Origin of the sequence: Roseateles terrae (assembly GCF_014192155.1) — a bacterium.
GTDB classification, from domain to species: Bacteria; Pseudomonadota; Gammaproteobacteria; order Burkholderiales; family Burkholderiaceae_C; genus Roseateles; species Roseateles terrae.
In genome coordinates this window covers 1-55,540 of the sequence record NZ_JACHXO010000002.1, presented here as the reverse complement: position 1 = coordinate 55,540, position 55,540 = coordinate 1, and the positions used below count along the sequence as shown (strand labels likewise).

Sequence of the window (55,540 nt, the reverse complement as noted above, 5' to 3'; positions counted from 1 at the left end):
CCGCCGGCTACACCTTCACCCTGGCTGCCGGTGAGACCAAGGCGGTGATCCTCTCCACCATCGCGCACTACTGCAAGGGCGTGGTGACGATCACCGGCGCAACGGGCGTCAGCGCGCAGCTGCTCGATCTCTGATGCTCCCCGAGGCCGGATTCGTCCGGGCCACGCTGGGCGATGGGACGGAATACACCTTCCGCCCATCGTTCTACCGCATCGCATCCTTGGGGAGTCCTCATGAGATCGTGGCCATTTTTGCCGGGCTCCACGGGCCGCATGCCGAAAAGGATGCGGCCTATGTCTTGGCTTGTCTGTGCGATCAGGAAGACCCGTCTCCGCTGATCGGATACCTTGGTGAGACTGGATGGGTTCCTGGCGCCATGCCGGGCGCCGAGATGGTGATCATCGCTCAGCACCTGATGCGCCATGGCATCGTCGGCAAAGCTCGGCCTGGTGGCGAAGAAGGGGATGGGAAGTTCTCCGATCGGTTTGACGCGGTCGAGTACATCAGCGCTGCACGCGTTCACCTGGGCCTGTCGAGCCACGACGCCGAAGCTCTCAGCATGACCGAGTTCCAGAGCATGTTTGAGATGAAGTTCCCGAGGTCCGGCGACTCCAAGGGGCGCGATGTCCCAACCCGCGAAGAGTACGAGGCGCGCATGCGCCAGCACGAGGAGATGATGCGTGGCCGCGAAAGTCGGTGAGATCTATTACGACGTGTCTTTGGACACGCGCAAGCTTGTTGAAGGGCAGCGCGCGGTCCAGAAGACCGTCAGTGACTCGGCCGCAAGCTTGGATTCCCTCGGCGCTGGACTGACGAAGATCACCCGTGCAATCCAGCTCTACGCGGTCGCCGCCGCCGCGGTGAAGTCTGTCAACCTCGCCGACGAGTTCCGGATGCTCGCCGTGCGGGTGCAGGTGGCCGCCGGCAGCATTGATCAGGGCACCGAAGCGTTCAAGGCCCTGCAGGTCATCAGCACGAAGACGCAGACGGCGATGGCCGCCAACGTGGACGTCTTCGCGCGGCTGAACCAGTCCATCCTCCAGATGGGCGGGTCCCAGCAGGACACGCTGTCCATGACGCTGACGTTGGCCCAGGCGATCAAGGTATCCGGCGCCTCGGCGGAGGAAGCCAAGAATGCCATGCTGCAGTTCGGCCAGGCGCTGGGCTCCGGCAAGCTCCAGGGTGATGAGCTGCGATCCCTGATGGAGTCCGCACCATACCTGATGCGTCAGATGGCTGATGCAATCGGCGTGCCGGTGGGCGCCCTGAAAAACCTCGGCGCCGAGGGAAAGCTGACCGCCGATGTGGTGGCGAATGCGCTCTCGAAGGCTGCCACCAAGATCGACGCCGATTTCAAGCAGTTCCCGCAGACGTTCAGCGGCGCCATGACCGTACTGGAGGACGCAGCAGCCCGCGCGAACGAGAAGCTGGACAACCTCACCGGCACCAGCGCTGCGGCCACCGGTATCGCTCAAGGCTTCGGGCAGGTGTTGGACAAACTTGCTGTTCAACTCGGCGCCATGGACGATGAGGCTGGCAAGCTCAATCGAAACGACGCGGTCAAGTCGTGGGCTCAGACTTCCAAGGTCGCGCTGTCCTACCTGGTTGATGCCGCTGACGTTACTTGGCAGGCACTGAGCGTGCTGGGCCGCAATGTGAAGTTCGTCTTCGAATCCATGGGTACCGAGATCGGAGGAATCGGAGCCCAAGTCATGTCCGTGTTGCGAGGCGACTTTTCCGGTGCGCGCGCCATCGGCGAGGCCATGACAGCCGACGCGGAAGAGCGCCGGCGCAAGCTGGACGAGGCGGACCAGAAGACCTTGGCAGACCGCAAGCTCTTCGGCCAACAGATGCGGGACGCATGGGAACAGGGTGCCGGCGGCGGCCGAGGGTTCATCAACCCGGAAATGCCCAAGGGGCCGTCGAAGCTGAAGGCGCCTGCAGACGACGATGCGGCGCGAAAGCTGAAGGCGCGGGCCGAGGCGGCGCAGGCCTACTACGAAGGCCTGGTCGCCGAGAACGCTTTCGCGCTGGACAAGATCGACGCCCAGGAGCGCAAGGCTCTTGCCGAAAACGCGCGCCGAATGGCCGAGGACAAGAACAACGCCAGCGTCTACCAGAGCGCTCGTGCAGAGATCCACAAGAAGTTCGCCCGGGAGCGAGAGCTCGTTGAAGAGCAAACGGCGCAACAGGCTGCAGAGCTGAATATTCAGCTGACGACGGACGCGGAGGCGAAGATTGAGGCCATCCGGTCGGAGGCGTTCCGGCGTGCGGAGGCTGACGAACGCTTGGGTGTCAAGACCCATGCGGAGGCGGAGAACGCGAAGGTGCTGGCGTCAGCCGAGGCGGCCAAGGCGCGGGCGGAGCTGCAGGAGCGTCTGACCCAGACCGTGGCAGAGACTAGCATCGCGGCGACGACTGACGAGATCACCCGGATTGACTTGATTCGCCAGGAGTCTTTCCGGCGGGCCGATGCGGCGGCGCGGGCGGGAGCGATCACCTACGCCCAAGCCGAGGCGGAAAAGGCGAGGGCGGCCGTGGATGCCCAGAACGCCATCCGCCAGCAGGTGCTGAGCATCAATCCGCTGGCCCAGCTGGAGCAGGAATACCAGCAGAAGCTGGCGATCGTCCAGTACTACGAAGAGCAGATGGCCAAGGCCGGCGTGGACGGCACGCAGTTTGTCGAGCAGAAGCGGACCGAGCTGGCCACGCAGTACCAGCAGCAGCGCCTGGCACTGGCCGAAGCCGAATTCACCGCTCAAGGCGACGGCAACAAGTTCGTCATGGACACGCTCAACAGCCTGTCCAGCACAGCGTCGTCCACCATCACCGGCCTGATCTCCGGCACTATGAGCGCGGCCGATGCGATGCGCGCGCTTGGCGGTGTGATCCTGAATGAGGCTGTGAAGGCACTGGTCCAGATCGGCGTGCAGTACGTGAAGAACGCATTGATCGGCCAGGCGGCAGAGAAAGCCCAGATGGCGGCAAAGGCAGCAAACGCTGCTCTCTATACCGCGTCGGTGACGGCGCAGGTATCGGGGACGACGGCCCTGGCCGCACAGAATGCCTTCATGGCCACCGCCGCGATTCCGATCATTGGCCCTGGTCTGGCTCCGGCTGCGGCTGCCGCTGCAGGTGCTGCTGCAGCTGCAATCGGCGCCCCGGCCATTGCGACCGCGCCTGTCGCTGGTGCAAGGCAGTACGGCGGCGGCGTGAACGCCGGCGACCTCTACCGGGTGAACGAAACCGGGCGCCCGGAGATGTACACCGCGAGCAACGGCAAGCAGTACATGCTTCCCACCAAGGATGGCAACGTCACGCCGGCTGACCAGGTGGGAGGCGGGGCCGGTGGTTGGAACATCATCATCAACAACGCTCCGGTGGGCACGGTCGCCAACGTGGACGCGCAGTCAAGGACCATCGAGATCGCGGTAGCCCAAGCAAAGGCCGAGATCGCGGCCGAGTTCTCCAGCAACTCCGGCACCACATGGTCAGCGCTCCGCGGCGCCAGCAATGTGCAGGGGCGCCTGTAGCCTACCTAGCATCGCAATCCATGGCGAACGAGGTCTATCCATTCACGATCAGGTCCATCCTGCGGGCCGGCAAGAGCCGGAGTCAGCCTGCGGCCTTCTCGATGGCGGACCCTCGGCGCGGCCCGGGCTACACGCAGGCCACCGGTACCGATGTTCCCGTGATGTGGGATGTGGACTTCATCTTCACCGAAGCGGAGTCTGTGGCTTTCCAGCTCTGGGGCGTTATCAAACTCGGCAGTTGGCAGAAGCCCTTCGACATGCCGATCAGGACGGAGTTCGGATCTCTGGTCCACACCTGCCAGTTCATTCCGGACAGCTTGCTGCCGGCCACCGAGGCTGGTCCCCTGTGGAAGTACTCCGCGAAGATCATGGCCCGAAAGCAGATCATTCCGCAGGTCTTCAATGACTCAGCCGATCTCATCGTCGGCCTGCCCGACTGGTACAGCTGGTCGAGTCTGCTGGATCATGCGATGAACCAAGAGATGCCGCTCTCCTGATGGACAAGCGCACCTATTGGGCCACTAAAAGCCCCTTGCCGGAGTTCCACTCGATCATCATCGAGCATCCGGCCTTTGACGCCCCGTTCAGGCTGGTGGCGAATCAATTCGAAGAGGTGACACTAGGCGGTGAGGTCCATCTCCCAGCAGGCATGTCAATCAAGCAGCCGGATAGACAGAGCGATGGGCAACCCAAGCTCACTCTCTCATTCTCGCGGGAGCAGGTCGGACGGGACTTCAAGCAGCAGCTGCAGAAGATCAACAGCGCTACCCCGGCGCCGCTGAGAGTGAGGTATTCCGTCTACCTGGGGGACCAGGTAACTCCGCAAATTACCTGGGACCTCTTTGCTTCTGACTCTGCCGGCATTGCCTTCAGCAATACCGCGGTGAGCATCAATGCCACCGTGGACAACCCGATGAGACGAGACGTAGGGCCGATTTACGACCCATCGGTCTTCACAGGCCTCACGCTGCTCTGATCTCACTCCCTAGCATGCGCTGGGGTGAAGACACTGATGACACCTCAAGAGTTCGCCGCGAGGGCCGTAGGGCTGCCGTGGGCGAAATGGCGCTCCGACTGGCAGGCGATGGACTGCTATGGCCTGGTGATTCTCTGGTTCCGTGAGGTGCTCGGAATCGAGATGGGCGAAGTGCCCCACACCGACATTGCAACCGGACTGGCAAATTCGCCGGAGTGGGAGGAGTGCGACTCGAGCGTTGGGCCGGTGATGTGGATGGCGTGGGTCGGCGGTCGACCGGCGCACTGCGGGGTTTTCCTTGATCAACGCAGGGCCATCCATGCGGAGGGTTCTGAGGTCCAGCCTGGGAGCGTCCGAATCACACGGGTCCAGGCGCTGCAGCGCACCTACGGACACATCAGGCTCTACCGCTACACCCCATGCTGACCATCTTCTACGACCCGGCCGGAGCGTCTGGGCACCGATCTTTCGCCTGGGACATGGCAAAGACGATTCAGGGCAACATCGAGGCCCGTATGCCCGGCGGTGGCTATGGCTGCACCGTGTATCTCAATGGCCAGAAGGTCGAAGATCCGGCGTCCTGTGATGCGCTTGATCGTCAGCCATCGCTCATTGATGAGGTGCGCATCTGCATGCGTCCGGAGGGCGGAATCATCGGAGCGGTCTTCAGTGCGATCAGCTCAATCCTTTCCTTCGTCCTGCGACCACTGCTCCCCAAGGTGCCAAAGTCTGGAGCTGCCGGGAAGGACAGCCCCAACAACTACCTGACGGGCCAGTCCAACATCGCCCGGGCATACCAAGCCATCCCCGACGTCTACGGTTTTCGCCGGGTCTGGCCTGATCTGATCCAGCCCAGCACAGTTCAGTACATCGATCACATCAAGTACGTGACGGAATGGATGTGCATCAGTCGCGGCATTGGGACGATTAGTCAGGTCCAGTACGCTGAGACCCCGATCACCAGCATCAGCGGCGCAAGTTACGAGATCTTCTCTCCCGCACCCGGCGCAGGGTATCCGGAGAACCGCACTACGACGCTTCAGGATGTGCTTGAGACCTTCGAAAGCGACGAGGTCAACGGGCAGGAGTTGGCCTATCCAGTGAAATCGCCAACCGTCACCGCCCGCGGTTCGTTCAACGCGGCCACTGCCGGAAGTGGAACCTTTACGATCACAGTTGCCGACGCATCGGAACTCACGCCGATCAAAGCCTTGGTGCCCGCGGGAACTGCCCGCGTGTCTTTTATCTACGGCAGCGGGCCAAGTGCCTACAACCAAGTCGTGACGGTGGCCAGCGCAGCCGTGAGCGCGGGCAATGTGACCTTCACCTTCACCGGCGGGCCGGCGTGGGCAGCCGCGGCGTCCGGCTCGCTAATCGACTTCACAATCGTCCCTCAGGTCGTCGTCTCCTACGTCACTCAAGGCCCATACACCCTCCCAATTGATTGCGATCGGATTCGGTGGAATACCGTTTTTCTCCGGGGACTCAAAGGGACCGTGTCCATCGACACATCCTGGTGGCAGATCGGCAGTGACGGTCTGGAGATTCCTGGCACCCGCCAGACGCAGACATTCTCCTTCACGGCGGATACCTACGACTCCAGGTACTGGACGACGGACGTGGTGCCGACAGCCGGCTATGGGCGTTACCGGTGTGAGTTCACCCGGAAGACGCTGCAGATCGGAGAAAACGGATCGGATGTCGCCAAGCTGGAGGAGCTCTATGCCGTCCGCTATTACGCACAGAAGGTGGTACCGGGTGTGACAGTCATTCGGGTGACCACAAAGGCGACAACCGAGGCCACAGGCTTCAGTGACCGAAAGTTCAATCTACGCTGGGCTCGCCATGTCCGCCAACTGGCAAGTGATGCCATCAGCCCCTCACGCAACTTCGCACGAGTTCTGGCTCATGTCTGGACGCTGGCCGGGAACTCGATGTCCGAGCTGGATACGGACGCGCTTCAGGAGATCAACGACCGTTTAGGCGAGGACTCCCCGCTTCTGCGCTTCGACGGCAGCCTAGACGATGCAGACATGAGCCTGGGCGAGCGCATGCTACTCATCGCAAACCACGCTCGGTGCCTTATGTGGCGCGACGGAACGCGGTGGACCGTGAGCCGGGATGAGGCGAAGGAGGACGTGGAGCTTCAGTTCGACTATCGCAACCTCGCCGGGGCCGGTGATTCGAAAGCCGCCTACTCCGCGTTCATTCCAAACGCTAGTGACGGTGTCGAGGTTGAGTACGTGGACGAGGCCAGCCAGAGCAAGAAGGCCTATGTCCGGCTGCGCGTTGATAGCGGGTCCGTGGTGGTCGGCGCGAGCAGCAACCCCAAGAAGTTTCAATTTCCCGGCTGCACCAATCAGCAGCAAGCCATGAACAGGGCTCAACTGGAGGCCCGCCGCATCCTCTACCAGCGCACGTCGATCTCCGACACCGCGCTGGCAGACGCTGGGGCCATAGGGCCTGGGGCACTGGTGCGCTACATCGACCCCAACGACTACGCAGCCGACGACAACCTCCAGGCTGGCGAGGTCCTGGCAATCAGTGGGTCCCTCATTGCCACGAGTGAACTGATCGACTGGAAGGGGTTGCCTTCCGGGCGAATTCAGTTCACGGGTGTGGACGGGGCTCTGCTGGGGCCTCCCATCGTCTGCTACCCCGAAGGCGAAGCGGTGCGTCTATCTGGGGCAATCCCGTCAGGGATCTTTGTCGCAGATGGGGTAACGAGCCAATGCGGAAGCCGCTACGCACTGACCGTCGGACTCACCACAGCGGAGATGGAATCGGCCGGTCTTTACACCCTCACGAGCGCGAAGCCGGAAGGCGACGGGAAAACCGTCTCCATAGCATTGGTCAACTATGACGCGCGCCTCTACGAGCAAGACTGATGACCACGCCCAGTAGCACCCCCATACCGAGCAAGCTTCCACAGGATCTGCTCTACAACGCTGAGCGGTTCGATGAGGTGCTCAATTCCCAGGTTGTCAGCTATGCGGATCGCTTTGGTCTGCCGAGGATGACCCTGGCTGGTGCTGTTGCGTCAATTGCCGCAGTCACTCCCCGTGGAAGCTGGGCTTCAGGTGTTTCGTACAACCTGAAGGATGTCGTTCTCGCTGGCGGCATCGCTTACATCTGCATCGCAGCCCACATTTCTGGGTCCACCTTCGCGGGTGACCTAGCTGCCAAGTGGCGGATCTACCAAGGTGTACTTGGCGCGGACCTCAGTGACTTCACTGATGCGTCGAAGGGCCCGGCTCTTATGGGGTACGGCGGCGGCAAGAACTACGTCTCGCGATCCATCGGCGCCAGGCTGGACGACGTTGGAGCAAGCCCGCGAGCATTCGGGGCGGTGGGGGATGGCGTTGCAGATGACACGCCATTCTTCAACATGTGCTTCATCTACAGCCGCACGCTGGACATCCGGAATCGCGCCTGGAAGATCACGTCCACCGTTGCGCTTCCAGATCGGGCGGTCATCAACATGATGGGCGCGGACCTGAACCTTGCATGTGGCAGCACGCCCGCGTTTTCGTTCACGGGTGCCAAGGAAAGTCTCTACATCGTCCACGGCGGAGGCGCGGTTCAAGGCACGGCTTCGTGCTTCTTGTTTTGCCAAGGAACGACGAACCAGCCGACGTCGGTCAACCAGTACGCCCGACAGATTCGCATCGAGGGGCTGTACATCACGAGCCCGACCATCACGGCCGCGCTGAAGTTTGATCTTGCTGTTCGGCAAGTATTCATCTCGAAGTGCATGTGGTACACGCCCTGCGGGATCGATGCCACGACTGGAAAAACGGTTGAAATCCACATTACCTCGTCTCTGTTCTTTGGCGCTACCGGCGCCGCTGGAACCTACTTCGCGAAGCTGCGCTCGACTGGCGGGACCACTTACTACTCCGAGGGGTGGCACATCGATACCTGCACGATCGACAACTATGAGATCGTCTTCGATGTCACCGACCTCTATGTGATGACTGTCTCCAACAGCTACCTGGGCGTAGCTGCACCGTTCATCAGTACGACTGGCTACATCTTCCAGTTCCAGGCTCCCTCTACGGCACTCTGTGAGTCGATCAAGGTCGGGAACGTGGTTCTGAACGGGCGCACGCAGTTCGTGGCGTCCGCCGGCGGCGTCGCCTACAGCTTTGAGATCAATGGCTTCGTTGTCACGGGAGTCACGGGCACAGCATTTGCGTTGCACAACAACGCCTCCAACATCAACATCTTCAACGGGCTGTTCAAGGCCGGATCGAACTCCGCGATCGGCGTGGTCGGGGACAACAACAACAACAAGGTCGTTTGCGCGAATCTGTCGTTCGACGGAACCTACGCCAATGGCGTTGTGCTCAATGGGAGCGCTGGTGTGGACTGCTCGGTGGGTCCGCTGTTCGGCTCTACGGTCGGAGACATCGTCGGGGCCGGTCGCAACAACATCCGATACGTCGGAATACCGGTGCATTCCGCAGGTGTAGCGGCACTGATGCGTTCGGTCAGTGCGAATTTGGGAAGCGGTTCCTCCTATGCGGTGGGCGTGGCTATTGCGACTATTCCTTGGAACTTCGCCAAGGGGGAAAAAGGTGACGTCGTTGTGCACCTGCCGTACTCAGGGGCGACTGCAGCGACGCAGAACGTCCAGATTGGGTTACCTGCCGGCATGTCCCTTGAATCTGGAAGTGGCTGGTCAGCCGCAAACAACTACCTCGGTGCAACAAATGGCCTCCTGACGGTGCGCGCGCGTTATCGCTGCTCCGCGGACGGCGGTGGCAACGTGACGGTCACCAATCAAGCCGGCAGCACCCTCACTGTCAACAACCAGGCGTATTGCGCTGTCTTCAGGGATATGTGACATGAAGCTCACCATTTTTGTACGTGCTGATCTGGCGGCGATCGCCAAGAGCTACCCCAACCGCCCTGATGCCTGGGTCGCGGCTGCCTTCGCTGAAGGATCTCCGATGGGCGGCTGGAACCTGACCACCAGTCAGGCAGCGGATGAGGATCTGATTCGCAAGTGCGCATCGGACAGCTATCCGCTCTACCCCGAAGTGGAGCTCATCTACCCGGACGAAAAGCCCAGCGTGGAGGCGGCATGAAGCAGGAAGTCAAGGACATCGCCACGGAGCTGGCCACTCGCACCGCTCCGGCCGGTGGGTTGACCATCGTGTCGGCTCCGTGGTGGAGTTCGGTCAACTGGTCCGCGGTTCTGTCCGGCGTGCTGGTAGTGCTGCAGGTGGCATACCTCCTGCGCAAGTGGTGGCGGGAGGAAACCGACTGGGGTGTCAAGCTCAAGCGCCGGTTGGGCCGCAAGCCGGTCGCCGAAACCGGTTCCATGGAGCTTGACGAATGAGCAAGCTCCGAATCGCTGCCGCGGCCCTGACGCTTAGCGCAGCAGGTTTCGCGGCGATCGTCGGTCATGAGGGCTTTGAGCCGGTTGCCAAGCCACCGGTGCAGGGCGACCGACCGACCTATGGCTTCGGCTCCACCTTTCACGCTGACGGAACGCCGGTGCAAGCCGGTGAGGTCATCACGCCACCGGCGGCGATACGGCTTTCCGTCGCCCACATCACCAAGGGTGAGCCGCAGCTGCGTGCGTGCGTGACGGCGCCGGTCAGTCAAGAGGAGTGGGACATCCTGGTGGACTTCGCCTACTGGCGCGGGTTCTCCGGCGCGTGCCGCAGTGAGGTGGTGCAGAACATCAACGCCGGCCGGTACGCGGATGCGTGCGCGGCCTACCTCAACCTGGACAGCCGCAAGGCCGCAGGCCGTGACTGCGCTGCCGCGGGCAGCGGCTGCCGCGGTGTGTGGCTGCGGGCCCAGGAGCGCAACCGCAAGTGCATGGAGGCTCAATGAACGAGAAGCCCACCAACCCGAAGGACGCCATTGGCGCCAACAAGCTCCCGCTGCACCTATGGCCGCCGGCGGCCACCGCCTACGGCTGCGTCGGCCTGGCCGAAGGGGCGCTTAAGTACGGGCGGGGGAACTGGCGCGATGCCGGTGTGCGGGCTTCCATCTACGTGGACGCGTGCAAGCGGCATCTGGACGCCTGGTTCGAAGGTGAGGAGGTGGCGCCGGATTCCGGCTCTCCGCATCTCGCGAACGCACTGGCGTGCCTTGCCATCCTGGTGGACGCCAAGACGGCCGGGAAGCTGGTGGATGACCGCAACTTCAACGGCGCAGGATACCGGGCGCTGGTGGAGGAGTTGACGCCTCATATCGCGCACCTCCGCGACCTGTTCAAGGACAAAAGCCCGCGCCACTTCACCATCGCCGACAACCCGGAGGCCTCATGAGTATCCTCATCGCCTGCGGGCTGGGCAGCTTCGTGTTCGTGGCCCTTTTCACGTGGCGGGCCTACACCCGTGCACCCGGGCCCGGCCAGTCGCCGCGCAGCGCCATCACCGAGGCGTGGGTGAACATCGCTGTGGGCTTCGCGATCAACTTCATCGCCAACTTCCTGATCCTGCCGCTGATCGGTGCGCACCCGAGCGCCGCTCAGAACTTCTGGATGGGCTGGATCTACACGGCGGTCTCCATCGTCCGCCAGTACGCGATCCGCCGATGGTTTAACGCGCACCTGGTCGCGCTGTCGCGGCGGCTGGCCGGGGAGGGCGGTTCATGAGCCCCTATGCCGCATTTGGCGTGGCCCTGACCTTCGTCGCCGCGTACGGGGTAGGGCGCCTGGATGGCGCACGCCTGGAGCGCGCCGAGCAGGACCGCGCCGCCCTCGCCGTGGAAACGGCCTCACGGGAAGGGCGAGAGACGACGGCTAAGGCCATCTCATCCATCCGAGTGCAAAACACAACCATCCAGCAGCGCCTGGAGAGGGAGGTCCGACGTGAACCGGTCTATAGCGATCCTGGCTGCCGCCTCACTCCTGGTGGGCTGCGCGACCTCAACGAAGCCCTCACCGGCACCGGAGCGGTCGCAGGTGGTGGCGGCCTGCCCGCCTCTGACGCCACTAGATGACGACACGATGGGAGGTCTCGTGCTGAAGCTGCAGCAGGTGGCCGGCCAATATCGCGAATGCCGCGCCGCGGCCCTGAGGGAGAAGTGATGGACAAGACCTGCAGCGACTGCAAGCACTATCGGCCGGCGCCGACCGACTGCGCCACGGTGGCCGAGTACGGCGACTGCCGGGCCCACCCGCCCACGGTCATCGTGATCGAAGATGAGCCGGTGTCGGAGTTCCCGGCCGTCAATGCGGACGAAGGTTGCGGCGAATGGGAGCCCAAGCAATGACGCCGGCCGAGTTCGACCAGTTGGCCGAGTTTGCGACGGCACGGGAGCGCGATGTCCTGGAAGCGGTCGCGCTGCACGGCAGCCAGCGCCGAGCCGCTGAGGCTCTGGGCGTCAGCAAGAGCGCCGTCAGCAACGCCTTCGACCAAGTACGCAAGCGGGCGGCCCGCAGAGGCCACGCCCCGGGCCACTTCGTCAGCGGCGTGGCGCCGGGCTACCTCATGGGGAAGGTGACTGTCCAGCGCGCCAAGGACGGGGCCGTGGAGCGGACCTGGGAGCGCCAGTCGCCGGAGCAGGTTGCACAGCAAGAGGCGCTGCGCGCTGGCCTGGAGGCGATGGCGGCCGAGCTGCCGCGGGTGAAGCCGCGCAAGCCGGCCGCCAATGACGATGCCTACAGCAGCAAGATCATGGCGTGCTACCCCATCGGGGACGCACACATCGGCATGATGTCCTGGCCAGAAGAGACTGGCGAGGCCTGGGACCTCAAGATCGCCGAAGAGATGCACAGCACGGCGATGGCCCGGCTGGTCGAGATGGCTCCCGGCTGCGAAGAGGCCGCCATCGTGAACCTCGGCGACTGGTACCACGCCGACAACATGGAAGGCGTCACCAGCCGCAGCGGCCACCGCCTGGACATGGACAGCCGGTACGCGAAGATGGCTCGCACCGGCGTTCGGATCATGCGGACCATGATCGAGACGGCCCTGACGAAGCACAAGCGGGTGCGCGTCATCAACGCGGTGGGGAACCACGACGACACCGGCTCTCTGATGCTGAGCATCTGTCTGGCCCACATCTACGAAAACGAGCCGCGGGTCATCATCGACACCGCGCCGGCGCCGTGCCACTACATCCGCCACGGGCTGACGCTGGTGGGCGTACACCACGGCCACAGCATCAAGCCCGAGCGCCTGCCGGGCGTGATGGCGACCGACCGGGCGGAGGACTGGGGCCAGACCCGCCACCGGTACTGGTGGATGGGCCATGTGCACCACCAGTCGCTCCAAAAGGATCACCCGGGGGTGTCGGTGGAGTCGTTCCGCACCCTCGCCGCAAAGGATGCCTATGCGACCTGGGGCGGCTACCGGGCGCCGCGTGACATGAAGGTCATCCTCCTGCACAGCGAGCACGGGGAGGTGGGACGGTACACCGTCACCCCAGAGATGCTGGCCGAGGTGGCCTGACCATGCGCTCAAACTGCCTCATCTGGGCCCTGTGCGCTTGGCTGAGGCTGCGCCGGCGGCACGCGTGTCACCTGGCGGTGCGCGGTAGCCGATGGGGCCCGTTCCCGCACTTCAGTTTGATGATCCAGCGCCGGGATGGTGCCTTCCGATGCATCAGCTTCAAGCCTGCCGCACCTCGGGCGAAGGGACTGCCGCCCCCGCTTTTTGTCGGCTGCATGCGGTGGGGTGACTGATTCTTCCCCTATCGGTGTACCGGGACGTGTCAACCTCCGGCGTCGAAGCCGCAGCCACCGGAGCGGAGGTCGAACGGGGGCGCTTCTCCACGTACCGGTGAAGCAGCGAAGCAAGTCCCAAAGATCCGGCCAGCGCCAGCCCCCAGCCGACCAACGCGACAGGCAACGGGAGTTGAGGCGTGCTAGCCCCGGAAACCATCAGCTCAGGCCCGCCCAGCACTAGCCTTGCAAACTGGTTGAGGATCCACACTACCAGCGCATGCCCCATGTAGAGCGAGTAGGAGACAGAGCCAAGCCACTGCAAGGTCCTAGCTTTGAAAATGCGTGCAACTGGAGCATCGCCGGCCAATCCTGCCACCGTGAATCCGGCTAGTGACACCGCGAGTAGGTCGGCCGTGGCCTCACCGCTGCTGAACATCATGACAAGTATCAGGCCCGCCATCGCAGCAGGCGCAACGGGCGGCGGGAGGCGAGGGCGGACCTCGGCCAACATCGCCCCCAGGAAGAATCCAGCAAAGCATCGCGCCATCGGATTCCAGCCGCTCTCGGGGGCCAGGAGCACCATCAGAGCCGCGCCCACTGCCAGCAACGCAAACGCGGTGACGCGGTGCAGCTGTACGAAGAGTACGACGGCTCCGAAAGTTAGGTAGGTCCACAGCTCGGCGCTTATCGACCATGCCGGTGCGTTAAAGGTGAGAGGGTTGCCTGTGGGGCCGACAGACTGAATCAGCAGCAGGTGCTGCAGCAGCGCAGTTGGCGAGTTCTCTCGGAAGGCGCGGGTGCTGGGGCTGACGATTCCCTGACCCTGCGCCCACCACTTGGCGACCTCCACTAGCAGGAAAGCCAGCAACATGACCAGATGCACCGGGTAGAGCCGGACAACACGTCTCCACTGGAACCTGACCAGGTCGGCGCCGTTGTGAATCTGGCTTCCATAGGTCCGCGCGATGACAAACCCGGACAGCACGAAAAAGACCGGCACCATGAGGTGGCCATTGCGCAGTACCTGGAAGTTGAGTTCGGGGCTCCAAACCGGTAGGTGGTGTAAGACCACCAGCACAGCCGCGATGCCGCGCAGGCCATCCAGTGCCGCAATCCTCCCTTGGGACATTCTTTGTCTCCTTTTGTGCGGAAATTCTGCCACTGACGGTCGTTTGGGCCCCGGCCGTCATTCCACCCGCAGTGCCAGCGTCCTGCCGATAGCCGTGAATGCAGCCGCAAGGGCGTCAATCTTCGTGGTGTGACCCAGGTCAAGCAGGCGCGTCACCTCTTGTGGCTTGATCCCCATTGCCCTGGCCAGATCCGCGGGCCGGATCTTCTGCGCCACCATCTCATTCAGGAGCAGCAACTTGGCTTGCATGGAGACGGGCAGGGTGACCAGCTCCTCTCCCGGCTCAAGTGCGCTGGGTTCAGGCACGGCGCGCTGCTCCTCCTGATAGAACTCCATCGCAGTGGCGAGCGCGTCCAGCGCCATCGCCCGAGCATCCTCCAGGGAATCGCCCTGGGTGATGGCTTCGGGGATGTCGCGGAAGGTGACAACGTACCCGCCGGTGTCGGCGTCCGGCTCAAACTTGGCCGGGAAGCTGAAGCGGTTTTTCATTGGTGATGAGGAGACCTCGAAGATGCGATCAAGGGGCCCCGGTTTCCCGGGGCCTGTGACTTAGAGACCGAGCTGTTTGACGATTGCCTTCTGGGTTCCCGTCTTCAGCTCTTTGCCGGGGTGTCTGGGGAGGACCGCTGCTCTGTCGCCTTTCTTCAGCTTCCAGTGCCTGGTTCCCTGCGTGACTACCACCCCTTGCGACTCAAGCCAGCGCTTGAATTCGCTGATCTTCATGCTCCCCTTCGGGGTTGTTGACGATGAATAGAATATAAACAAAACTGATTATAAACGCAAGCATTTTTGTTTACTTGAGCCATCGGCCAGGGTCGAAGCGTTCACTTCCAGGCCTTCGATGGTGGATGCGGCGCTGGAGCCGTCCGCTGCATCAGCTTCAAGCCCACGGCCCCGAGGGCGAAGGGCCTACCGCTACCACTCTTCCTCGGCCGTATGCGGTGGGGCGATTGATCATCCCAACTTGGCGTAATACGCTAATTCAGCTTGCGCCCCTTGAGTTAGCGCATTACCTTAGTTCAACCGGCAGCGCGGTGCTGTCGGCAACGGGAGAAAAAGATGAGCGACACCGCCAGCACAGTCATACTCGGCGGGCGCGAAATTCAAATGGACGCCGCGCGCAATTTGATGGATGACGGGTTGTGCGAGGAGATCCACGGGACCGTGGACAACGATCAGGATTTCCTGGACGCTTACCTCGCAGCCCATGAGGCAAAGTTCGGCACTCCCTTTGTGCTTGCATGAGCGGCGTCATAGAGCAGCGCAAGCGCCGGGGTAGGCCGGCCCGGCTTGATCCGGACTACCGCGGCCAGTTGGTGTCCCTGCGCGTGTCCGGCGCAGAACGGCGGGCCAAGCTCAAGCGCCCCGGGAGAGAGTGGCTTCAACAGGCGATCGACGCGGCCAAAGAACCCAACTGATTCACCGGGTCGTGCCGGAGTCTCCGGGGTAGGGCTGACGCCGCAGCCGGGACACCTCTCGGCGCAATTCATTAGTCACGTGAACCTCAGCATGCGGGCGCGGGTCACGCATCCCCTCGCAGCTTGGCTCGTACGTCCAGGAGGAGCAGCCGAGCTGGGGTGAAGAGCGCTGGGGCGCGCAGTTCGGCTCAAGGCAGATTGCAGTAGCGCCCTTTGTCACCCCATAGTACCAATGGCAGGTCCAGCAAGGACGCGGTTGGGCGCTGAAGATGTGCGATCCGGTCATGCTGTATGTTTATACAGTATTACACAGGGCCGCACCTAGCTAGGCGTCGGCGTTACGCCACCTTAAACACGCTCACAGCCTCCACAAGGGTGTTCGCTTGGTTGCGCAGGCTTTCTGCCGCTGCGGAGCATTCCTCGACCAGTGCCGCGTTTTGTTGGGTGACCTGGTCCATTTGCGAGACAGCATCGCCTACTTGGCTGACTCCAGTCGCTTGTTCTTTGCTGGATGTGCTGATCTCGCCCACAATCGAAGTAACGTTCTGAATTGCTTCCACCACCCCCTGCATCGCAGCCTCCGCACGGTCAACCAGCGCGGAACCTTTTTCCACGTTCGTGACGCTTCCCTGGATCAATAACTTGATCTCCTTTGCTGCAGTCGCGCTTCGTTGTGCCAACGCGCGCACTTCGCTCGCGACGACCGCAAAGCCCCGACCTTGTTCACCAGCACGAGCGGCTTCCACTGCCGCATTGAGGGCCAGTATGTTGGTCTGGAATGCAATGCCGTCGATGGTGCTGGTGATGTCCGCAATCCGCTTGGAGCCAGCATCGATCTCCTGCATGGTTTTGACGACATCCTCGAACACTGCGCCAGCTTCACTCACGGCACGCGAAGCGCCCTGAGCAACCTGATCCGCATGCACAGCATTCGCTGCGTTATGGTGCACTGTCGTTCCAAGCTCCTCCATGGTCGCCGCGGTCTGCTGAAGAGCGCTGGCTTGCTCCTCTGTGCGTTGACTCAAGTCTGCGCTGCCGGAGGCGATGTGCGACGACCCCGTGGCGATCGACTCGGAAGACTCGCGAACCACGCCCACGATGTTGGATAGATCAGAGCGCATTCGTCCCAACGAAGCCAGCACGCTGCGTGCCGGCGCCGCGCGCTCTCCCGCCAACAAGGTAAGGTCGCCCGTCGCCACCTGAGCCGCAGCCTCTCCAAGTTCAGCCGGTTCTGCCCCTAGCGCACGGAACACTGACCTCATGATCAAAAGGCAAGCACAGACTGAAAACACCAAACCGGCAGCTACTACCGCCCCAAAAATCGTAAGGTCGAGGTTCATCCTCCGCTCGGCCAGGGAGATGACCTCCTTGGTGCGGTTTTCGGTGTAGACGGAATAGGCCTCACTCGCCTTTACCAGTTCGGCCAACAGGGGGCGGCACTTTTCGTTCATTTGTCGGATGGCGACTTCTCGTTCACCCGCCAGTGCCAAGCGCACGATTTCCAGAGCTACCGGAGCATATAAGCGCTCTACTCGATCGATTTCTTTGATCAGGGTCCTGGCTTCAGGGCTAACGTCCTCCGCTGCCGAAAGCTCGGCTAGCAACGTGAGCTGTTCCACCGCATCACCGTGAGCCTTCTCCACTCGCTGCTTCTCGAGTCGCACATCCTCCGCGCCCGAGACCAACACCAGGTTCCGTGCGGCGATGGCCCGCGCGTCCACAGCGTGGCGAAGAGAGCTGGCGACATGCGCTCGCCGCGTGATACCTTCCGCAAAGGCATCAAACATCTGATTGGAGTGGCGCAGGCCGTTCCACGCGATAAGCGCGATAAGTATCAAAAGCGCGGTGAGCGCTCCGAACGCCAACGCAAGCTTGGTCCGCATCTTCAGATTTGTCAAACTCATACCGCCTCCCCAGACATAAATGATCAAAACGGTCACTAACTGGACAAAAATGATAGTCACGCTTGGTCCGCAACACCAGCCTTCGATTGCACGTTTGGCGTCTAGACGTGATGTCGTGCCCGAACTTTCACGGTGGCAGACTGGGCGTGACTGCGTTCTGGTGCATCCTAGGACTAGCGCTTGCGTGTCGCCACATCCCCTACGCGGCCACGCGGACACATTCGCCATGCCAGCTTCACTAGATCGAAACCGCAGAGCGGCCAATTCAGAACAAAGAATACGAAGTGTTGAGCGATAACTCCAACCCTCCTTCCGGAAGATCGGTAACGCTCGACCTCATGGGAAGTTCCGTGGGAAGTAGCAGTGAGCTAACGGGCGTCTATGGCCACCGTTGCGAGCGCCGGGTGCCCATGGCTACGCCAGTCAGCTACTTTGAGTTGGTTCGAATCCAATTGCGCCTACCAAATACAGACCCCGGTCACTCATCGTCTTGCGATGGCTGACCGGGGTTTTTCGTTGGGGCTCAGTGAGTCAACGGCGTCTGATCCGGGCACTGCGGTGGCGCAGCGGGATGCGCTCGGCTGTACTCAAAACACGCCTGCAAATAGTCGATGTTGGACCCGAAGCCGCGCAGTGGTCGTTGGCCGATGCCTCGCCAATGCAGGGTCAGCGCGTCGCGAATGGGCTGCACCGTGTGCATGTATCCATCCGGAAACGGGATGACCTCGAACACCAGCGGGAAGTCGATATAGCCCAGCTTCACCAGCGCGCCCAGTTGCTCGTAATGGTGGTGCACGATGGCGAAATCCTTCATCGCGGGGCTTAGATAAAAATCCTCGCCGGTACCGGCCGTCCGGATCAGTGCGTCCACATTGGGTTGAATGACCGGCGCGCTGTCTCGCAGGAATTGTCTGGCGTGGCTGCGGATCTCATCGTCTTCTCGCAGGATGCTCTGGATCTGCTGAAGCGCCTGCAACCGATTGGTGGTGCTGGCGCGTTTGTTGTCCTCTACCAGTGCAGCCAGATGACTCACCGAGATGGCGACGCCCACAATCACGCTCAACCCGGTCGCAATGCCGACGACCTTCTGCCAGTAGGTCACCATTGCGTTTCGCGCGCGAAACGACATGGAGTTTTCGGCTTCTTCGAGGCTCATCAGTCGTCCCCCAGCGATGTCAGACACTTGGACCCCGACTGTTCCCTGTTGGCCCCCGATCGACCATCGGTTCCTGACCGTGTTCGGGACCCGCGAAAATCTGAGACGGTGAGACGGTGAGACGGTGAGGCGGACCCCAGCCGGAGCAATACGGACGTGATGCCCATCTGTTGCAGGCCCAACGCTTGCCCTCTGTCGAGTCGCCGTTTTCACTGACGCAACTCTGAAGCGTTGTCTTACAGCGTATTTATCATCCTCACCGATGCAGAAAAATCAATCCTCACACATTTGATGATTGCACCCGCCGGTTCCGCGAGATTGCACCCCTGGCTCGGTTATGTCGCGGGCATTGGCCTATGGGCCGTGGGCTGGGGCGCGCGGGTGGCATTGACTGGCGTGCTGCCGGCGCAGGGCTTTCCCTTCCTCACCTTCTTTCCGGTGGTCATGCTGGCCGCCTATCTCTTTGGCATCGGCCCGGGCTTGCTGTGCGCTGCGCTCAGCGTGCTGGCGGCCTACATTTCGTTCTTCCCTCACGACCCGAGCGCCTTTCTGCATCTGGCCCAGGGCGACCTGATCGCGCTGGTGTTCTTCAGCTCCATCCTGGTGGTGGACTGTCTGATCCTGCATCTGCTCGCCCGCTCGAGGCAGGTGGCCGCCCAGCGGGAAAGCGACCTGCGGGAGATCACCAACAACTCCCCCGACATCCTCACCCGCTTTGACCGGGAGTTCCGCCACCTGTTTGTCAGTGGTGCCATTGAACGACTGACCGGCAAGGCCACGTCGGCATTCATCGGCAAGACGAATGCGGAGCTAGGCATGCCACAGGCGCTCTGTGAGCAGTGGCATGCCTCGCTCGCCCAGGTCTTTGAACAGGCGCGGCCGGTGTCCCTCAAATTTGAGTTTGACGCTCAGATCTTCGCCACCCGTCTGGTGCCCGAATTCGATCGCGAAACGGGCGCGGTGAAGTCGGTGCTGGGCGTGACCCGTGATGTCACCGAAGTCGACCGGCATGAGCGGGCCCTGGAAGCCAATGACCGCCTCAAGGACCAGCTGCTTGCGACGGTCGCTCATGAACTTCGCAATCCGATCGCCACCATGAGCTCCGGCATTCATGTGCTCGAGCGGCAGCCGGGACTGACCGATCCCTCGCTGCGAGCGCTTGGCGCGATGCGTCGCCAGACGCAGCAGATGACCCGTCTGGTGGGTGACCTGATGGACCTGACCCGCATCCGGGCGCATCTGCTGGACATCACCAAGGCCCAGGTGGATCTGTGCGAGTTGATGGAATCCGCGGTGGAATCCTGCGACGAACTGAGCCGTCAGAAGCGCGTGCAGGTCAACCTGCATTGGCCAGAGAAGCCCATGGAAGTCGTCGGCGATGCCGGCCGGCTCATTCAGGTGTTTGGCAACCTGCTGACCAATGCCATCAAGTTCAGCCCGGAGGGCGGCGTGGTGACCATGGCGGCGATGCGCTCCGGGCCCTTCCACACGGTGGCGGTGACCGATCAAGGCGCCGGTATCGAACACGACATGCTCAGCACCGTCTTCGAGCCGTTTGTGCAGGCGCCGGCCGGGCGCTCGCAGCAGTCGGGCCTGGGCATTGGCCTGGCGCTGGTGAAGAACCTGGTCGAGGTGCACGGCGGCGAAGTCTGGGCCACCAGCGCCGGGCCTGGACGCGGGGCTGAGTTCTTTGTGCAGCTGCCCGCCGCTGGTCGTTGATCCCGCAGATCAGACGCCCGCCGCTGCAAAACTTGATGCAGCGCAATCCATCGTCCTGCTGAAGCGCCTACGCTGAGTCCGTCCTCAAGTCGGGACGTTCCAGGAGACGGCGATGTCGATGAACGTGGGTACCACCGAACGGCTGCTGCGCGTCGGCGCAGGCACTGCACTGATTCTGGCCGCGGGGCTGGGCTGGATCGGCCCTTGGGGCTTCATCGGGCTGGTCCCGCTGCTGACCGGGCTGGCGGGATATTGCCCCCTCTACACCGTGCTGCGTCGCAAGGCTTGAGGAGCTGCCATGGCCAAGATGAAAGCTGCGGTGGTCCGCGCCTACCGTCAACCCCTGGTTCTGGAAGATGTCCCCATTCCCGAGGTGGGCCCTGGTCAGATCCTCGTCAAGCTCGCCGCCTGCGGCGTCTGCCACACCGACCTGCATGCCGCCGACGGGGACTGGCCGGTCCAGCCGCCGCTGCCGTTCATCCCGGGCCATGAAGGGGTGGGGACCGTCGCCGCGGTGGGCGCCGGTGTCTCGCAGGTGCGTGAAGGTGACCGCGTCGGTGTGCCCTGGCTGCACACGGCCTGTGGCCATTGCGAACACTGCCTGACCGGCTGGGAGACCCTCTGCGACCACCAGCAGATGACGGGCTACACCGTCAATGGCGGCTTCGCGGAATATGCGCTGGCCGATCCCAACTACATCGGTCATCTGCCAGACGAGGGGTCGTTCGAGTCGCTCGCGCCGATCCTCTGTGCCGGCCTGACGGTCTACAAGGGCCTGAAGATGCTGGACGCGCGCCCCGGCCAGTGGGTGGCGGTGGTCGGTGCCGGCGGGCTGGGACACCTCGCCATCCAATACGCCCGCGCCATGGGATTTCATGTCGCGGCGGTGGATGTGGACGACATCAAGCTGCGGCAGGCCACCCGCCTCGGGGCGGAACTCTGCGTCAATGCCCGTCTGGAGGATCCGGCCAAGGCCTTGCAGCGGGAGCTGCAAGGTGTGCACGGGGCGCTGGTGACGGCGGTCTCCCGCGAGTCGTTCGCGCAGTCGCTGGGCATGTTGCGCAAGCGCGGCACGATGTCCATGGTGGGCTTGCCGCCAGGGGACTTCGCGCTGCCCATCTTCGACATGGTGCTCAACGCCAAGACGGTGCGGGGCTCCATCGTGGGTACCCGTCAGGACCTGAACGAAGCTCTGGCGTTTGCCGCCGAAGGCAAGGTCCATGCAGACACCACCCACTATGCGCTCGAAGACATCAACGGCATCTTCAATGCGCTGCGTCGGGGCCAGATCGAGGGCCGCGCCGTACTGACCTTCTGAAGGGCCCCTCATGACCTATCGAACGGTGATGGTGGCGCTGGACGGATCGCCGTCCTGCGCAGCGCGTGTGGATGTGGCCATCGGTCTGGCGCAGGACTTCGATGCGCACCTGATCGGCCTGGCTCCCACTGGCTTGCTGGAGCCTCCCTGTGAGCCGGAGGCCGCGGCCGTGCTGGTGGAATCGGGGCCGTCGGCGTGGGCGATGCTCATGGAGGCGGCCGAGACCGCAGCCACCGATTTCCGCGGTCGCTGCCTGGCGTCTCGCCTGAACTCCTTCGAGGCCGTGGCGGAGCAGGCGGACGTGGCCAGTTGCTTCGCCGAGCGGGCGCACTGCGTGGACCTGCTGGTGATGAGCCAGCCGGATCCTGACCACCCCGGCCACCGGCACGATCGCCGCGTGCTGGAGCAGGTGCTGTTGCACAGTGCCCGTCCGGTGCTGCTGGTGCCCTACACCCATCGCGGCCCGCTGCAATGGCAACAAATGCTCATCGGCTGGGATGACAGCCGCGAGTCCGTGCGCGCGATGACCGATGCGCTGCCCTTGCTGCGTCGTGCGCAGAAGGTTCAGCTCGCCCATTGGCGCCGGGTGGGAGAGGCGGGGGAGGGCCGTGGCGAGAGCCTGGACGGTGGCCGTGGAGGCGTCGGCGAGACGCTCAACGCAGACGCCCGCTCACTTCAGCGGATGCACAGCATGCGCCAGTGGCTCGCCTTCCAGGGCGTCGAAGCCCAGCTGCAGGATCTGGTCACCCGCCTGCCGGTGGGGGAGGCGATGCTGTCCGCCGCAGCGGATCTCAGCACCGATTTGATCGTGATGGGCGCCTACAGCCATCCGAGATGGACCGAAGCGCTGTTTGGCGGTGCGTCCAGCACCCTGCTGGATGCCATGACGGTGCCCGTGCTGATGTCGCATTGAGCGGCAGCGAGGCACGGGCCGCCGGCGTTGGCGATCACGGGGCTCTACCCACGTTGGCGTTCACGGGGCTCTGCCCACGTTGGCGTTCAGCGGGCTCGGCCCACGGAGGTGTTCAGTGCGCTGCAGGCGGCGTCTTCACGATCAGCACCGGCACCGGCGACAACCGCGCCACCAGTTCCGCATCGCTGCCCAGCAGCGCCCGGCTCACACCGCGCCGCCCATGGGAGCCCACTACGATCAGCCCCGCATGCTCCCGCACGGCATGGTCCACGATCACTTCGGCCGTGCGACGCCCGCCGGACAGCAGCACCGCGCAGCGGCACGGGAGATCCGCCTGCGCCACACGGGCTCGCGCCACGGCCAGGATGCGTTCCGCTTCCGCCTGCTGCGCTTCCCGCGAGGCCTCCAGCATCGCGCCACTGGACATCTCGACATCCAGCGGCAGGTCCGACACCACGACTGCCAGCAGCAGGTCAGTGGGCTGGCCTCGCGCCAGGTCCAGCGCCGCGGTCAGCGCCGATTCCGCCGGTGCACTGCCGTCATACGCCACAAGCACTTGTCTGAACATGGTGTCCTCCTTTGAGCACAACCATTGTTCTCCCGCGGCGGCCGCGCCGTCATCCCGACACGTCGGCAATGCTTGCGATTGGTCAAAGGCCGATCAGGCCTCGCCCTCGGACGGCCCCAGCACCAGGACCGGCACCGGGCTGTCTCGCAGCACGATCATCGCGTCGCCGCCCAGCAGCATGCGGGAAATGCCTCTCCGTCCGTGCGTGCCCATGACGATCACATCGACCTTCAGTTCGCGGGCCTGCCGCACGATCTCCACGCCGGCATGCGGTTCCAGGCATTCCTTGAGCACCATGCTGACCGGCACCCCGGCTTCCTGCACTTGAAGCGCCGCGGTGCCCAGCATTTCCTGCGCCACCGCGCGGCGCGGCACCAGGTCGGCTTCCAGCTGTCCGCTCCAACCCGAATGACCGAAGAAGGGATAGACATCCAGCACATGCAGCAGCGTGATGCGGGCGCCCAGCGCCTGTGCCAGCCGGATGGCTTCCGCCAGGCCCCGGCCCGAGGTGGCGCTGCCGTCAATGGGGGCCAGAAGATGTTGGTACATGAGCAGGCTCCGGTAGGGAGCGACCCGGAACATCCGGATCGCAGCCCAGCATGCCTTGCACCATCCGGCAGCGCAATGCGATTGCGCAATTTCAAGAACAGCCGCGGGCCGGCGGCCCGGTGGTCACGGTCTGCGCATCTGGAACTTCTCGCCGAGTTCGAAATAGTCCGCCGGCCCGCCGCCGCGCAGCACCGGGCGCGCTGCAGCGGTGTCATAGACCCCGTCCACCAGCAACCGTTCGTCGATGTGCACGCCCACCACTTCGCCCAAGGTCAGCCAGGTCTCCACGGGGTCCCCTTTGGCGGTCCGCAACTGCACGATCTGGGTCACGCGGCATTCAAACGCGACGGGGCTGGCCGCCACGCGCGGCACCTGCACCACCCGGGACGGGGCCGTGTCCAGCCCCGCCAGCGCAAACTCATCCACCTCCGGCCCGACGGCCGCGCAACTGGCATTCATCGCCTCGGCCAGATCACGGGTCACCAGGTTCCAGACAAATTCCCCGGTGGCCTCGATGTTGCGCACCGTGTCCTTGCGGCCGAGGCTCGCAAAACCCACGATCGGCGGCGTGTAATTGAAGGCGTTGAAGAAGCTGTAGGGCGCCAGGTTCAGCACGCCGTGCGCATCCTGGCTGGCGATCCATCCGATCGGCCGCGGACCGACGATGGCATTGAAGGGATCGTGGGGCAGGCCATGCCCTTGAGACGGTTGGTAGAAATGCATGCCCGGATGCTAACGCCCGGCCTTAATACGTCTTGTAAGGCAGGAATTTGCCGCTCATGACGATGCTGACGCGGTCTCCCTTCGGATCGGGCTCCCGCTGCAGGTCCATGCGGAAGTCGATGGCGCTCATGATGCCGTCCCCGAACTCCTCGTGGATCAGTTCCTTGAAGGTGGTGCCGTAGACGCTCACCAGCTCGTAGAAGCGGTAGATCAGTGGGTCGGTGGGCACTGAAGTGGGCAGGCTCCCCTTGTAGGGCACCACCTGCAGCCACTGCGTCTCTGCTTCGGTGAGGTCGAACAGCCGGGCCAGTGTGGCGGCCTGTGTCGCATCGAAGGTCATCTGGCCCAGACAGCCGGCGGTCACCCATTCCTTGCTGAGCCCCACCTCGCGGGCGACATCCGACCACTTCAGGCCCTTCGCAAGCTTGGTCGCAATGATCTTCTCGGTGACGTCGAGTCGGTTCAAGGTGTGCGCTCCAGAGCAATGGATGAATGCGTGGAAACCTGCAAGGTCCGTGCCACGCAGAGGCCCCGATGAGCCCCGACATGCGGACATGGGCCTGGACACGCCTCAGACGGACCACCGCGAATGCGGGATGGAATGCGGTTTGCCGCCGCGGACGACGACCTGAGCCATTCCAACAGCCCTGAAAGGCCCATCATGACCACCGCTTACCTGCTCCTGGTCCACAACGCCCCGGACCATGTCCGCCGTCTGGTGCGTAGCCTGCAGCATCCGCAATCGCGAATCTTCATGCATGTGGACAAGAAAACGCCCCTCTCGGACTTCGAGGACCTCGCGGCCCACGGCGTCCACTTCACGCCGCACCGCGTGTCGGTTCACTGGGGGGATTACTCGCAGGTGGAGGCCATTCTGGAGCTGATGCGCACGGCGCTCTCCGCACCAGAACGGGTGGATCGGCTGGTGCTGCTCAGCGGTGTCGACTATCCGGTGCATTCGACGCACTACATCCAGGCATTCTTTGACCGGCAGCCCGACACGGAATTCATCAACCTGATCGAGATGCCCAACGACCGGGAAGGCAAGCCGGAAGCACGTATCGCGCGCCGCGTGCCGCGCCCCGGGCCGTTCCGCTACCTCGCCTGGGCCCTGCTCAAGGCCGGGCTGGTGAAGGAATGGCGGGACTATCACCAGCACCTGGAAGGCCTGCGGCCCTACGGCGGTGCCACCTGGTGGGCGCTGACCCGGGACTGCGCGCAGTACGTGCTCGACTACGCCGATACCCACCCGTCCCTGACCCGCTACTTCTCCACCACCGTCTGCGCGGATGAGACCTTCATCCACACGCTGGTGGGCAACTCACCCTTCCTGCCCAAGGTCGTCCGCAACGTCACACGCAACTACTGGTCGCCCGGCAAGGCGAGTCCCGAGACCTTCGGGATGTCGCTGGTCAAGGATGTCATGCGGGAACGGCGGTTTCCCGCGGACAACTTCCATGGCCCCGGCGACATCCTCTTCGCCCGGAAGTTCCCCAATGACTCCGAAGCGTTGGTCGCCTACATCGATTCGCTTCGCGACCGGGTCGGCGTGCTGGAGCAGGACGAACTGAAGACGGCCTGAAGGGACGTTGCGCGCCGCGCCATCCACCGGTTCTCCATGGGGCGGCTGTGGCGCGCACGCCATTCTGGAGGGATCTCCTCAGAGGGAGACAGGCCTGGCCCGTCTGGCAGGGTACTTGTGCGCTCTATGATCTGCGCCCATGTCTGATGCCGAGAGCTTCCCCCGTCCCCGTCGCCGAAAAGGCAGTGGCGCCGTCACCCTGCGTGACGTTGCCAAGCTGGCCGGCGTCGCCCCCATCACGGCGTCCCGCGCGCTGAACACACCGAACCAGGTGTCGGCGGAGGTGCGCGCGCGGGTGACCGAAGCGGTCCGCAGCACCGGCTATGTGCCCAACCTGCTGGCCGGGGCCTTGTCTTCCATGCGCAGCCGGATGGTGGGTGTGGCGGTGCCAACGATCGCGGGCCTGGTCTTTCTGGAGACCGTGCAGAGCCTGACCGAAGCGCTTTTCGAGGCCGGCTATCAGGTGCTGCTGGGCCAGACCGGCTACGACAACGCCCGCGAAGATGCCTGGCTGGACGCGATGATCGGCCGTCGTCCGGACGGATTGGTGCTGACCGGCACCAGCCATTCGCCCGACACCCGTCTGCGGCTGCGTGCGGCCGGTGTGCCGGTGGTGGAAACCTGGGACCAGAGCGAGGACCCGATCGACATGCTGGTGGGCTTCTCCCATGTGGAGGTGGGACGCAGCGTGGCGGACTTCCTGGTGCAGCGCGGCTACCGGCGGCTGGCCGGTGTGGCGGGCAGTGATGAACGGGCCCAGCGCCGGTTCCGCGCCTTCCAGGAGCAGGCGATGACGCAGGGGGTGCCTGAGGTGCCGATTGCCAAGATGGAGACGCCCACGACACTGGGCAGCGGTCGGCGGGGTCTGGCGGAACTGCTCGAGGCACATCCGGACATCGACGCCGTGTTCTGCAGCTCCGACTCGCTGGCGGTCGGTGTGATGCTGGAAGCGCAGGCGCGGGGGCTGCGCATTCCGCAGGATCTGGCCGTGATCGGCTTCGGGGATCTGGCGATGGCGGCGGACATGTCGCCGTCGCTGACCACCGTGCGGATCGACGGCACGGCGATTGGCCGGCAGGCGGCGCGCTTCATCATCGAGCGGGCCGAGCGCAAATCGGAACCGGTGCAGCAGCGGCACGTGGATGTGGGTTTCGAGATCATTGCCCGAGACAGCACCTGAGCATCACCGCACCGAGCCCCAACTTCGTGCAGGAGACGCGAAAGATGCACGCCCCGATGCACCGCCACGCGCACATCAGGGGAAAACACGTGTCAGGGCGCCGACAGCCACCCTCCTAGAATGGGCCCATACCCCCCAAGAGGAGACAACATGGTGACGGCCCGACGCGGAAAATCCGCCCCTGGCACCGATGAGGCCGGGCGGAGCCAAGGCCCGCGCGTCCTGAAGAAATATCCCAACCGGCGGCTCTACGACACCCACACCAGCAGCTACATCACGCTGGCGGACGTGAAGAAGATGGTGCTGGAGGGCGCCGAGTTCGAAGTCCGCGATGCCAAGTCGGGCGAGGAGCTGACCCGCTCCATCCTGCTGCAGATCATCCTGGAAGAGGAAATGGGCGGCATGCCCATGTTCTCCACGCCGCTGCTGGCGCAGATCATCCGTTTTTATGGCCATGCCATGCAGGGGATGATGGGCGCCTATCTGGAAAAGAATCTCCAGACCTTCACCGAGATGCAGGCCCGATTCGCCGAGCACAGCCAGGGCGCGGCCTTCAATCCGGAATTGTGGTCCCAGTTCATGAGCGGGCAGGCGCCGGTCATGCAGGGCCTGATGGGCAACTATCTGGAGCAGTCCAAGAACCTGTTCCTGCAGATGCAGGAGCAGTTTGAGAAAGCGGGCAGCCTCTTTCCGGGAATGCCAGGGATGCCAGGGATGCCAGGCTTCCCGCCCAAAAAGTAAGCCAGCGGCGCGGGCGATAGCGACGTTGCTCCGCCTTTGGGGGTTCGGCATCGGGATGGTGCTGGCCCCCCTCTCTACCCCTTTCGCGACGACCGTTCCATGAACGAGTCCACCGTCCGAACGGCGGGACCTTCAACGAACTTTCCGATTCTGGAATCCCTGCCGCAGAGATCACACACTTGCCCTGGCAAGCATGCGTGGCGCATGGGCAACGAATGGGCGCCAGGCCCCTGTTCATCGGCATTTCAAGATATGGACGCTGCATGGCTTTCGTGCGGCACCAGGGTTGCATCCCTGTGATTGTTGGCATGTGCCAATGATTCCAAATGGAGACCAGCATGACTCAGCAATCCAATCAGAATCAAGGTTCGCAAGGGCAACAAGGTGGTTCTGGCAGCAGCCAGCGTGAGCAGAACCAGCAAAGCCAAGGGCAGCAAGGTCAGCAGGGCCAGGGCTCCCAAGGGAAGACCCAGCAGCCCCAGCAGGGTCAGCAGCGTGAAGAAGGCTCTCAGAACCGCGCCGACCAGCAGCGTCAGCAAGGCGGTCAGCAACGGGAAGACGGCAATCAACAGCGCCAAGACCGTTGAGTCTTTCTGACCTGATGAAAGGCCGGTCCGCAATGGCCGGCCTTTTTCATTGCAGCCTTGGAGAGCCAAGATGACCGCTTCCGTCACGCCGTTTGAACCACGGGACCTGTTCCATGAACAGCGCGTCGAATCCATCGACCTTCGCTCGGGTGCTGCCAGCGCAATCTGCGCGGTCAAGACAGCGCTGGCCTCCGAGGATGGCTATCAATCCCAGCTTTGGGAGTTGCCGCTGGATGCAGCCGCAGCACTGTCAGCATCTGGCGGGTTTGCGGATGCTGCCGGCACTGCCGCATTGCACCCTGGGGCCGCGACAGCTCCTCGCCAGCTGACCTTCACTGCGGGCCATCAGACACGCCCCCGCTGTGCACCGAACGATGGGCGCATTGCCTTCCTCAGTGATCGGCATGGGGGGACACCGCAGGTCTACCTGCTCGATGGGCACGGCGCAGAAGCGCGGCAGCTCACACGCTTCGAAGCGGCGGTCGTCGATCTGGTCTGGCGCCCCGGGGGCCGTCAACTGGCGCTGATTTGCGCCATGAATGTGGATCCGGATCAGCAGGTTGAAGGCGCTGCGGCAGTGGACCCCACCCGCGCAGCAGCCCCTTCGTCCGCACCGGAAGTGGTCTGGCGCCTGCCCTACAAAATGGATGGCAGCGGCTACATCCTCGATGAGCGGCTTCACATCGTGCTGCTGGACGTCGCCTGCGGGGCCACCACGCTGCTCACCCGAGGCGATTACGACGTGGGCCATGTCTGCTGGTCCGCAGACGGCGAGCGGCTGGCCTTCACCCGCAGTCGGGAGGTCGAGCAGCAGTCGCATTGCAAGGACGTCTGGGTGCTGGACATCGGGCCCCACGATCGACCCTTCCCGCCGATGCGACGCCTGACCACCACGGTCGCCACCGCCTCGTGGCCCGCCTGGTCGCCGGATGGCGCCACCATCGCCTTCATGGGCGCCGAGGACGGCGGCGACCCCATCATGCACCTGTGGCAGGTGGAGGTGGGCAGCGGAGTGGTGCGCGGCGTGGGCGACCCTCGCGCGGACGACGCGGCGGAGCTTGTGTCCGGCCCTCTCTACTGGGATGCGGACAGCCGTCGCCTGCGGGCGATCCAGGCGTGGCGCGGTTTGCAGCGCATCGTCTGCATCGACGTGGGCAGCGGTGAAGTGACGCCGCTATTCACGCCGGAGACCGGACATGTCACTCTGATGGCGGCCCAGGACCTGATCGTCTATGTGGAAGAGGGCATCGACCATCCCATCGAAGTCCATAGCTGCGACCTGGACGGACGCCACTGTCGCCCACTCACTGATTTCAATGCCTGGTGGCGCCAGCGCCTGCCCATGCAGGTGGAGTACCGGACCTTCCAGCTGCCGGACGGGGAGGGCGGCCATGAGCCGGTGGATGGCTGGCTGATGACGCCCGCCGGTGCGCCCCGATGCCGCCCGCTGCTGGTGGACGTGCACGGCGGACCGGCGAGCTATGTGATGCTGCAATTCGCCACCACGCTCTACTGGCACGTACTGGTCAGCCAGGGGTGGGCGGTGCTGGCGCTCAATGCGGTGGGGTCGGCCAGCTATGGGCGACGCTTCAGCGAGCGCCTGCGTCGCCGGTGGGGTCAACTGGACCTGCCACAGCACCGTGCCGCCATCGCTGCGCTGCGCAAGGAGGGACTGGCCGATGCGCGGGTGGCCATTGCCGGGTCGTCCTACGGCGGCTATTTCAGCGCCTATGCCACCGGCAATTGCGATGAATTCCGGGCGGCCGTGGTAAGCGCGCCCGTGGGCAATCTGGAGACGCACTACGGCACTTCGGATAGCGGCTATTACGCGGACCCGTTCTCCATGGAAGGCCGCCCCGAAACGAGCCGTGATCTGATGGTGGCCCTGTCACCCATGGCTCATATCGGCAAGAGCCGCACGCCCACGCTGTTCCTGCAGGGCAAGGACGATGAGCGATGCCCGAAGTGCCAGTCGGAAGAGATGTTTGTGAAGCTGCGACGTGCGGGGACGACCGCAGCCATGGTGCTGTATCCCGGCGGGGACCATCACACTTTGGGCAAGGGACGGCCTTCTCATCGCCTGGACGGGCACAGCCGGATCGTTCAATGGTTGCAGCAGTGGATCAAGGTGGCGAGTCGCCCGGAAGAGTGAACGGATGCTTGCCGTACGGCATTGAAGTTGCCGCATTCCTTCCATCCCCGGCGACCGTTCGGGGCTTGGAGGTGCGATGTTGTCCGGACTGTCCATTGGCCGCCGACTGGCCCTGACCCTTGGTGGCGTCATTGCCGTGTTCCTGATCTGCGTGATCAGCGCCTTGATCGCATCCAACCGACTGGCGGGTGCCAGCGGCATGACCACCCACACCTACCAGGTGCTCGCCCAGGGCGAGAACATGCTCAAGGCAATGGTGAACATGGAGACCGGCACCCGCGGCTTCCTTCTGGCCGGCGACGAGCAGTTCCTCGAACCGTACAACGGCGGCGCCGCCGACTTCGACAAACACTGGAACGAAGCGCGCCAACTCACGAGCGACAACCCCGCGCAGCAACGGCGTCTGGAAGACATGCAGGCGCGCTCGCGGGAGTTCCGGGCCGTCGCGCAATCGTTGATCGAACTGCGGCGGCAGGTGAGCGCCGGCGCGCGCACCGCGACTGACTTGGCGACCGAATTCCGAGGCGGCAAGGACAAGGCGGCGATGGACGCCTTTCGCGCCCTGCATGCCGCCTTTGACAAGGAAGAACGGGACCTGCTGACGGTGCGCGCTGCCGACTCTGCATCGACCGGCACCATCGCCCGCAACATCCTGATCTACGGGACGCTGGTGGCCTTGGCGCTGGCCGTGGCGCTGGGGCTCTCAGCCTCCCGCGCCATCACGGTACCGATCCGACGCGCTGTTCAAGTGGCGCAGACCGTGGCCTCGGGCGACCTGACCTCCCGCATCGAGGTGACGAGCACGGACGAGACGGGTCAGCTGTTGCAGGCCTTGCAGCAGATGAACAACAACCTCACCGGCATCGTTTCCACCGTCCGCGACGGCAGTGAATCGATTGTGTCCGGCTCCACCCAGATTGCCAGCGGCAATGCGGACCTCAGCCAGCGGACCGAGCAGCAGGCCAGCAGCCTGCAGCAGGCCGCATCGTCGATGGAGCAGCTGTCCGGCACGGTGCGCACCAGTGCCGACAACGCGCATCAGGCCAGCCGTCTGGCCGGGCAGGCGCAGCAGGCCGCCACCGAGGGACGGCGTGTGGTGGATCAGGTGGTCGGCACGATGAACGACATCAACAGCAGCGCCTCACGCATCAGCTCGATCATCGGCGTCATCGACGGCATTGCGTTCCAGACCAACATCCTCGCGCTGAATGCGGCAGTGGAGGCCGCACGTGCCGGAGAACAGGGACGCGGATTCGCGGTCGTCGCCGGGGAAGTGCGCCAACTGGCCCAGCGTTCGGCCGAGGCCGCCCGTGAGATCAAGAGCCTCATTGCCGCGAGCACGGAAACCGCTGCCACCGGCAATACCCTGGCGGCGCAGGCGGGCAGCGCCATGGTGCACATCGTGGAGCAGGTTCAGGGCGTGTCGACACTCATCGCACAGATCAGTTCCGCGGCTAATGAGCAGACCAGCGGTATTGGACAGATCAGTGAATCGGTCTCGCAACTGGATCAGGTGACACAGCAGAATGCCGCCCTGGTGGAGCAGAGCGCCGCGGCGGCTGAGAGCCTGAAGAATCAGGCGGAGCGATTGGCCCAGGCAGTTCAAGTATTCCGGGTGTAGCGTCAGAAACAACCCTTGTTGCATGTGTTTGTTTTGGCAAGGGGAGGTTGACGTGTCCAAGAAATCGGAAGAGCATCACTCCCACTGAATGCAATCACTGACGGATTGCATTCAATCAAGGCCTGTCCCCGGACCCGCTGTCCGGATGGCGCCTTGAAGCCAGAACAACGTGCGGTTTGAGACGGCCAAGCCCTTTGGCCTTTTTTCTCTCTCAAGCTGACAACGTTGTCCAAAACGAGCGAGCCAAGCGTTTTTCCATCGGGGTTTAGCGAAGCGCCCGGAGCTCCCATCAGGGGCCCAGGCGGGCAGCTGCATGCGTGTTGAGCAGCTGTTCCACCACCACAGCAACACCCGGAGACAAGCAGTATGAGTACCCTGATTCAGACGCGTCGTGGACGGACGCGATGGGCCGCGCCATGCCTGGCCCTCACCCTGGCGGCCTGCGGCGGCGGCGACCAGACTCGAAGCACCGCCAGTGCCGATGCCGGGCCGAGTGCCAAAGCGCTGGCCACCAGCAGCGGCGTCAAGGCCGCCGCAGCGCCTGCCTACAACTATGCAGAGGCACTGCAGAAGTCCATCCTGTTCTATGAAGCGCAGCAGTCCGGCAAGAAGCCGGAATGGAATCGCGTCAGCTGGCGTGGCGACTCACGCCTGACCGACGGCAGTGACGTGGGCCTGGATCTCAGCGGCGGCTGGTATGACGCGGGGGATCATGTGAAGTTCGGCTTCCCTGCGGCATCGACCGCCACGCAACTGGCCTGGGGCGCACTGGAGTTCGAAGCGGGGCACAAGGACGCCGGCCAGTACGATGCGCTGCTGCGCAATCTGCGCTGGATCAATGACTACTTCATCAAGGCCCATCCCAGCGCGAATGTGCTGTACGGCCAGGTAGGCAACGGCAGCACCGACCACAGCTGGTGGGGGCCGGTGGAGGTTTATCCGAAGGAGGCGCCGGCCTACAAGATCGACGCGACCTGCGGCGGCTCCGATCTGGCCGGCGAAACAGCCGCGGCCATGGCGGCGGCGTCCATGGTGTTCAAGACGAGCGACCCCAGCTATTCAGCCACGCTGCTCACTCACGCCAGGCAGCTGTACGACCTGGCCGACACCAAGCGCCAGAAGTACGTCGAATGCATCACCGATGCCCAGGGCTACTACAACTCCTGGTCGGGCTATTTTGATGAACTCGCCTGGGGGGCGATCTGGCTCTATCGCGCCACCGGCGAAGCCAGTTACCTCACCAAGGCGGAAAGCTTCGTCACCACTGGTGCGGGAGGCTTCGGCTCCGAGGGCCAGACCGCCTATCTGCCCTACAAGTGGACGCAGGACTGGGACAGCAAGCACTACGGCAGCTATCTGCTGCTGGCGCGCCTGACCGGCAAGCAGAAGTACAAGGATGCGATCGAGCGCAACCTGGCCTACTGGACCACCGGCACATCGGAAGGGGAGCGCGTCACCTACACCCCGGGCGGCCTGGCCTGGCTGTCGCAATGGGGGTCGCTGCGCTATGCGCTGAACGAATCATTTATTGCCATGGTCTATGCCAAGGACGTGAGTGACAGCACCAAGCAACAGCGCTATCGCGACTTTGCGATGCAGCAGCTGAACTATGCGCTGGGCAGCAACCCACGCAACAGCAGCTACCTGATCGGCTTTGGCGCCAATTCGCCGCAGCATCCGCACCATCGCACCGCGCATGGATCGTGGGCGGACAGTCAAACGCTACCGGCAAATCATCGCCACGTGCTGTATGGCGCGCTGGTGGGGGGGCCCGGCGCCAATGACGCCTACACCGATTCGATTTCGGACTACGTCTCCAACGAAGTCGCCATCGACTACAACGCGTCCATCGTGGGCGTGCTGGCCGGTGCCCAGCAGCTCTTCCCCGGAAGCGTGCCGCTGGCCAACTTCCCGCAGGCGGAGGTGCCGACCGATGACGAGTACTTCGTCGAGGCCGCGCTCAACAGCGCCGGCACCACCTACACCGAGGTGAAGGCGGTGGTGAACAACCGCAGCGGCTGGCCGGCGCGGGTGACTGACAAGCTGAGCCTGCGCTATTACGTCGATCTGAGCGAAGTGTTTGCAGCCGGTCGCACGGCTGCGGACATCAAGGTCAGTGCCAACTACAGCGACGGCGGCGTCGCCCGTGGCCTGGTGCGCTGTGGCAGCAGCAACATCTTCTATGCCGTGGGCGACTTCACCGGGACCAAGGTCTATCCGGGTGGGCAATCCGCCTACAAGAAGGAGATCCAGATCCGCTTGGCGGCACCGGACAGCACCACCTTCTGGAATCCGTCCAATGACCCGTCGTATGCAGGGCTGGGCACGACCGGCAGCGCACCGCTGAAGGTGAGTGGCATCACGCTGTATGACAATGGCCGCAAGGTCTGGGGCAATGAACCCACCGCCTGTGGTGGCGTGGCCGTGCCGGTGCCCGCAACGCCGAGCGGCCTGACGGCCACAGCCGGCATCGGCAGCATCAGCCTGAGCTGGGCGGCCACCGCCAATGCCACCGGCTACACCCTCAAGCGCTCCACCACTGGAACGGCGGGCAGCTTTGCACTGCTTGCATCGCCCACCGGCACCAGCTATGTGGACAGCGGCCTGGCCGGCAGCACCCGCTACTACTACACGGTGAGCGCCCGCAACGACTCCGGGGAAAGTGCCGTCAGCGATGCGGTATCCGCCACCACGCCGGCTGGCCCGCCGGCAGCGCCGGCGCCCACGGCGGCGGCCGGCGACGGCAAGGTCACCTTGAGCTGGTCCGCTGTCACCGGTGCGGCGAGTTACGAGGTCTCCCGCGCCAGCAGCGCCACCGGCAGCTACACGTCCCTGGCCAGCGGTCTCAGTGCCCTGAGCTATGTGGACAGCGGCCTGACCAATGGCTCGGCCTACTTCTACAAGGTGGGGGCGCGTAACAGCGCCGGTGTGACGGTCTCCGATCCGGTCTCGGCCACGCCCGTCGGCAGTGGCGGTGGCGGTGGCGGTTCCAGCAACTGCACGCTCACGCTGGACACCAGCAATGACTGGGGCAGCGGGCAGGTCTTCCGTCTGTTGCTGAGCAATACCGGCACCACGCCGATCAGCAACTGGGGTGTGAGCTTCACCGAGAGCAACAGCATCACGGTGAGCAACAGCTGGAGCGGCACCTTTGTCGCCACCGGCACCAAGGTCAGCTTCACGCCGCAGACCTGGAACGCCACCGTGGCGGCTGGCGGCAACACCGATGCCGGCATGCAGCTGAGCTACAGCGGGACCAAGCCCACGCCCAGCGCCGTCGTGATGACGGGCGCGAGCTGCCAGGTCGTCATCAAGTAAGGCCCTTTCACTGCTTCCCCCATCACCCTCAGGGCCCGTCGTTCACCGCGACGGGTCCAGGGGGAACTCACGCCCGAAAAACGGGTTCATCAGGAGACAAACCATGATTCAGTTCCTTCGCAAGGCCTCCCGCAAGGCGCCCCGCAGAGTCCTGCTCGCGGCCGCCCTGGTCGCCGCCTTCGGCGCCCACGCGCAGACGGACTACAACCAGCGCTTCCTGCAGCAATACAACAAGATCAAGAATCCCGCCAACGGCTACTTCAGCCCGCAGGGGGTGCCGTATCACTCGGTGGAGACGCTGATCGTCGAAGCGCCGGACCATGGCCATGAAACCACCTCCGAGGCTTACAGCTTCTGGATCTGGCTGGAGGCTCAATACGGCAGGGTGACCGGCGATTGGGGCCCGCTGAACGCGGCCTGGGCCAACATGGAAAAGTACATCATTCCGGCCCAGGCGGACCAGCCCACCAACAGCTTCTACAACGCCAGCAAGCCGGCCTCGTATGCCGGGGAATATGCGCTGCCGAAGAACTATCCGTCGCCGCTGGAATTCGGCACACCGGTCGGTCAGGACCCGATCGGCAATGAGCTGGCCGCAACCTATGGCAACCGGGATATCTACGGCATGCACTGGCTGATGGACGTCGACAACTGGTATGGGTATGGGCGCTGCGGGGACGGCGTGACCAAGCCGGCCTATATCAACACCTTCCAGCGCGGCGCGCAGGAATCGGTGTGGGAGACGATTCCGCATCCGTCCTGCGAGACCTTCAAATGGGGGCGCAACGGCGGCACGCAGGGCTTCCTGAGCCTGTTCACCGGCGACAGCAACTACGCCAAGCAATGGCGCTACACCAATGCGCCGGATGCGGACGGCCGCGCCATTCAGGCCATCTACTGGGCCAATGTCTGGGCAACCGAGCAGGGCAAGGGGGCGCAGGTGGCGGACCTGGTCAAGAAGGCCGCCAAGATGGGCGACTTCCTGCGCTACGCCATGTTCGACAAATACTTCAAACGCATCGGTAACTGCGTGGGTCCGACGACCTGCCCGGGCGGCTCCGGTGCCGCGGATGCCAACGGCCTTCGGGACAACCAGCACTACCTGATGTCCTGGTATTACGCCTGGGGCGGTGCGCTGGATTCGTCGGCGGGCTGGGCGTGGCGCATCAGCTCCAGCCACAACCACTTTGGTTATCAGAATCCGATGGTGGCCTGGACCCTGTCCACCCAGCCGGCATTCAAGCCGCTGTCGCCGTCGGCCTCCGGCGATTGGGGCAAGAGCTACCAGCGTCAGATGGAGTTCTATCGCTGGCTGCAATCGGCTGACGGTGCGATTGCCGGCGGCGCGACCAACAGCTGGAACGGCAATCACGAACAGCCGCCCGCTGGCACGCCGACCTTCTACGGCATGTTCTATGACGAGGCGCCGGTCTATCACGACCCAGCCTCCAACACCTGGTTTGGATTCCAGGTGTGGTCCATGCACCGGGTGGCCGAGCTTTACTACGTGAGCAATGATGCGCAGGCCAAGGCGCTGCTGGACAAGTGGGCCGCGTGGGCGATGGCCAATACCCGACTGCTCGCAGACGGCAGCTACGAGATTCCGAATTCGCTGCAATGGTCCGGCAAGCCCGACACCTGGAATCCGGCCAGCCCGGGCGCCAATGCCAATCTGCGGGTGACGGTGACAGACTTCACCAACGACGTGGGTGTCGCAGCTGCCTATGCCCGCACGCTGACCTACTACGCGGCGAAGTCCGGCAATGCAGCCGCCAAGACCATGGCGCGCGAGCTGCTGGATCGCATGTGGGCCAAGTATCAGGACGCCAAGGGCTTGGCCGTGGGAGAGAAGCGCAAGGATTACCTGCGCTTTGATGATCCCTACAACGCCGCGACCGGCGACGGTGTCTATGTGCCGCCGGGATGGACCGGTACCAATGCGCAGGGCGCGGTCATTGATTCGAATGCGACCTTCCTGAGCATCCGACCGAAGTACCAGCAGGATCCGGACTTCGCCAAGCTGAGCGCCTATCTGGCGGGCGGTGCCGAACCGACCTGGATCTACCACCGCTTCTGGGCGCAGGCCGACATTGCGCTGGCCCAGGCGGACTACGGCCGGCTGTTCCCTGCCACGGGCCCCGCGATCGTGGTGTCGAAGACGACGCTGACGGTGCCGGAGAGCAGCTCGGCGGGCTTCGGTGTCTCCTTGTCCGAAAAGCCGTCCGGGAACGTCACGGTGACGGTGGCCAAGACGGCAGGCGGTGATCCGGATCTGGCGACGTCCACGCCGTCGCTGGTCTTCACGCCGGACAACTACGCCACCGCGCAGACGGTCATTGTCACGGCGGCCAAGGATGCCGACGCGGTCAACGGCTCGGCCACATTCACCCTGAGTGCCACCGGCCTGAATGGCGCCAGCGTGCTGGCGACGGAGCAGGACTCGGACATCGTGGTGCCGGTGGAACTGGTCGTGTCCGCCTCGGCGGTGTCCGTGCCGGAGACGGGCACCCAGAGCTTCACGGTGAAGCTGGCAGCGGCCCCGACAAGCAACGTCACGGTGACCGTGGCTCGCACCGCGGGTGACACGGACATCTCGGTGTCCGCGGGCGCCAACCTGGTCTTCACGCCGGCCAACTGGAACACGGCGCAGACGGTGACGCTTGCCGCGGCCAAGGATGCGGACTCGCTCAACGGGGCGGCCACCATCAGCATCAGCGCCGCCAATGCCGCCACGCGGACGGTCACGGCCACGGAAGTGGACAACGACGTGAAGAACTGCGCCGTGGTCTTCGACACCAGCAATGACTGGGGCAGCGGCCAGGTGCCCAGCATCCGGCTGACCAACCTCGGCACCACGCCGCTGAGCAACTGGTCGCTGAGCTTTACGGAAAGCAATGCCTTCACGCTGAGCAATTCGTGGAGCGGCACCTTCTCGGTGAATGGGCGCGTCATCACCATCACGCCGGTGGCGTGGAACGGCACGATTGCGCCCAACAGCTCGGTGGACCTGGGCATGCAGATCAGTTATTCGGGCGCCAAGCCGGTGCCGACGGGGCTGACCTGGGTGGGCCAGAGCTGCGACATCACCGTGAAGTGAGGCAGGGCAGGGCGGCGCGCCGGGAGTGATTCCGGGGCGCCGCCCTTTATCCAATGCCGGAGAAAGACAGGACATGAAGACATCGTTGATCGTCACGGGCGTGGCCGCCGCGCTGGCGGTGGCCGGCTGGATGGGCTGGTCCGCGGATCAGCTGCATCGGAAGGACCAGCTGGTGCTGGCGCGCTGGGCCGAGGTGCACGCCGCCGAGCAGACCCAGTTTGCGGAGGTGCCGGTGGTGCTGGCGCTGGTGGATCAGAAGACGGGGCTCGACCCAGGCGTTCGTGCGGGCGCGCGAGCGCGGTGCGGCTCGCTGGGCGAGTTCGACAATGCGGCCGCCTTGATCGATGACCCTCAGCGCTTTGATCGCTACAAGCAGGTGCGCGCGGAATGCACGGGCACTCTGTTCCGGTTGCTGGCGGCCGCGGGTGCGGAGCCGGCGGTGGCGCAGGATCCGCATGTGCAATCGCTCAGGCAATCGCTCACACGGGGCCAGGCGGACGTGGATGCCGCGCGGGAGCGATACCGGCAGGCGCTGCAGGCGTACAACGCCGGTGTGCAGCGGCTGCCTACGCGGGTGGCGGCGGCGGTGCTGGGTTATCAGGAGCGACCGGACTTCGTGCGGTGGGCGACAATGAATTCATGAGCGCCCATTCCGCACAGGATCTTGATACGGTCTTGCTCAGTCATTAGCGTCGGGCTGCCCGCGATGAGTCCATTGAAATGAATGACTGATTGAGGCTGTGTAGTCGGGCGCTGACTCAAATCGAATAGAGTCGTGGCTTCCATTCAATACATCAGCCGCTGTATGCAAGATGCCGAATCGCCGGTTTTGAGTTTTGAGAATCCCGCCGGCGTGCACGCGCCGCTGGGCCTGTACAGCCACGTTGCGCGGGTTCAAGCCGGGACGGAGCTGATTTATCTTTCGGGGCAACTCGGCGTTCGGCCGGACGGCAGCACACCGGCTGGCATTGATGCGCAGTCGGATCAGGTTTTTGCCAACATCGTTCAATTGGCTGCGTCGTTCGGATGCAGGCCGACCGATATCGTGAAACTCACGACCTACATCGTGGCCGGTCAGGATGGCGATGCGGTGCGGCGCGCGCGCCGCAAATACCTGGGCGACCACCGGCCGGCGTCGACGGCGGTGTTCGTGGCTGGGTTGATGGATCCGATCTGGTTTGTGGAGGTGGAGGTGGTGCTGGCCAGGGCCGCCGCATAGTCGCGTGCTATGCACGTATGGCCGTCTCACCGACAATGACGGCGTCACAGCCCCTTCGTTCCTGATGTACCTGTCGCATCTTACGTCTCAGCGCCTCCCGCTGTCTCCAACTGCCTTTGCAGCTGCACTGCGAAGAGGCCACGGTCGCGCGATGCAACAGGTGATGACCCACGGCGTGCATGGGCTCGAGAATGAGGTGATCCAGGCCAGCGTCATCTGCCGGGTGTACGACCCTCAGTGCGAAGCGGATCGCACTCCCTGCTGGTCGACCTTGTGGCGCGGGCGAACATGACCCATGTCGTGCTGGTCGCGGTCGAATCGGCGCTTGCTGAGGCCGTGGAAACCGGCAATGAGGCATGCGCTGGTGCTGACGAGCGTGACCTGGAGCACCGGGTGGCTTTGCTCCAGGCGATCGCCGAAGGCGGCAGCACGCAAGCACGCCGCGTGCTGGATGTCGCGCTGGACCGGCTTCCCGCAACGCAGGTGATCCGGGCAGCTCATGCATGGGCGGAACTCGATGGGGCAACTGGATGGATGCATGTCGCTCGGACGATCGGCGCGCGATTGGTACGTGATCGTTCCTTCTGGCTTCACCAGTCCTGGTCTGAAGCACTGGCCGGTTTGGATGACGCCGAAGCGCTGAACGCGCTGATGGCACTGCGGGCCGATGTGGACGCCAGGGTCAAGGCGTTCCTCGACCGGTTGCCGAGGCTGGAGCCCAACGCCGAACCGCCATCGTCCGTCGATGGCGCCGGATTCTCGGCGGCGCAGGTGATCACCTACCTAGAGGCGCATCCGCTGCACCCCTGCCGATGGCTGATGCGATGGGGGAGGGTGGCGGATGACCAGCAGCGAGAGATCGTCTTCGAGGCACTGGTCCGTTCAAATGATCCGCGCCAAGTGACCCGACTGCTGCGGGTGTTCGATCAGCCACGCGGATTGCCGCGCTTTGATGATCGCCTGCTGCAATGGATTCACCATGAGGACGAGCGACTGAGTCGCCTCGCCATCAGCGTTCTTGGCCGATGCAGCCATCTGCGTGTGCGGGCGGACGCCCTTCGATTCATGGCGGAAGGGCACCTCGCCAAGGGGCTCGCCCTGCTGGTGCAGAACTTCCAAGCCGGAGACTTGGAAGGATTGGTGGACGGCAGGGCATGTTCGACCCTGGGCGACGACGGTGTCGAACAGCTGTGTGGTCCGTTGCTGGACGTGTGTGAAGCCCACCCCGGCGGGGAAGCGAAGCAGGGGCTTGAGTGGGTTTACGAGCATTCGCCTTGTTCCATATGTCGCCATCGAGCGGTGGAGGAATCGCTCAATGAAGGTTATGACATCACGCCCGGGCTGTTGCAGGAGGCGGCATGGGATGCTGAACCTCGCATCCGGTTGAAGGCATTGCAACGGCTTTCTGAGACCTGATCATGCACACCTGGCACGATTTCCACATCACAGGCTATTCGGTGGATGGCAAACGCCGGGCCATCGTGTTCCACCTTGAATCGCCAATTGAGAGCATGCCCGGACACTCATCCGGTACACGATCTGATGAGCCTGCCCGCGGCAGCCGGGTGCAGTTGCGTTTCGAAGGCGTGGAAGGCTACTTCCTGGAGCATGACCTGCGTGGCAACATCGTCTATGCCTTCGAGGAAATTCCGCTGCGGCCTTTCCTGGAGCAATGGGCGGATACATTCACCAAGTCCAGCCAGTGGGGCTGGCCACTCTTCTGGACCGGCGGGTCACGATCCGGTGCGGATGCGTCGGAGTCCGTCGAAGCAGCGTTTCAGCATTTGTCGGCTCGAGGGGTGATGTGCGTGGAACTCTCCAGCTCCTATGGGCTGAGTGGGTGGGTTTTGGCAACTTCGGTGGAGCATGAGGTGCTGGACGAGCCGCACGCGAGGTGATCCTTGCCGGCGCCAAGGGAGAGGCCATCTCTTGAAACGGTCACATGGAATCAGCAACCTGTACCGTGCCGCCCACAAATGCTGGAGGGCTCTAAGATCGGTATGGGTGGGATCGTCAAGAGGCGCTCAGCGGCAGATCCATTCGAAGCGATACATTGCCCTCCATGACTGCAACCTATGCCAACAGCAAGGCCGTTCACGGCGCGTTGAAACGGCTGCTCTCCCCCTGGTTCATTCAGAACGGGTGGAAGCGCCGACCGGGTTACGCGTGTGCCTTCCTCCGTTCGTCGGCCTCCGGACAGTGGTGCCTATGGGTTCAGGTCAACTCATGGGGCGGCTCGCTGTCCGGCAGCAGCTTCACCTTGAATCTGATCCGCCTGGAAGGCGGCGACGCCGAGCTCATCACAGGCCCGGACTCTCGCGTGCTGCTCACACTCACCGACGCCGAGAAAGGGGAGGCGTTCTGCATCGCCCAGGAACTCGCGACACGCATTCCGGACCCGGCGGCGACACACGCTGTGCATCAATGGGCTCAACTGCCCGGATATGAAGGGGAACAGTGGCGTCAGCGGCTTGCTGATCTCAGAATGGTGAACCCAGACGCATGGGCGCCAGGCGTTGATGTCTGGCTCCCATATTACGCAGTCGAGGACCTCGAAGCGTGGGTGACCTTTCTCTTGCCACGGTTGCAGCGATTGCTGAACGCCACTGACAACACCGCTATCGCCGGGCAGTGAAGCTGGATGCTGCTATGAACTGCACGCCCCTGAACGAGCTTGCAGGACTGCCATGAAAGTGTTTTTGGACGATGAGCGCCCCACGCCGGCGGGATGGGTCCGCGTCTATTGGCCCGACGAGGCGATTGAGTGGCTCAAGACCGGACAGGTCGTAGCGTTGAGCCTCGATCACGACCTCGGCGATGACGAGCGCGGAACCGGCTACGACGTGGTCCTGTGGATTGAGGAGCAGGTGGCCCTCCACGGATTCCGTCCGCCGGCCATTCAGGTGCATTCGGCCAACTCGTCCGCGCGGGAAAAGATGGAGGCCGGGATTCGCGCCATTGAGCGGCTGGTCGGGCAACGGCGCACCACCTAGCCGCCACGCGGTCCGCACGATGACGCCGAGGCCCAGCTCAGGGGCCGACGCGTGAACTCCTCCTCCCCCACGACCCCTACGTGCGACACCCTCTGGCCCGCTCGTCTACAATACCGCCCCAGCCCACCAGCCAGTTCGTCCGGCGGAAGTCAAATGGAATCAACAACTTACACCCCCACCGCCGACGCATCCAAGGCAGCTCCCAAAATCGGATTCGTGTCCCTGGGCTGCCCCAAGGCGCTGACCGACAGCGAACTGATCCTCACCCAGCTGCGTGCCGAGGGCTACGAAACCTCCAAGACCTTTGCCGGGGCGGACCTGGTGATCGTCAACACCTGCGGCTTCATCGATGACGCCGTCAAGGAAAGCCTGGACACCATCGGCGAAGCCCTCGCTGAAAACGGCAAGGTGATCGTCACCGGTTGCCTGGGTGCCAAGTCCGGCGCCAACACGGACAACCTCGTCCGTGAAATTCACCCCAGCGTGCTCGCCGTCACCGGACCCCACGCCACCCAGGAAGTGATGGACGCGGTGCACACCCATGTGCCCAAGCCCCACGACCCCTTCATCGATCTGGTGCCCGAAGCCCGCGGCGTCGCCGGCATCAAGCTCACCCCGAAGCACTACGCCTACCTGAAGATCAGCGAAGGCTGCAACCACCGCTGCAGCTTCTGCATCATCCCGAGCATGCGCGGCGACCTGGTGTCCCGCCCCATCGGCGATGTGCTGTCCGAAGCCAAAGCGCTGTTTGAATCCGGCGTCAAGGAACTGCTGGTCATCAGCCAGGACACCAGTGCCTACGGTGTTGATGTGAAGTACCGCACCGGCTTCTGGGACGGCAAGCCGGTCAAGACCCGCATGTTCGATCTGGTCGCGCAGCTCGGCGAGATCGCCAAGCCCTACGGTGCCTGGGTCCGCCTGCATTACGTCTACCCGTATCCGCATGTGGACGAAGTCCTGCCGATGATGGCGCAGGGCCTCATCCTTCCCTACCTGGACGTGCCGTTCCAGCATGCCCATCCGGATGTGCTCAAGCGCATGAAGCGCCCCGCCAACGGCGAGAAGAACCTGGAGCGCATCCAGCGCTGGCGCGAGATCTGCCCGGAACTGGTCATCCGCTCGACCTTCATTGCGGGCTTCCCCGGCGAGACCGAAGAAGAATTCCAATACCTGCTGGACTTCATGCGTGAGGCGCAGATCGACCGGGCCGGCTGCTTCGCCTATTCCCCGATTGACGGCGCCCCCGCCAATGCGCTGCCCGGCGCGCTGCCGGACGAGGTGCGCGAAGAACGCCGCGCCCGGTTCATGGCGGTGGCGGAGGAAGTGTCCATCGCCAAGCTGCAGCGCCGCGTCGGCGCGACCATGCAGGTGCTGGTCGACAGCGCACCTGCCCTGGGCCGCAAGGGCGGCGTCGGCCGCACCTATGCCGACGCGCCGGAGATCGACGGCACCGTCCGCCTGCTGCCGCCGGAAAAGGTGAGCAAGCAGCTGAAGGTGGGCGAATTCACCCGCGCCCGCATCGTGGCCGTGGAAGGCCACGATCTGATCGCGCTGCCGATCTGAGAGTGCCCGCCGCTCAGTCGGCGTGCGTCTGGCCGGCAAACTGCAGCAACTCGAGCATCGGCGCGAAACGTGTCGGGTCGGCCACCAGCTGGTCGGCCGTTGCGTTTCGGAGCTTGAGCAGGGTCTCGTCGCCAAACGGCGCTTCGACGTCCGCGCCGATGCTCTGCAACAGTGCAGTGCGGTCCGCCGTGCCCAGGCCTGCAAGCACCGATCGATAGAAGCAGTCGCCCCCCGGCGGCGTCGGCACCTTGCGTCCGTTCACCTGCGCAGAGTAGTGGCCCCGCTCGGGATCGAGACTGAGGATCACCGGGGCGGCTGCCGCACGGGGACGGTGGCCGGAGGCGCTCTCGTTCTCGTGACTCGCCGGGATTTCAATGCGTGGCGTGCCATCCGCCCCGATGATCTTCAGCCCGCGACCCGCCGGCCAGCCCTTCACATGCGGCATGACGTACAGGGCGATCTCACCCCCCACGCCGGACCAGGCATGCAGCGTGCGAATCTGTCGGGCCGCTTCCAGCAGCAGCGGAGGCAGCGGGGGCAGGGGTGCCGGGCGCGCCGGCATGGTCCTCCCGGATGCCGGCTGAGCGCCTGAGGATGGCGCCGAGGCTGCAGCGCGCAGTGACGAGGCAGGTGTGGCAAGGCTAGCGCCGCTGTGAGTGGCGGTTGCAACCCCCTCTGCCCTTGGGCGCAAGGCGGTTTTGCATGTCGGCCTGGATGTCTGCGCGGCCTTCGATTCGGACGCGGCGTCCCGAGTGGACAGTTCCCGGCTGACTTCGTTGACCCATTTCAGGAAGCGCGTGCGCATCGCGTCGTATTGCGGCGAATGCACTTTTGCATCCGGATTCATCAGCGGAGAAGGCGACAGCGCGCAAACCATGCGCCACAGCTGACCGCTTTCGCACAAACCCTGGCGGATCAGCTTCCCCTCCGCCGGCGACAGCATGCGCAGCACCGGTTTCAGATCATCCATCAAGGTGGGCAGTTCGCGCAGCTCAGTATCTGCAGCGATGCGGTCCGGATCAGCAGACATGAACCACAGGACGAAGTCCATGATCAGGGCTTCTATCACGCCGATGGGTGCGTCGACGCGGTGGGGCGCTCTCGGGTCTGCCGCCACAGCGGTGTCGACCACCGCTGCAGCCATCTCGCAGACTTTTCCGGTCATGCGCTTCAGCTCGAGGGCTTCCATTTCCTTCAGGGTGACAGTCTTGCCCTCGGCGATCTCGTAGATCCGGGATAGCGGGCCGGCAGAACCGGAATAGATGCTGAACATGATCGGAGTCCTTGAAGCGTCGGTCGTGACGGTCCTGTTCAGTAGGTGTCGCGTGACAAACGATTCGGCTGACAACCGTGGTCCGCGCCGGTGCTGCGTTACGCTATGCGTTCCCTCAGAAACAAGGGGGATGGCATGGATTCTTCAGGAGCTTTCTTGACCAAACGCGGCAAGTCCACCGAACAGATTCACCACGACTACCAACCGCCGACGGGGTGGGATGCGGTCCCTGTGCCGGTCTACAAGGCGTCCACCGTGCTCTTTGCGGATACCGCGGCCCTGCACCGCCCCCGCTCGCGTGACACGGTGACCTATCGATATGGCTTGCAATGCACGCCCGGCAGCCTGACCCTGGCCGCGCGCATCGCCACGTTGGAGCAGGCGACGCACTGCGTGCTGGTGCCCAGCGGGCTGGCGGCCATCACGCTGACCAGCATGGCCTTGCTCAAGCCGGGCGATGAGGTGCTGCTGCCGGACAACGTCTACGGTCAGAACCGCCACATCACCACCGGTCTGCTGAGCCGCCTGGGCATCCACCACCAGTTCTATGACCCGCTGGACACGGCCGCCTTCGAGCGCCGCCTGAGCGACCGCACCCGGCTGGTGTGGCTCGAGGCGGCCGGCTCCATCACGATGGAGTTTCCGGATCTGCTGGGGCTGCTGGGCGCCTGCAAGACCCGCGGGATCACCACGGCGCTGGACAACACCTGGGGCGCCGGCATGGCCTTCAACGCCTTCGAGCTGGCACCGGGGCTGGGGGTGGACCTGTCGATGCAGGCCCTGACCAAATTCGCGTCGGGCGGCGCGGATGTGTTGATGGGGGCAGTCTGCACGCGGGATGCGTCGCTGCATCGCCGGTTGGAGGAAATGCATGAATTCCTCGGCTATGGCGTCGGTCAGAACGACGTGGAAGCGGTGCTGCGCGGCCTGCCCACGCTGCCGCTGCGTTATCGCGCCCAGGAGGCGACTACCCTCACGCTGGCCCGGTGGATGCAGCAGCAGCCTGCCGTGGCGCGCGTGCTGCATCCGGCCTTGCCTGGATCGCCGGGCCACGCGCATTGGCAGGCGGTCAGCGGGGGCGGTTCGAGCTGCCTGTTTTCGGCGGTGTTCCAGCCGTGTTATTCACCCGCTCAGGTGGATGCGTTCGTGGACGCGCTGCGCTGCTTTGGCATCGGCTACTCATGGGCCGGCCCGATGAGCCTGGCCGTGCCGTACGACCTCACCCACAGCCGCTCCCTGTCGCTGCCGTGGACGCCGGAGGAGGGCGGCACCCTGGTGCGCTTTGCCATCGGACTGGAGGACGTGGAAGACCTGCGCGCCGACCTGGCCCAGGCCCTGGCCCAGACCCTGCCGACGTCCGGCTGACTTCAGTCCTTGGAGGCGGAAGGGCCGCTCACCTTGTGGCGCATCAGGCGGCCCTTTTCCCGTTCCCAGTCCCGCTTTTTCTCGGTCTCACGCTTGTCATGCTGCGCCTTGCCCTTGGCCAGCGCGATCTGCGCCTTCACCCGGCCGCCCTTGTAATGCAGGTCCAGCGGGATCAGGGTGAAGCCGCGCTGCTCCACCTTGCCGATCAACCGGCGGATCTCCGCCCGCCCCATCAGCAGTTTCTTGGTGCGGTCCGCCTGGGGGCTCACATGGGTGGAGGCAGTGCGCAGCGGATTGATGCGGCAGCCGATCAGGAACAGCTCGCCATCGCGGATCAGCACATAGCCATCGGGCAGCTGCACCTGGCCGGCACGGATGGCCTTGACCTCCCAGCCTTCGAGCACGATGCCAGCCTCGTACTGCTCCTCGATGTGATATTCGAATCTGGCGCGTCGGTTTTCTGCGATGGACATGGGTAGGTTGGATAGGGGTGAGGCGGCGGGGATCGAGACGCCTACAATGCCACCATTCTAAGAAGTGTCATGAAGCAAGTTAGGAAGACCGTCCTTCTCTGGTATTCACCCCGCGAGATCTACGAGCTCGTGACTGCGGTTGAACGCTACCCAGAATTTCTCCCCTGGTGCTCCGCGGCCGAGGTGCTGGAGCGCGACGACCATGGCATGACCGCCAAGTTGTCCCTGGCCTACGCCGGTCTGCGCCACGCCTTCACCACCCGCAACACCCACGAGCTGAATCGCCGGGTGCGCATGCAGCTGGTGGACGGGCCGTTCTCCATGCTGGATGGTGATTGGCAGTTCCTGCCGCTCAACAAACCCGGTGCTCCGGTAGATGGGGGCGAACCGCAGGCCTGCAAGATCGAATTCGAGCTTCGCTATGCGTTTTCCAGTTTTGCGCTGGAGGCCGTGGTGAGCCCGGTGTTCGATCGCATCGCCAACACCTTCGTGGACAGCTTCGTCAAACGGGCGGAGCAGGTGTATGGGCCCCGCTGATCCGACGGGCGCGATGCCGGCATCCGGCAGTTCCCCGGGCAGTGGCCGGGAAGCCCCCGGCCCGGACGCCGGACTGGGGGTGGAGCTGATCTGGAGCCCGAAGCAAGGGCAGTGGCAGCGTCTGCAGCTGTCGCTTCCCGAAGGCAGTACCGTGGTGGAAGCGCTGCGCGCGAGCCAGTGGTTCGACGAGGGCGAGCTCAGAACACTCAAGACTGGCATCTGGAGCAAGCTTCGGCCGCTCGACACGCCGCTGCGCAGCGGAGACCGGGTGGAGGTTTACCGCCCGCTCACCGTCGATCCGAAGGAAGCCCGGCGTCAGCGCTATCAGGCGACCGGGCGTCGCATCGTCACCCGGCACCGTCCGCTCGGAAAAAAGGCCTGATACCGGAGGGCGTCAGGCCTTTTGATCGTTCAGGCTTCAGATGTGACAGCGGTATCCGCTGCTCACAGTTCTTACTTGCAGGACACCGAAATCACGGTCTGGGCCTGCCGAATCTGGGCCTGCCGGGCCGAGTCGTCCAGCACCACGCGCTCTCCGGCGTCGTTGGTCTGACGGACCCGGATGCCGGATTCGAGCAGTTTCAGCTGGTCCTGCGCGTTGCGGCAGTTCTCTGCATTCATCTCCGCACGCTGCTTGTCCTCAGCGGCCTTGCGGTCCTTGGCGGCCTTGGCGGCGTCGCTCGCAGCCTTGGCCGGCGCGTTGGCGGAAGCGGGCGCAGAAGCGGCGGAGGCGGCCTCGGGAATGGGCTGCGTCATCCGGCGCTGAGCCGATGACGACGGGCGCGCGAGGATGTCTTTCTCCGCGACATGGGCGGGCGGAGGACGGTCGCTGTATTGCACGCGGCCTTCGGCGTCCCGCCACTTCCACTGGGCCTGCACAGCGGGGGCCAGGGACAGCAGCACAACGCCGCACAGCAGGCTCAGGGAGAGGGTCTTGGCAGTCATGGACTTGTGAAATGGACCTGGAATTAAAGGGGCTGGCACGAGTGTACGCCGCGCTTCTCTATAATGCGCCTTTGCGTCTGGAGCTTCCCACATGCGCCTACTCGGAAAAGCGCTCACCTTCGACGATGTGTTGCTGGTGCCGGCGTTCTCCCAGGTGTTGCCGCGCGACACCAGCCTTGCCACCCAATTCACGCGTGGCATCCGCCTGAACCTTCCTCTTGTGTCCGCTGCCATGGACACCGTCACCGAAGCGCGTCTGGCCATTGCCATCGCGCAGGAAGGCGGCATCGGCATCGTTCACAAGAACCTCACCCCGCAGCAGCAGGCGTCAGAGGTGGCCCGGGTCAAACGGTATGAGTCGGGCGTTCTGCGCGACCCCATCACCATCACCCCAGAGACCACCGTCCGCCAGGTCAAGGCCTTGAGCGAGCAGCACGGCATCTCCGGCTTCCCGGTGCTGGTCGGCCCCAAGGTGGTGGGCATCGTCAGCGGCCGCGACCTGCGTTTTGAAACGCGCATGGACGCACCGGTCAGCGAGATCATGACCCCGGCCGAGCGGCTGATCACCGTCAAGGAAGGCGCTTCGCTGACCGAGGCCAAGGCCCTGATGCACAAGCACAAGCTCGAGCGCGTGCTGGTCATCAACGACGCGTTTGAACTTCGCGGACTGATGACCGTGAAGGACATCACGAAACAGACGAATTTCCCCAATGCCGCCCGTGACGACCACGGGAAGCTGCGCGTCGGCGCTGCCGTCGGCGTGGGCGAGGGCACGGAAGAGCGGGTGGAACTGCTGGTGCGTGCCGGCGTGGACGCCATCGTGGTGGACACCGCTCACGGCCACAGCGCCGGCGTGATCGAGCGGGTGCGCTGGGTCAAGAAGAACTACCCCAACGTGCAGGTCATCGGCGGCAACATCGCCACCGGCGCTGCGGCGCTGGCGCTGGTCGAAGCGGGTGCGGACGCGGTCAAGGTCGGTATCGGCCCGGGCTCCATCTGCACCACCCGCATCGTGGCCGGCGTGGGTGTGCCCCAGATCACCGCCATCGACTTCGTGGCCACCGCGCTCAAGGGCACCGGCGTGCCGCTGATCGCGGACGGCGGCATCCGTTATTCCGGTGACATCGCCAAGGCGGTGGCCGCTGGTGCCAGCACGGTGATGATGGGCGGCATGTTCGCCGGTACCGAAGAAGCGCCTGGGGAGGTCATCCTCTATCAGGGCCGCAGCTACAAGAGCTACCGCGGCATGGGCTCCATTGGCGCCATGAAGGCGGGTTCGGCGGACCGCTACTTCCAGGAAAACGACGAGACCACCAATCCCAATGCGGACAAGCTGGTGCCGGAAGGCATCGAAGGCCGGGTTCCGTACAAGGGGTCGATGCTCGCCATCGTCTACCAGATGGCCGGGGGTCTGCGGGCGTCCATGGGCTACTGCGGCTGCGCCAGCATCGAAGAGATGCATGACCGCGCCGAGTTCGTGGAAATCACCGCCGCCGGTATCCGTGAGAGTCACGTCCACGACGTGCAGATCACCAAGGAAGCGCCCAACTACCGCATGGAGTGAGGCTTGTCCGATTCGGGTAACGCCGACGCACATGGCGGCCGCAAGGCCGCCATGTCGTTCATTCTGATTGCAGTGCTGATCGACATGGTGTCGATCGGCCTGATCATTCCCGTGCTGCCCACCCTGGTGGGCACTTTCACCGAGTCCGAAACCCAGCATACGCTGGCCCAGCTGGCCGTGGCGTTTGCGTTCGGCCTGGCCAATTTCTTTGGTGCGCCCATCCTGGGCGGCCTGTCAGACCGTTTTGGCCGCCGCAAGGTCATGCTGATCGGCTTCAGCGGGCTGGCCCTCAGTTTCTTCGTCACCGCCATGGCCCAGGCGCTGTGGATGCTGGTGGTGGTGCGCTTGTTCTCCGGCGCGATGCAGGCCAATGCCGCCGTGGCGAACGCCTATGTGGCGGACATCACGCCCCCCGCCGACCGCGCCAAGCGCTTCGGCATGCTCGGAGCCGCCTTCGGCATGGGCTTCATCCTGGGACCGGTGGCCGGCGGGCTGCTGGGCAGCATCGACCTGCACCTGCCGTTCTTTGTCGCAGGCACCCTGGCCTTGCTGAACTGGTGCTACGGCTTTTTTGTCCTGCCCGAATCACTGCCGCCGGAACATCGCCGTCCCTTCAGCTGGCGCCAGGCCAATCCGCTCGCGGCCCTGGGCCGGGTGCGTGACCTTCGGGGCGTCGGCCCGCTCATCTATGTCATTGCCTGCTCGGGCCTGTCCCAGCTGATCATCCAGACCTGCTGGGTGCTCTACAACCAGCACAAGTTTGGCTGGGGACCGCGGGAGAACGGCCTGTCGCTGTTCGCCGTGGGGCTGATGGCGGTGATCGTGCAGGGCGGGCTGCTGCAGCCGCTGCTGCGCTGGCTGGGACCGCGGCGGCTGGTGCTGATTGGCTTGAGCTCTGCCATTGTCACCAACCTGGTGTGGGGCCTGGCGGAGGAGGGGTGGATGATGGTGGGCATCATCTTCTTCAACATCGTCGGATTCGCCGCGCCGACCGCGCTGCAAAGCATGATTTCGAACGCTGCCGATGCGCGCAACCAGGGTGAGACCATGGGCGCCGTGGCGGCCATCAACAGCCTGATGGCGGTGCTGTCGCCCATCTGTGGTCTGGGGCTGATGGCCCTGGTGGCCGAGCTGCCCAAGACCGACTGGCGCCTGGGCGCACCGTTTTATTTCTGCGCGGCCCTTCAGGTGGTCTCGCTGTATTTTTCCTGGCGGCACTTCCACGAAGTGCCCGTCGATGCGGCTGCACCGGCCAAGGCCTGACCCGGTGCTGACCGCCCGCAACCTTTCTCCCGCTCTTCATCGCTGACCATGCACGACAAAGTCCTCATCCTCGACTTCGGCTCCCAGGTGACCCAGCTGATCGCACGCCGCGTGCGCGAAGCGCATGTCTACTGCGAGATTCATCCCAACGACGTCAGCGACGACTTCATCCGCGGTTTCGCGCCCAAGGCCATCATTCTGTCGGGCAGCCATGCCTCGACCTATGAAGACCACGAGCTGCGCGCCCCGCAGGCGGTGTGGGACCTGGGCGTGCCGGTGCTGGGCATCTGCTACGGCATGCAGACAATGGCGGTGCAACTGGGCGGCAAGGTGGAGTGGAGCGACCATCGCGAATTCGGTTATGCCGAGGTGCGCGCGCATGGTCATACCCAGCTGCTGAACGGCCTGCAGGACTTTGCCACGCCGGAAGGCCACGGCATGCTGAAGGTCTGGATGAGCCACGGCGACAAGGTCACCGCGCTGCCGGAAGGCTTCAAGCTGATGGCATCCACGCCCAGCTGCCCGATTGCCGGCATGGCGAATGAAGAGAAGCACTACTACGCGGTGCAGTTCCACCCGGAAGTGACCCACACCCAGCAGGGCGCCGCGATGCTGACCCGCTTCGTGCGTGAGATCGCCGGTTGCAAGGGCGACTGGGTCATGGGCAACTACATCGAAGAAGCGGTGCAGAAGATCCGTGAGCAGGTGGGGGATGAGGAAGTCATCCTGGGCCTGTCGGGCGGAGTCGATTCATCGGTGGCGGCGGCGCTGATCCATCGCGCCATTGGGGACCAGCTGACCTGCGTCTTTGTCGATCACGGCCTGCTGCGCCTGAATGAAGGCGACATGGTGATGGACATGTTCGCGGGCAAGCTGCACGCGAAGGTGATCCGTGTGGACGCCAGCGACCTGTTCCTCGGCCAACTGGCCGGCGTGACGGATCCGGAGCGCAAACGCAAGATCATCGGCGGCCTGTTCGTGGACGTTTTCAAGGCCGAAGCGGAGAAGCTCAAGGCGAGCGGCGGCGGCCACAAGGGCGCGACCTTCCTGGCGCAGGGCACCATCTACCCGGACGTGGTGGAAAGCGGCGGCACCAAGACGAAGAAGGCCACCACCATCAAGAGCCACCACAACGTGGGCGGGCTGCCGGAGCAGCTGGGTCTGCAGCTGCTGGAGCCGCTGCGCGAGCTGTTCAAGGACGAGGTGCGTGAGCTGGGCGTCGCGCTGGGCTTGCCGCCGGAGATGGTCTACCGTCATCCGTTCCCGGGCCCGGGCCTGGGTGTACGCATCCTGGGCGAGGTGAAGAAGGAGTATGCGGACCTGCTGCGCCGGGCCGATGCCATCTTCATTGAGGAGCTGCGCAACACGCGGGATGAAGCGACCGGCAAGAGCTGGTATGACCTGACCAGCCAAGCCTTCACCGTATTCCTACCGGTGAAGAGCGTGGGGGTGATGGGAGATGGACGCACGTATGACTACGTGGTGGCGCTGCGCGCGGTGCAGACGAGCGACTTCATGACGGCCGATTGGGCGGAACTGCCTTACAGCCTGCTCAAGCGCTGCTCGGGACGAATCATCAATGAAGTGCGTGGTATCAATCGGGTGACGTACGACGTGTCGAGCAAGCCGCCGGCGACGATTGAGTGGGAGTGAGGGGGTTTTGTCAGTCGATGATTAACGAGTAATCAACGACTGACGAGGACCGTTTCAGCGTCATCCAAGGTAGTGATCCTGACGTCGGTCGGGATCCGCTGCCAGGTGGAAAGATCTGTGTACAGGCTCGGCCAATGCAGCGGCTTCAACGAGCCGCTGTGTAGCGAATCACTGCCAGCTTTTTTCCAGCCAAGCTTTGTGCCCGCACCAGGCTCCATAGCGCTCGGGGCGACCCTTCGTTGAGCTGATCGATGTACCGCAACAGCGCCTCATAGTCCGCGAACTCCAGTGCCACCTCGGCGATGCCCTGAGCGGGTTGAAGTGAAACGCTGTTAATGCGAATCCCGTCCTCTGCCGTTGCCTCCAAGGATCTCAGCACTGCTTGACTTGGAAAGCCAGCGACTCGGGCTGTCTCCAGGGCGTCTCTGGAATAGGCTGGCGCCTTCTGCGTCGTGACTGATTGGCTCGCCTCGCGCAGCTTTTTCTCCAGCGTGGAAAGCCTGGCTTGCGACTCCTCAACACTGCGGGAAGCCGCCTGCCGAGCGTCCCACGCAAGTCCAGCTTTGAGAGAGAGTCCTGTGGTCACAAGGCCGCACGCGATCGCCCAAGCAATCAGTGGCGGCGTCCACACCCGCCTCGGTGCGAAGTCCACTGCAATGGGCCTCATGCTGCAAGCTCCAGAAATGCCGTCGTGTTGCTGGGCAGAGGGCTTGGCAACGACGAGATTGGGCTCAGTCGCAATACGGTCACTTCTCCCAATTGCATGCCTTGCGAAATCAACGCCCGCTGCCGCAGGCCATGTCACCAACTACCTTCGCTACAACGCCCTGCGCAAGTTGCTCGAGATGGTCGATGCCAACGGAATCAGCATGGTCTACACGTATGACGTGCGCTCGCGCCTGACCCTCAGTCACCTCGGCCGGGCAGACCACCAGCTACGCCTACTGGCCCACCGGCTTGCTCAGGCAGGTGACCCAACCCGACGGCAGCTCGGTGAACTACGAGTACGACGATGCACACCGCCTGGTGGCCGTTGCCGACAACCTGGGCAACCGCATCCAGTACACGCTGGACCAGCGAGGCAATCGAACCCAAGAAGCTGTGCAAGACCCCAGCGGGGCTTTGGCACGCAACCTGAGCCGCTTGTTTGACGCGCTCAGCCGCACACAACGAACCACAGGCGGGGAGTGAGAATGATGAGGGAGAAGACTCGGCGCAGCCTGCGCCGGCATACGCTTGCGCTGGCAGCTTGGATGATCACCACTGCCGGTGCAGTGTCAGGGGCCGCTCAGGCCGCCACGCTGCCCCCGCCGTGAATCAACCCGGGTTTTGAGGAGGCTCAACACTCTGAGAGGATTGAGCCATGAGCAAGTCGAACAAGTTCTCACCCGAGGTGCGTGAGCGTGCCGTGAGGATGGTGCAGGAGCACCGAGGGGAATACCCGTCGCTGTGGGCGGCCATCGAGTCCATCGCGCCCAAGATCGGCTGCGTACCGCAGACGTTGAACGAATGGGTCAAGCGCGCGGAGGTGGACGCTGGCGTGCGTGAGGGCGTGACGAGCAGCGAGGCCCAGCGCGTGAAGGACCTTGAACGCGAGGTGCGGGAGCTGCGCAAGGCCAACGAGATCCTGAAGTTGGCCAGCGCGTTTTTCGCCCAGGCGGAGCTCGACCGCCGACTCAAGTCGTAAGGGACTTCATCGACCAGAATCGTGATGCCTTCGGGGTCGAGCCAATCTGCAAGGTATTGCAGGTTGCCCCGTCGGCCTATCGGCGATACGTGGCGTTGCGTCGAGAGCCCCACCGGCGCTGTGCGAGGGCGCGTCGTGACGAGGCGCTGATGCCGCTGATCGACCGGGTCTGGCACTCCAACATGC

General features: G+C 64.0%; 56 protein-coding genes, 1 pseudogene and 1 other annotated feature (1 of these 58 cut by a window edge). Of the genes and pseudogenes, 43 read left to right on the top strand and 14 right to left on the bottom strand.

Going from position 1 to position 55,540, the window contains the following annotated elements:
- From FHS28_RS06540 to FHS28_RS06465, 16 genes are all read left to right on the top strand, one after another.
- On the top strand, positions 1-134 hold the final stretch of the coding sequence (locus tag FHS28_RS06540; protein ID WP_088449831.1) for a hypothetical protein. The gene continues 214 nt to the left of window position 1, outside the view; the window shows 134 of its 348 coding nt (coding positions 215-348); the start codon falls outside the window, past its left edge; the stop codon is at positions 132-134.
- Positions 134-700 carry a DUF6246 family protein gene (locus tag FHS28_RS06535; RefSeq protein ID WP_088449830.1) on the top strand — a complete coding sequence of 189 codons (567 nt, stop codon included), beginning with the start codon at positions 134-136 and terminating at the stop codon, positions 698-700. The genes FHS28_RS06540 and FHS28_RS06535 overlap by 1 nt, the downstream gene beginning before the upstream one ends.
- Positions 681-3,533, top strand: coding sequence for a tape measure protein (locus FHS28_RS06530; protein WP_088449829.1), 2,853 nt, complete (start codon positions 681-683; stop codon positions 3,531-3,533). The genes FHS28_RS06535 and FHS28_RS06530 overlap by 20 nt, the downstream gene beginning before the upstream one ends.
- 20 nt (positions 3,534-3,553) lie before the next feature.
- Complete coding sequence (locus tag FHS28_RS06525; protein WP_088449828.1) at positions 3,554-4,030, top strand: hypothetical protein; 477 nt, start codon at positions 3,554-3,556, stop codon at positions 4,028-4,030.
- Positions 4,030-4,509, top strand: a complete 480-nt coding sequence (locus FHS28_RS06520; protein ID WP_088449827.1) for a DUF1833 family protein — start codon at positions 4,030-4,032, stop codon at positions 4,507-4,509. The genes FHS28_RS06525 and FHS28_RS06520 overlap by 1 nt, the downstream gene beginning before the upstream one ends.
- 24 nt (positions 4,510-4,533) lie before the next feature.
- Positions 4,534-4,935: an NlpC/P60 family protein gene (locus FHS28_RS06515; protein WP_184294301.1), complete on the top strand. Its 402-nt coding sequence runs from the start codon at positions 4,534-4,536 to the stop codon at positions 4,933-4,935.
- On the top strand, positions 4,929-7,397 hold the full coding sequence (locus tag FHS28_RS06510; RefSeq protein WP_088449825.1) for a host specificity factor TipJ family phage tail protein: 2,469 nt from the start codon (positions 4,929-4,931) through the stop codon (positions 7,395-7,397). Before FHS28_RS06515 ends, FHS28_RS06510 begins: the two co-directional genes overlap by 7 nt.
- Positions 7,397-9,358: a hypothetical protein gene (locus FHS28_RS06505; RefSeq protein ID WP_088449824.1), complete on the top strand. Its 1,962-nt coding sequence runs from the start codon at positions 7,397-7,399 to the stop codon at positions 9,356-9,358. Before FHS28_RS06510 ends, FHS28_RS06505 begins: the two co-directional genes overlap by 1 nt.
- Position 9,359: 1 nt before the next feature.
- Positions 9,360-9,602, top strand: a complete 243-nt coding sequence (locus tag FHS28_RS06500; protein ID WP_088449823.1) for a hypothetical protein — start codon at positions 9,360-9,362, stop codon at positions 9,600-9,602.
- The gene (locus FHS28_RS06495) at positions 9,599-9,856 is read left to right on the top strand and encodes a G protein-coupled receptor family protein (protein WP_088449822.1); all 258 of its coding nucleotides are present in this window, start codon (positions 9,599-9,601) and stop codon (positions 9,854-9,856) included. The genes FHS28_RS06500 and FHS28_RS06495 overlap by 4 nt, the downstream gene beginning before the upstream one ends.
- A complete protein-coding gene (locus FHS28_RS06490) occupies positions 9,853-10,359 on the top strand; it encodes a glycoside hydrolase family protein (RefSeq protein WP_088449821.1) in 507 nt (168 codons plus the stop codon). Before FHS28_RS06495 ends, FHS28_RS06490 begins: the two co-directional genes overlap by 4 nt.
- Positions 10,356-10,799 carry a dATP/dGTP diphosphohydrolase domain-containing protein gene (locus FHS28_RS06485; protein WP_184294299.1) on the top strand — a complete coding sequence of 148 codons (444 nt, stop codon included), beginning with the start codon at positions 10,356-10,358 and terminating at the stop codon, positions 10,797-10,799. Before FHS28_RS06490 ends, FHS28_RS06485 begins: the two co-directional genes overlap by 4 nt.
- Positions 10,796-11,128, top strand: coding sequence for a DUF7220 family protein (locus FHS28_RS06480; protein ID WP_221193797.1), 333 nt, complete (start codon positions 10,796-10,798; stop codon positions 11,126-11,128). Before FHS28_RS06485 ends, FHS28_RS06480 begins: the two co-directional genes overlap by 4 nt.
- The gene (locus FHS28_RS06475) at positions 11,125-11,475 is read left to right on the top strand and encodes a hypothetical protein (RefSeq protein ID WP_184294297.1); all 351 of its coding nucleotides are present in this window, start codon (positions 11,125-11,127) and stop codon (positions 11,473-11,475) included. The genes FHS28_RS06480 and FHS28_RS06475 overlap by 4 nt, the downstream gene beginning before the upstream one ends.
- Positions 11,476-11,562: 87 nt before the next feature.
- Positions 11,563-11,748 (top strand): hypothetical protein, encoded by a 186-nt coding sequence (locus FHS28_RS06470; RefSeq protein ID WP_088449819.1) that lies wholly within the window; start codon positions 11,563-11,565, stop codon positions 11,746-11,748.
- Positions 11,730-12,929 (top strand): helix-turn-helix domain-containing protein, encoded by a 1,200-nt coding sequence (locus FHS28_RS06465; protein WP_184294295.1) that lies wholly within the window; start codon positions 11,730-11,732, stop codon positions 12,927-12,929. Before FHS28_RS06470 ends, FHS28_RS06465 begins: the two co-directional genes overlap by 19 nt.
- A 159-nt stretch (positions 12,930-13,088) precedes the next feature.
- On the opposite strand, the gene FHS28_RS06460 is transcribed toward FHS28_RS06465, so the two are convergent.
- The 3 genes from FHS28_RS06460 to FHS28_RS06450 are packed head-to-tail and all read right to left on the bottom strand — an operon-like array spanning position 13,089 to position 14,996.
- Entirely contained in the window at positions 13,089-14,273 is a 1,185-nt protein-coding gene (locus tag FHS28_RS06460) for an acyltransferase family protein (RefSeq protein WP_088449817.1), read from the bottom strand.
- 57 nt (positions 14,274-14,330) lie between these two features.
- The gene (locus FHS28_RS06455; protein ID WP_088449816.1) at positions 14,331-14,762 is read right to left on the bottom strand and encodes a type II toxin-antitoxin system HicB family antitoxin; all 432 of its coding nucleotides are present in this window, start codon (positions 14,760-14,762) and stop codon (positions 14,331-14,333) included.
- 60 nt (positions 14,763-14,822) lie between these two features.
- Complete coding sequence (locus FHS28_RS06450) at positions 14,823-14,996, bottom strand: type II toxin-antitoxin system HicA family toxin (RefSeq protein WP_088449815.1); 174 nt, start codon at positions 14,994-14,996, stop codon at positions 14,823-14,825.
- 336 nt (positions 14,997-15,332) lie between these two features.
- Here FHS28_RS06450 and FHS28_RS06445 point away from each other — a divergent pair, with 336 nt between their 5' ends.
- On the top strand, positions 15,333-15,518 hold the full coding sequence (locus FHS28_RS06445) for a hypothetical protein (RefSeq protein ID WP_088449814.1): 186 nt from the start codon (positions 15,333-15,335) through the stop codon (positions 15,516-15,518).
- A 511-nt stretch (positions 15,519-16,029) separates the two neighbouring features.
- Here FHS28_RS06445 and FHS28_RS06440 read toward each other — a convergent pair.
- Positions 16,030-17,655: a methyl-accepting chemotaxis protein gene (locus FHS28_RS06440; protein WP_310736750.1), complete on the bottom strand. Its 1,626-nt coding sequence runs from the start codon at positions 17,653-17,655 to the stop codon at positions 16,030-16,032.
- 463 nt (positions 17,656-18,118) lie between these two features.
- Positions 18,119-18,751, bottom strand: coding sequence for a hypothetical protein (locus FHS28_RS06435; protein WP_088449813.1), 633 nt, complete (start codon positions 18,749-18,751; stop codon positions 18,119-18,121).
- A 291-nt stretch (positions 18,752-19,042) separates the two neighbouring features.
- On the opposite strand from FHS28_RS06435, the gene FHS28_RS06430 reads away from it, so the two are divergent.
- From FHS28_RS06430 to FHS28_RS06415, 4 genes are all read left to right on the top strand, one after another.
- Positions 19,043-20,470 (top strand): ATP-binding protein, encoded by a 1,428-nt coding sequence (locus tag FHS28_RS06430; RefSeq protein WP_088449812.1) that lies wholly within the window; start codon positions 19,043-19,045, stop codon positions 20,468-20,470.
- Positions 20,471-20,582: 112 nt separating this feature from the next.
- Positions 20,583-20,759: a YgaP family membrane protein gene (locus FHS28_RS06425; RefSeq protein ID WP_088449811.1), complete on the top strand. Its 177-nt coding sequence runs from the start codon at positions 20,583-20,585 to the stop codon at positions 20,757-20,759.
- Positions 20,760-20,768: 9 nt separating this feature from the next.
- Positions 20,769-21,788, top strand: a complete 1,020-nt coding sequence (locus FHS28_RS06420; protein ID WP_088449810.1) for a zinc-dependent alcohol dehydrogenase — start codon at positions 20,769-20,771, stop codon at positions 21,786-21,788.
- A 10-nt stretch (positions 21,789-21,798) separates the two neighbouring features.
- Positions 21,799-22,701 (top strand): universal stress protein, encoded by a 903-nt coding sequence (locus FHS28_RS06415; protein ID WP_088449809.1) that lies wholly within the window; start codon positions 21,799-21,801, stop codon positions 22,699-22,701.
- 112 nt (positions 22,702-22,813) lie between these two features.
- On the opposite strand, the gene FHS28_RS06410 is transcribed toward FHS28_RS06415, so the two are convergent.
- The 4 genes from FHS28_RS06410 to cynS form a co-directional block, all read right to left on the bottom strand.
- Positions 22,814-23,269 carry a universal stress protein gene (locus tag FHS28_RS06410; RefSeq protein ID WP_088449808.1) on the bottom strand — a complete coding sequence of 152 codons (456 nt, stop codon included), beginning with the start codon at positions 23,267-23,269 and terminating at the stop codon, positions 22,814-22,816.
- Positions 23,270-23,362: 93 nt separating this feature from the next.
- Entirely contained in the window at positions 23,363-23,818 is a 456-nt protein-coding gene (locus tag FHS28_RS06405; protein WP_184294293.1) for a universal stress protein, read from the bottom strand.
- A gap of 123 nt (positions 23,819-23,941) precedes the next feature.
- Positions 23,942-24,541 (bottom strand): flavin reductase family protein, encoded by a 600-nt coding sequence (locus tag FHS28_RS06400; protein ID WP_088449806.1) that lies wholly within the window; start codon positions 24,539-24,541, stop codon positions 23,942-23,944.
- A 22-nt stretch (positions 24,542-24,563) separates the two neighbouring features.
- A complete protein-coding gene (cynS, locus tag FHS28_RS06395) occupies positions 24,564-25,007 on the bottom strand; it encodes a cyanase (RefSeq protein WP_088449805.1) in 444 nt (147 codons plus the stop codon).
- Positions 25,008-25,202: 195 nt separating this feature from the next.
- Between cynS and FHS28_RS06390 the strand changes: the two genes are divergently transcribed.
- From FHS28_RS06390 to phaR, 3 genes are all read left to right on the top strand, one after another.
- Positions 25,203-26,123, top strand: coding sequence for a beta-1,6-N-acetylglucosaminyltransferase (locus tag FHS28_RS06390; RefSeq protein ID WP_184294291.1), 921 nt, complete (start codon positions 25,203-25,205; stop codon positions 26,121-26,123).
- A gap of 139 nt (positions 26,124-26,262) precedes the next feature.
- Positions 26,263-27,303, top strand: coding sequence for a LacI family DNA-binding transcriptional regulator (locus tag FHS28_RS06385; RefSeq protein ID WP_088449803.1), 1,041 nt, complete (start codon positions 26,263-26,265; stop codon positions 27,301-27,303).
- A gap of 150 nt (positions 27,304-27,453) precedes the next feature.
- Positions 27,454-28,044: a polyhydroxyalkanoate synthesis repressor PhaR gene (gene phaR, locus FHS28_RS06380; protein ID WP_088449802.1), complete on the top strand. Its 591-nt coding sequence runs from the start codon at positions 27,454-27,456 to the stop codon at positions 28,042-28,044.
- 245 nt (positions 28,045-28,289) lie between these two features.
- On the opposite strand, the gene FHS28_RS06375 is transcribed toward phaR, so the two are convergent.
- The gene (locus FHS28_RS06375; protein ID WP_184294289.1) at positions 28,290-28,622 is read right to left on the bottom strand and encodes a hypothetical protein; all 333 of its coding nucleotides are present in this window, start codon (positions 28,620-28,622) and stop codon (positions 28,290-28,292) included.
- 79 nt (positions 28,623-28,701) lie between these two features.
- Here FHS28_RS06375 and FHS28_RS06370 point away from each other — a divergent pair, with 79 nt between their 5' ends.
- From FHS28_RS06370 to rimO, 11 genes are all read left to right on the top strand, one after another.
- Positions 28,702-30,783 carry a S9 family peptidase gene (locus tag FHS28_RS06370; protein WP_088449801.1) on the top strand — a complete coding sequence of 694 codons (2,082 nt, stop codon included), beginning with the start codon at positions 28,702-28,704 and terminating at the stop codon, positions 30,781-30,783.
- 76 nt (positions 30,784-30,859) lie between these two features.
- A complete protein-coding gene (locus FHS28_RS24555) occupies positions 30,860-32,404 on the top strand; it encodes a methyl-accepting chemotaxis protein (RefSeq protein ID WP_088449800.1) in 1,545 nt (514 codons plus the stop codon).
- Between the two features lie 366 nt (positions 32,405-32,770).
- The gene (locus FHS28_RS06360; RefSeq protein WP_088449799.1) at positions 32,771-35,722 is read left to right on the top strand and encodes a glycoside hydrolase family 9 protein; all 2,952 of its coding nucleotides are present in this window, start codon (positions 32,771-32,773) and stop codon (positions 35,720-35,722) included.
- Positions 35,723-35,825: 103 nt separating this feature from the next.
- Positions 35,826-38,819: a glycoside hydrolase family 48 protein gene (locus FHS28_RS06355; protein WP_088449798.1), complete on the top strand. Its 2,994-nt coding sequence runs from the start codon at positions 35,826-35,828 to the stop codon at positions 38,817-38,819.
- Positions 38,820-38,892: 73 nt separating this feature from the next.
- Entirely contained in the window at positions 38,893-39,462 is a 570-nt protein-coding gene (locus FHS28_RS06350) for a LemA family protein (RefSeq protein ID WP_088449797.1), read from the top strand.
- A 132-nt stretch (positions 39,463-39,594) separates the two neighbouring features.
- The gene (locus tag FHS28_RS06345) at positions 39,595-40,038 is read left to right on the top strand and encodes a RidA family protein (RefSeq protein ID WP_184294287.1); all 444 of its coding nucleotides are present in this window, start codon (positions 39,595-39,597) and stop codon (positions 40,036-40,038) included.
- A 288-nt stretch (positions 40,039-40,326) separates the two neighbouring features.
- Positions 40,327-41,454: a hypothetical protein gene (locus FHS28_RS06340; RefSeq protein ID WP_088449795.1), complete on the top strand. Its 1,128-nt coding sequence runs from the start codon at positions 40,327-40,329 to the stop codon at positions 41,452-41,454.
- Positions 41,455-41,456: 2 nt separating this feature from the next.
- Positions 41,457-41,936 (top strand): hypothetical protein, encoded by a 480-nt coding sequence (locus FHS28_RS06335; RefSeq protein WP_088449794.1) that lies wholly within the window; start codon positions 41,457-41,459, stop codon positions 41,934-41,936.
- 164 nt (positions 41,937-42,100) lie between these two features.
- Positions 42,101-42,673 (top strand): hypothetical protein, encoded by a 573-nt coding sequence (locus FHS28_RS06330; protein WP_088449793.1) that lies wholly within the window; start codon positions 42,101-42,103, stop codon positions 42,671-42,673.
- A gap of 52 nt (positions 42,674-42,725) precedes the next feature.
- Positions 42,726-43,031, top strand: a complete 306-nt coding sequence (locus FHS28_RS06325) for a cyclic-phosphate processing receiver domain-containing protein (protein WP_088449792.1) — start codon at positions 42,726-42,728, stop codon at positions 43,029-43,031.
- 153 nt (positions 43,032-43,184) lie between these two features.
- Positions 43,185-44,594, top strand: a complete 1,410-nt coding sequence (gene rimO, locus FHS28_RS06320; RefSeq protein ID WP_088449791.1) for a 30S ribosomal protein S12 methylthiotransferase RimO — start codon at positions 43,185-43,187, stop codon at positions 44,592-44,594.
- A 13-nt stretch (positions 44,595-44,607) separates the two neighbouring features.
- Here the strand turns inward: rimO and FHS28_RS06315 are convergent, their stop codons facing one another.
- Positions 44,608-45,867, bottom strand: a complete 1,260-nt coding sequence (locus FHS28_RS06315) for a hypothetical protein (protein WP_088449790.1) — start codon at positions 45,865-45,867, stop codon at positions 44,608-44,610.
- Positions 45,868-46,023: 156 nt separating this feature from the next.
- Between FHS28_RS06315 and FHS28_RS06310 the strand changes: the two genes are divergently transcribed.
- Positions 46,024-47,232: a PLP-dependent transferase gene (locus FHS28_RS06310; RefSeq protein ID WP_246409679.1), complete on the top strand. Its 1,209-nt coding sequence runs from the start codon at positions 46,024-46,026 to the stop codon at positions 47,230-47,232.
- Between the two features lie 2 nt (positions 47,233-47,234).
- Here FHS28_RS06310 and smpB read toward each other — a convergent pair whose 3' ends face one another.
- Positions 47,235-47,705 carry an SsrA-binding protein SmpB gene (smpB, locus tag FHS28_RS06305; protein ID WP_058935875.1) on the bottom strand — a complete coding sequence of 157 codons (471 nt, stop codon included), beginning with the start codon at positions 47,703-47,705 and terminating at the stop codon, positions 47,235-47,237.
- Between the two features lie 69 nt (positions 47,706-47,774).
- On the opposite strand from smpB, the gene FHS28_RS06300 reads away from it, so the two are divergent.
- Complete coding sequence (locus FHS28_RS06300) at positions 47,775-48,242, top strand: type II toxin-antitoxin system RatA family toxin (protein ID WP_088449788.1); 468 nt, start codon at positions 47,775-47,777, stop codon at positions 48,240-48,242.
- Entirely contained in the window at positions 48,229-48,624 is a 396-nt protein-coding gene (locus FHS28_RS06295; protein WP_246409676.1) for an RnfH family protein, read from the top strand. The genes FHS28_RS06300 and FHS28_RS06295 overlap by 14 nt, the downstream gene beginning before the upstream one ends.
- A gap of 71 nt (positions 48,625-48,695) precedes the next feature.
- On the opposite strand, the gene FHS28_RS06290 is transcribed toward FHS28_RS06295, so the two are convergent.
- Entirely contained in the window at positions 48,696-49,187 is a 492-nt protein-coding gene (locus FHS28_RS06290) for a DUF4124 domain-containing protein (RefSeq protein WP_184294285.1), read from the bottom strand.
- A 91-nt stretch (positions 49,188-49,278) separates the two neighbouring features.
- On the opposite strand from FHS28_RS06290, the gene guaB reads away from it, so the two are divergent.
- From guaB to guaA, 3 genes are read left to right on the top strand one after another with little or no spacing between them, the layout of a single operon-like run.
- Positions 49,279-50,751 carry an IMP dehydrogenase gene (gene guaB / locus FHS28_RS06285; RefSeq protein ID WP_088449787.1) on the top strand — a complete coding sequence of 491 codons (1,473 nt, stop codon included), beginning with the start codon at positions 49,279-49,281 and terminating at the stop codon, positions 50,749-50,751.
- 3 nt (positions 50,752-50,754) lie between these two features.
- Positions 50,755-52,014: an MFS transporter gene (locus FHS28_RS06280; protein WP_246409673.1), complete on the top strand. Its 1,260-nt coding sequence runs from the start codon at positions 50,755-50,757 to the stop codon at positions 52,012-52,014.
- A 48-nt stretch (positions 52,015-52,062) separates the two neighbouring features.
- On the top strand, positions 52,063-53,667 hold the full coding sequence (guaA, locus tag FHS28_RS06275) for a glutamine-hydrolyzing GMP synthase (RefSeq protein WP_088449786.1): 1,605 nt from the start codon (positions 52,063-52,065) through the stop codon (positions 53,665-53,667).
- Positions 53,668-53,812: 145 nt separating this feature from the next.
- On the opposite strand, the gene FHS28_RS06270 is transcribed toward guaA, so the two are convergent.
- Positions 53,813-54,334: a hypothetical protein gene (locus tag FHS28_RS06270; protein WP_088449785.1), complete on the bottom strand. Its 522-nt coding sequence runs from the start codon at positions 54,332-54,334 to the stop codon at positions 53,813-53,815.
- Positions 54,335-54,636: 302 nt separating this feature from the next.
- Between FHS28_RS06270 and FHS28_RS06265 the strand changes: the two genes are divergently transcribed.
- Together FHS28_RS06265 and FHS28_RS06260 are read left to right on the top strand one after the other, a co-directional pair.
- A complete protein-coding gene (locus FHS28_RS06265) occupies positions 54,637-54,858 on the top strand; it encodes an RHS repeat domain-containing protein (protein WP_184294283.1) in 222 nt (73 codons plus the stop codon).
- A 172-nt stretch (positions 54,859-55,030) separates the two neighbouring features.
- Positions 55,031-55,540: pseudogene (locus FHS28_RS06260) on the top strand (transposase); the annotation flags it as partial.
- Positions 55,309-55,425 (top strand) — a sequence feature (AL1L pseudoknot). It overlaps the preceding pseudogene by 117 nt.

Excerpts from the sequence above, each read along its gene's own strand:
- FHS28_RS06430 (WP_088449812.1), top strand. The coding sequence starts at position 19,043 with ATGATTGCACCCGCCGGTTCCGCGAGATTGCACCCCTGGCTCGGTTAT.
- smpB (WP_058935875.1), bottom strand. The coding sequence starts at position 47,705 with ATGTCCATCGCAGAAAACCGACGCGCCAGATTCGAATATCACATCGAG.
- FHS28_RS06390 (WP_184294291.1), top strand. The coding sequence starts at position 25,203 with ATGACCACCGCTTACCTGCTCCTGGTCCACAACGCCCCGGACCATGTC.
- FHS28_RS06510 (WP_088449825.1), top strand. The coding sequence starts at position 4,929 with ATGCTGACCATCTTCTACGACCCGGCCGGAGCGTCTGGGCACCGATCT.
- FHS28_RS06490 (WP_088449821.1), top strand. The coding sequence starts at position 9,853 with ATGAGCAAGCTCCGAATCGCTGCCGCGGCCCTGACGCTTAGCGCAGCA.
- FHS28_RS06385 (WP_088449803.1), top strand. The coding sequence starts at position 26,263 with ATGTCTGATGCCGAGAGCTTCCCCCGTCCCCGTCGCCGAAAAGGCAGT.
- FHS28_RS06300 (WP_088449788.1), top strand. The coding sequence starts at position 47,775 with ATGAAGCAAGTTAGGAAGACCGTCCTTCTCTGGTATTCACCCCGCGAG.
- FHS28_RS06520 (WP_088449827.1), top strand. The coding sequence starts at position 4,030 with ATGGACAAGCGCACCTATTGGGCCACTAAAAGCCCCTTGCCGGAGTTC.
- FHS28_RS06330 (WP_088449793.1), top strand. The coding sequence starts at position 42,101 with ATGACTGCAACCTATGCCAACAGCAAGGCCGTTCACGGCGCGTTGAAA.
- FHS28_RS24555 (WP_088449800.1), top strand. The coding sequence starts at position 30,860 with ATGTTGTCCGGACTGTCCATTGGCCGCCGACTGGCCCTGACCCTTGGT.
- FHS28_RS06450 (WP_088449815.1), bottom strand. The coding sequence starts at position 14,996 with ATGAAGATCAGCGAATTCAAGCGCTGGCTTGAGTCGCAAGGGGTGGTA.
- phaR (WP_088449802.1), top strand. The coding sequence starts at position 27,454 with ATGGTGACGGCCCGACGCGGAAAATCCGCCCCTGGCACCGATGAGGCC.
- FHS28_RS06495 (WP_088449822.1), top strand. The coding sequence starts at position 9,599 with ATGAAGCAGGAAGTCAAGGACATCGCCACGGAGCTGGCCACTCGCACC.
- FHS28_RS06480 (WP_221193797.1), top strand. The coding sequence starts at position 10,796 with ATGAGTATCCTCATCGCCTGCGGGCTGGGCAGCTTCGTGTTCGTGGCC.
- FHS28_RS06415 (WP_088449809.1), top strand. The coding sequence starts at position 21,799 with ATGACCTATCGAACGGTGATGGTGGCGCTGGACGGATCGCCGTCCTGC.
- FHS28_RS06420 (WP_088449810.1), top strand. The coding sequence starts at position 20,769 with ATGGCCAAGATGAAAGCTGCGGTGGTCCGCGCCTACCGTCAACCCCTG.
- FHS28_RS06435 (WP_088449813.1), bottom strand. The coding sequence starts at position 18,751 with ATGAGCCTCGAAGAAGCCGAAAACTCCATGTCGTTTCGCGCGCGAAAC.
- guaB (WP_088449787.1), top strand. The coding sequence starts at position 49,279 with ATGCGCCTACTCGGAAAAGCGCTCACCTTCGACGATGTGTTGCTGGTG.
- FHS28_RS06340 (WP_088449795.1), top strand. The coding sequence starts at position 40,327 with ATGACCCATGTCGTGCTGGTCGCGGTCGAATCGGCGCTTGCTGAGGCC.
- FHS28_RS06360 (WP_088449799.1), top strand. The coding sequence starts at position 32,771 with ATGAGTACCCTGATTCAGACGCGTCGTGGACGGACGCGATGGGCCGCG.
- FHS28_RS06485 (WP_184294299.1), top strand. The coding sequence starts at position 10,356 with ATGAACGAGAAGCCCACCAACCCGAAGGACGCCATTGGCGCCAACAAG.
- FHS28_RS06370 (WP_088449801.1), top strand. The coding sequence starts at position 28,702 with ATGACCGCTTCCGTCACGCCGTTTGAACCACGGGACCTGTTCCATGAA.
- guaA (WP_088449786.1), top strand. The coding sequence starts at position 52,063 with ATGCACGACAAAGTCCTCATCCTCGACTTCGGCTCCCAGGTGACCCAG.
- FHS28_RS06400 (WP_088449806.1), bottom strand. The coding sequence starts at position 24,541 with ATGCATTTCTACCAACCGTCTCAAGGGCATGGCCTGCCCCACGATCCC.
- FHS28_RS06500 (WP_088449823.1), top strand. The coding sequence starts at position 9,360 with ATGAAGCTCACCATTTTTGTACGTGCTGATCTGGCGGCGATCGCCAAG.
- FHS28_RS06505 (WP_088449824.1), top strand. The coding sequence starts at position 7,397 with ATGACCACGCCCAGTAGCACCCCCATACCGAGCAAGCTTCCACAGGAT.
- FHS28_RS06525 (WP_088449828.1), top strand. The coding sequence starts at position 3,554 with ATGGCGAACGAGGTCTATCCATTCACGATCAGGTCCATCCTGCGGGCC.
- FHS28_RS06410 (WP_088449808.1), bottom strand. The coding sequence starts at position 23,269 with ATGTTCAGACAAGTGCTTGTGGCGTATGACGGCAGTGCACCGGCGGAA.
- FHS28_RS06335 (WP_088449794.1), top strand. The coding sequence starts at position 41,457 with ATGCACACCTGGCACGATTTCCACATCACAGGCTATTCGGTGGATGGC.
- FHS28_RS06405 (WP_184294293.1), bottom strand. The coding sequence starts at position 23,818 with ATGTACCAACATCTTCTGGCCCCCATTGACGGCAGCGCCACCTCGGGC.
- rimO (WP_088449791.1), top strand. The coding sequence starts at position 43,185 with ATGGAATCAACAACTTACACCCCCACCGCCGACGCATCCAAGGCAGCT.
- FHS28_RS06470 (WP_088449819.1), top strand. The coding sequence starts at position 11,563 with ATGGACAAGACCTGCAGCGACTGCAAGCACTATCGGCCGGCGCCGACC.
- FHS28_RS06350 (WP_088449797.1), top strand. The coding sequence starts at position 38,893 with ATGAAGACATCGTTGATCGTCACGGGCGTGGCCGCCGCGCTGGCGGTG.
- FHS28_RS06315 (WP_088449790.1), bottom strand. The coding sequence starts at position 45,867 with ATGTTCAGCATCTATTCCGGTTCTGCCGGCCCGCTATCCCGGATCTAC.
- FHS28_RS06465 (WP_184294295.1), top strand. The coding sequence starts at position 11,730 with ATGGGAGCCCAAGCAATGACGCCGGCCGAGTTCGACCAGTTGGCCGAG.
- FHS28_RS06475 (WP_184294297.1), top strand. The coding sequence starts at position 11,125 with ATGAGCCCCTATGCCGCATTTGGCGTGGCCCTGACCTTCGTCGCCGCG.
- FHS28_RS06445 (WP_088449814.1), top strand. The coding sequence starts at position 15,333 with ATGAGCGACACCGCCAGCACAGTCATACTCGGCGGGCGCGAAATTCAA.
- FHS28_RS06455 (WP_088449816.1), bottom strand. The coding sequence starts at position 14,762 with ATGAAAAACCGCTTCAGCTTCCCGGCCAAGTTTGAGCCGGACGCCGAC.
- FHS28_RS06535 (WP_088449830.1), top strand. The coding sequence starts at position 134 with ATGCTCCCCGAGGCCGGATTCGTCCGGGCCACGCTGGGCGATGGGACG.
- FHS28_RS06290 (WP_184294285.1), bottom strand. The coding sequence starts at position 49,187 with ATGACTGCCAAGACCCTCTCCCTGAGCCTGCTGTGCGGCGTTGTGCTG.
- FHS28_RS06295 (WP_246409676.1), top strand. The coding sequence starts at position 48,229 with ATGGGCCCCGCTGATCCGACGGGCGCGATGCCGGCATCCGGCAGTTCC.
- FHS28_RS06460 (WP_088449817.1), bottom strand. The coding sequence starts at position 14,273 with ATGTCCCAAGGGAGGATTGCGGCACTGGATGGCCTGCGCGGCATCGCG.
- FHS28_RS06425 (WP_088449811.1), top strand. The coding sequence starts at position 20,583 with ATGTCGATGAACGTGGGTACCACCGAACGGCTGCTGCGCGTCGGCGCA.
- FHS28_RS06355 (WP_088449798.1), top strand. The coding sequence starts at position 35,826 with ATGATTCAGTTCCTTCGCAAGGCCTCCCGCAAGGCGCCCCGCAGAGTC.
- FHS28_RS06325 (WP_088449792.1), top strand. The coding sequence starts at position 42,726 with ATGAAAGTGTTTTTGGACGATGAGCGCCCCACGCCGGCGGGATGGGTC.
- FHS28_RS06270 (WP_088449785.1), bottom strand. The coding sequence starts at position 54,334 with ATGAGGCCCATTGCAGTGGACTTCGCACCGAGGCGGGTGTGGACGCCG.